A 56,959-nucleotide genomic window follows, 5' to 3' on the forward strand; every position below is an offset into this window, starting at 1 on the left:
GGTGGCGCCCGGCGGCAGGAAGTCGGCCATGTCGGTGAGCCGGACGACGTCGTCACGGTCGACGGCACGGAGCCGGCGGCTGGGGGAGTGGGTGCGGGCGGTGGTGGTGGCCGCAGCGGGGGCCGCCGGTGCCGCGGTGGCGGCGGAGGCGGAGAGAGTACGGGCGTTCGCCATGAGGGTCAGCTCTTTCGCGCGAGGAGTCGTCGAGGGACGTACGTCGTGCGCGCGGGCCGAAGACCGGGGTGAGCGGCTTTAGAGGGCCTGCGCGTTCCTCGCGCGGCAACACACCCGGTCGAAGTCGTGGTGCTGACGGGAAGGCCAGAACGGCTCAAGGTCGCTGCGACCCGATGAGGTGTACTGGAGACCGGCCATGGGCCCATTGAAGCAGAGAATGGGGCGCGGCAGCAGTCTCCTCTCACCCGTCGATACGGACCCTTTGCGTCGCGCTTCTCACACCCGGCCCCCGGACCGCGCCCGCACCCGCCCTGACCTGCCCCGACTCCTCAGCCCACCAGCCGCTTCCGCCAGTCCGGCACCGGCAGTTCGATGGCCTTCGACGGATTGCCGTCCCACTCCGCGGTCAGTCCGGCGTCCCGGAGCGCGGCCGCCACCTCGCCTCCGACCGCGGTGGTGGTCTCCTCGGAGTCGTCGAACCCGCCGTAGTACAGGGCGAGTCCATGGCCCGCCGCCGCGCTCGCGGTGCCCTGGGAGTGGAAGAAGACGAAACCGCGCGCCGACTCGTCCTCCGCCCACACCTCGCCCATCCCGCAGGAACGGCAGCAGGTGAAGTTCTGCCGGGCGGTCAGGCCGGCCGCCCCCAGAACGGCGAACGCCCGCTCCAGCCGGTCGGCGTCGCTCACCCCCGTCCACCGCTCCTGCTCCTCCACCCGCTCCAGCCAGAGCCGCTCGACGACGGCCCGCGCCTGCTCCGGGGTGACGGGCGACACCTTGTCCTCCGTCAGGCAGTCGGCCGCCCACTCGGTCAGCGTCTCCACCGTGCCGAACCCGCCCCGCAGTTCGCCCCGCACGGCCTCCTCCAGGCGTGCCAGGACCTCCGGTTCCGGAGCGGGTACGGGCTCCGCCTCGGGCAGCCCCAGGGACTCCCAGCCGATCCCCGCGTCCCACTCCTCCTCCTGCCGCGCCCAGCCGGCCATGGCCTCGGCGACCCGCTCCGGGGCGGACATCTCGGCCCGGTAGTGGTCGGCGGGGCCGCCCGCGCGGTACTCCAGCTCGTACGGGCCGTCACCCTCCTGCCAGACCTGCACGAACCGTCCGGGCCGGTCCGGCACCCGCTGCACCACCAGGAACCGGTTCTTCGGCCCGCCGATCCCGAGCACCAGGTCCGTCAACTCGTCCGCCGTCGGGCGCGTGTACGTCTGCTGCCCCTCGGTCTTCACCTTGATCTCCAGCATGGGGCCACTCTGGCACGCACCACCGACAGCGCCTCGCCCGCAGGCCGGTAACCTGCCCGCAGAGCGCGCCGACGACGGCCCGCGCGCCGAACGAGGGGTGGGCGACCGGTGATCCGGGACCTGTACAACGTCCGGTGGCAGCCCGCGGAGGGCGCCCCCACCCCCCTGACCGAGGACGAGGAGCGGCGGGCCCGGGCCACCCTCTTCCACGACCTCGGCACCGTGATCGCCGAACGCGGCTGGGTCCGCTTCCCCGCGTACTCGCCGGAGGAACGCCGCCGGCTCGTCGACGTCGCGCACCGGCTCACCGAACACTGGGGACAGCGGGTCCACGTCGTGGCCGAGGACCAGTGCGCGCTCCGGCTCCACCTGGACGGATACGGCACGCTGCCGTCCGTGTGAGGGGCGCCCCGTACTCCCGTACGGACGACGAGAAGGCGCCCGCCGGGATTCCGGTGGGCGCCTTCTCGTCGTACGGGGAGGTGCGGGGGGATCAGCCCTGGTCGGCCTTCTCCAGCGCGGTGCAGCAGGTGTCGACGATCAGCCGCGTGACGACGTAGGGGTCGACGTTGGCGTTCGGGCGACGGTCCTCGATGTAGCCCTTCTGGTCCTGCTCGACCTGCCACGGGATGCGGACCGAGGCGCCGCGGTCGGAGACGCCGTAGCTGTACTCGTTCCACGGGGCGGTCTCGTGCAGACCGGTCAGGCGCTCGTCGATGCCGGCGCCGTAGTTCTTGACGTGGTCGAGCGGCTTCGAGCCCTCGCCCAGCGACTCGCACGCGGTGATGATCGGGTCGTAGCCCTCACGCATCGCCTTGGTGGAGAAGTTGGTGTGCGCACCGGCGCCGTTCCAGTCGCCCTTGACCGGCTTCGGGTCGAGGGTGGCGGAGACGTTGAAGTCCTCGGCGGTGCGGTAGAGCAGCCAGCGGGCGACCCACAGCTGGTCGGAGACCTCCAGCGGGGACAGCGGGCCGACCTGGAACTCCCACTGGCCGGGCATGACCTCGGCGTTGATGCCGGAGATGCCGAGACCGGCCTTGAGGCAGTTGTCGAGGTGCTTCTCGACGATCTCGCGGCCGAAGATCTCGTCGGAGCCGACACCGCAGTAGTAGCCGCCCTGCGCGGCCGGGAAGCCGCCCTCGGGGAAGCCGAGCGGACGGTGGCCCGCGAAGAAGGTGTACTCCTGCTCGATGCCGAAGATCGGCTCCTGCGAGGCGAAGCGCTCGGCCACCGGGCGCAGCGCGGCACGGGTGTTGGACGGGTGCGGCGTCATGTCGATGTTGAAGACCTCGCACAGCACGAGGACGTCGTCACCGCCGCGGATCGGGTCCGGGCAGGTGAAGACCGGCTTCAGCACGCGGTCGGAGGCGTGGCCCTCGGCCTGGTTCGTGCTCGAACCGTCGAAGCCCCAGATGGGCAGCTCCGCGCCGTCGGCCAGGATCCGCGTCTTCGAACGCAGCTTGGCGGTCGGCTCGGTGCCGTCTATCCAGATGTACTCAGCCTTGAACGTCACGGAAGCCATCCTTTGCGGGTGCTGCGAGGTCTATGCGCGCAGCTTGGCAAGACGCGATTTCCCATCCGTTGCCCCAATGTGAACCCCGTGTTACCGACGTTTTCCGTGCGTGAACAGCGTCACAGCCACGGGCCGCCCCGGCCTCCGGCGCCCTTGGCCTTACGGGTACGCGCCGCGACGGCGGCCGCGTGCCCCGCCACTCGTACCCCCGGGCGAGCTCGTCGTATACGGGGCCGCGCTCACGGGCCGCACCCCGGCCGGGCGGCACACTGGTACCCATGACGACTTCCGCGACCCCCCTGCGCATCGGGCTGCTCGGCACCGGACCGTGGGCCCGCAAGACCCACGCCCCCGCCCTCGCGGCCCACCCCGGCGCCGAGCTGAGCGGGGTGTGGGGCCGCCGCCCCGAGGCGGCGACCGCCCTCGCCGGCACCCACGGAGTCCCTGCCTTCAGCGGGGACGACGGCCTCGACGAACTGCTCGCCGTCAGCGACGCCGTCGCCGTGGCGCTGCCACCGGACGTACAGGCCCCGATCGCGGTCCGGGCGGCTGCCGCCGGATGCCACCTCCTGCTCGACAAGCCGGTCGCCACCACCGCGGCTGGCGCCCACGAGGTCGCCGGGGCCGCCGACCGGGCCGGCGTCGCCTCCGTCGTCTTCTGCACCCTGCGCTTCGCCCCCGCGACGGCCGCCTGGATCGCCGAACAGGCAGCGCTGGAAGGGTGGTTCACCGCGAGCGGCCAGTGGCTCGGCGCGCTCTACGCCCCCGGATCCACCAGCGAGTACGCAGCCTCCCCGTGGCGCCGCGACAAGGGCGGCCTCTGGGACGTGGGCCCGCACGTCCTCTCCGTGCTCCTCCCGGTCCTCGGCGACGTCACCGCACTGACCGCCGTCCGGGGCCCGTCCGACACCGCGCACCTGGTGCTCCGCCACACCTCCGGCGCCTCCAGCACCGCCACCCTCGGCCTCGCCGCCCCGGCCGGCGCGGCCGGCACCGGCATCGAACTCCGCGGTGAGCACGGCGTCGCCACCCTGCCCCGCTGGGGCGGCGCCCTGGACGCCTTCGCCGGAGCGGTCGACGCGCTGGCGGAAGCCGTACGCACCGGAGTACCGCACCCCTGCGACGTACGGTTCGGGGCGCGCCTGACCGAGCTGCTCGCGGAAGCGGAAGCGCAGCTGGGCCCGGCGGACCGCCCCTGAAACCCGGCGGACCGCGGGTCCCGGGTTCGGTCGCCGCCGCGCGCCGGGCGGCCGGGGAGGCCGGTGAGCCGCTCGACGCGGAACACCGCCCCGTCGGCCGCCTGACCGACATCGTGATTCCCCTCACGGAACACGTGAACTCGACGGCTGACTACCGGAGTCGGAGTGCGCCGCTCACTCCGTACGCCCCAACGCCTCCCGTACGGCCTCCTCCGAGCGCCCCACCACGGCCGTGCCGTCGTCCGCGGTGATGATCGGCCGCTGGATCAGCGCCGGTTCGGCGGAGAGCGCCCCGATCCAGCGGTCGCGTTCCGCCGCCTCCCGGGGCCAGTCGCCGATCCCCAGCTCCTTCGCCACGGCCTCCCCGGTCCGGGTGATGTCCCACGGCTCCAGCCCGAGCCGGTCCAGCACCGCCCGGATCTCGTCCGGCGTCGGCACGTCCTCCAGATACCTGCGCACGGTGTACGACGCCCCCTCCGCGTCCAGCAGCGAAACGGCGCTCCGGCACTTCGAGCAACGCGGATTGATCCAGATCTCCATGGGGCCGAGGATACGGCGGAAGCGGCCGGGAGGAGGCAGTGAAATCCCCTCTGGCCAGGGGCGATTGTCAGTGCGAGGCGGTAAAATGGAGGTAGTTCGTGAGGGTTCCACCACCGCGCCAGGAGGTTGCCGATGGCCGTTGCCGCAGTCACGACCAAGCCGCTCGACCCGACGCTCCACGACCCGCTCCGACCGATGCTCCCGTTCGCCGCGCCGACGCCCAAGAGGGCGCTGCCGCCGGGCCGCCCCCGGGAGTGGTACATCGCCCACAACCGCCGCCTGAAGGCCATGCGGCTGACGATCGCCCTGCTCGACTCGGGCGTCTACCAGCCCTCCAGCGCCAGCAACCACCGCATCCGCCGCGCCGCCGAGCGCCTCGGCATCCACCCGCCGTCCGACCTCACCTGCCGCATGGTCCGCACCTTGATCCGCTACGGCCGCTGACGGCTCCGTTCCACAGGAGGCCGTGCCCCGCAGCCCCCGCTCTCCGGGGGCGCGGGGCACGGTCGTCCGGCCGCCGGCCGGTTGTCGGCGGTGGCTGACAGACTCCCGGCATGTCACTCGCCACCCTGACCTTCGACAACTGGTGTGCCCTGGACGGGGCCACCGCGCACCACCGTGCCGAGGAGGCCGCCCGCCGGGTGGGCGGCACCCTGGCCGAGTGGGAGAGCGACCCGGCGCGGGGCCGGGTCCCGCACCGCGCCGTGATCGAACGGGGCGGACAGCGGTTCGCCCTGATACCCGGCGGCGAGGTACGCGTCGGATTCGACCTGGCCGCGTGGAGCCCGGGCCCCGAGCAACTCGCCTCCTACCGCGCGGAGTCCGTCGCGGGCGGCTTCGGTTTCGACGCCGACCTCTCCGTCCACCTGGCCCGGTTCCTGACCCCCCGCCGCACGGTCACCCTCCCCACCGTCCTCATGGCGGTGGAGGCCGAGCCGCTGCCCGACGTCCCCGCCGAGGTCCCCGGTCTGCTCGCCACCCGGGGCCTGCGCCCGCCCACCCCCGACGAGTGGGAGCACGCCTGCGGCGCCGGCGCCGAGACCCTGTTCCGCTGGGGCGACACGTATCCCTCCGACTGCTCGCCGTACGGCAGCGGGACCGGCCCGCACCGCCTGCCCAACGCCTTCGGCCTGCACATCGGCTACGACGTGTACGAGGCCGAGGTGACCGCCGACCCCGGCCACGTCCACGGCGGCGACGGCGGCGAGGCCGTCTGCGGCGGCTACGGCACCTTCCTCGGCTGGCTGCCCCTGGCCACCGCCAACCACAACCCGGGGATCGCGGAGTTCCTCCAGACACCCGACGGCGAGGACCTCTACGAGGACTTCTCCGTCCGGCCGGTCATCGAGCTGGGCTGAGGGGCCGCGTCCCTTCCGCGGCCGGGAGGCTGTCGAGGGCGACGCGGGCTCGTCGGCGGCGCACCCGGCCCGGCCTCCGGCCTGACGACGGCACTCCGACGAGACGCCCTACGGCCGTGCCCGCGTGGGCAGGGTGAGGATTTCGGCTCCGTCGTCGGTGATGGCGATGGTGTGCTCGGTGTGCGCGGTCCGGCAGCCCGTCGCGCTGCGCAGCGTCCAGCCGTCGGCGTCGGTGACGAGGGTGGCGGTGTCGGCCATGACCCAGGGCTCCAGGGCGAGAAGCAGTCCGGGGCGCAGCTTGTATCCGCGGCCGGGGCGTCCGGTGTTCGCGACATGCGGGTCCTGGTGCATGGTCGAGCCGATGCCGTGACCTCCGAACTCGGTGTTGACCGGATACCCCGCCTCGGTGAGGACCGTGCCGATGGCGTGGGAGAGGTCGCCGATGCGCGCCCCGGGCCTGGCGGCGGCGATGCCGGCGGCGAGTGCGCGCTCGGTCGTCTCGATCATCAGAGCGCTCTCCGCATGGCCGCCCTTGCCCACCAGGAAGCTGATCGCGGCGTCCGCGGCCACCCCGCCCTTGACCACGGCGAGGTCGAGAGTCAGCAGATCCCCGTCCGCCAGCGTGTAGTTGTACGGGCGCCCGTGGAGCACCGCGTCGTTGACGGCCGTGCAGATGTAGTGTCCGAACGGGCCGCGCCCGAAGGAGGGCGCGTAGTCGACGTAGCAGGACTGCGCTCCCGCCTCGATGATCATTTCCTTGGTCCACTGGTCGATGTCCAGCAGGTTCGTTCCGGCCGCGCTGCGCCGCTTCAGCGTGTGCAGGATGTTTCCGACCAGAGCGCCGGTCTCTCTCGCCCGCTCAAGCCGCGTGTAGTTGAGGATCTCGATCATGGGGGGACCTCTCACGTGCTGCTTCCAATAACTATACCGTTCTAACTTTACCGGTATGAGAATGGGTGCACGCTCAGGGGCCGCTGACCCCGCGGGGCGGAGCACGGACGGCGTCCTGGTGCCCCGCCCCGTCGGACCCGGGGCATTCGCCGGGGACGGTCCGGGACGCGTCAGGGGCCTCCCGGCGGCCGGAACCACGCAAGGCCAGACCGGACGAGGGCCGCCACCCGATGGTGGCGGCCCTCGTCGATCTGGCCTTGCGTCAGTGGATCAGCCGGGCGGCGCGTACGCGGAACTCACGTGCGCGCGGCGGCCCGGCCGCGCCCTTTAGAGGTCGAAGTACAGCTCGAACTCGTGCGGGTGCGGGCGCAGCTGGATCGGGGCGATCTCGTGGGTGCGCTTGTAGTCGATCCACGTCTCGATCAGGTCGGTGGTGAAGACACCGCCGGCCTGGAGGTACTCGTTGTCCTGCTCCAGCGCCTCGAGGACGGCCGGGAGCGAGGTCGGGACCTGCTGGACGTTGGCGTGCTCCTCGGGAGCCAGCTCGTACAGGTCCTTGTCGATCGGCTCGGCCGGCTCGATCTTGTTCTTGACACCGTCGAGGCCGGCCATCAGGAGCGCCGCGAACGCGAGGTACGGGTTCGAGGACGGGTCCGGGGCGCGGAACTCGACGCGCTTGGCCTTCGGGTTCGAGCCGGTGATCGGGATGCGCATCGCGGCGGAGCGGTTGCGCTGCGAGTACACCATGTTGACCGGGGCCTCGAAGCCGGGGACCAGGCGGTGGTACGAGTTCACCGTCGGGTTGGTGAAGGCCAGCAGCGACGGGGCGTGCTTGAGGATGCCGCCGATGTAGTAGCGGGCCATGTCCGACAGGCCCGCGTAACCCTGCTCGTCGTAGAAGAGCGGCGAGCCGCCCTGCCACAGCGACTGGTGCACGTGCATGCCCGAACCGTTGTCGCCGAAGATCGGCTTCGGCATGAAGGTGGCGGTCTTGCCGTTGCGCCAGGCGACGTTCTTCACGATGTACTTGAAGAGCATCAGGTCGTCGGCCGCGGCGAGCAGCGTGTTGAACTTGTAGTTGATCTCGGCCTGGCCGGCGGTGCCGACCTCGTGGTGCTGGCGCTCGACCTGGAGGCCGTTCTTGTCCAGCTCCAGGGAGATCTCGGCACGCAGGTCGGCGAAGTGGTCGACCGGCGGGGTCGGGAAGTAGCCGCCCTTGTAGCGGACCTTGTACCCGCGGTTGTTCTCGACCGCACCGGTGTTCCAGGCGCCGGCCTCGGAGTCGATGTGGTAGAAGCTCTCGTTCGCCGACGTCTGGAAGCGGACGTTGTCGAAGACGTAGAACTCGGCCTCGGGGCCGAAGTAGGCGGTGTCGGCGAAGCCGGTGGAGGCGAGGTACGCCTCGGCCTTCTTGGCCACGTTCCGCGGGTCACGGCTGTACTGCTCGCCGGTGATCGGGTCGTGGATGAAGAAGTTGATGTTGACCGTCTTGTCACGGCGGAAGGGGTCCACCCGGGCGGTCGACAGGTCGGCGCGGAGCGCCATGTCGGACTCGTGGATGGCCTGGAAGCCGCGGATCGACGAACCGTCGAAGGCGAGTTCCTCGGCCGGGTCGAAGCTCGCTGCCGGGATGGTGAAGTGCTGCATCACACCGGGCAGGTCGCAGAAGCGGACGTCGATGAACTTCACGTCGTTGTCCGCGACGTACTTCTGCACTTCGTCGGCGTTCTGGAACATCCAACTCCTCCTACTCCCGGCCCGGAGGGACGGGGTTGTAGCTCGTGTGTGTCGCCAGTGCGGTGGCGCACGTTGAGGGCGACCTTAGGCAGACGGGATTTCCCAAGCATGACCCATTTGTTTCGCCCAAGTTAACCGGGCGCGCGGTGGGGGACACCCCAACGCCTCATCCCGTGCCCCGGGCCGCAGGAAGCAAACCCGCTCGCAGTACCGTGGTCGGGTGGACAACAGGCAAGCAATCGGATCGTGGCTCTCCGGCCCCCAGGCCGCCGCCGAGGACATGGGCGTCGACTTCGGCTACCGGGGCAAGCGCCTCGGCCTGCCCGAGGAGGGCCCGGGGTCGGTGGCCCCGCTCGGCCGCCGCTTCGGAGCGATCTTCATCGACTGGGCGCTGTGCATGGTGATCGCATACGGGCTCATCGCTCGTGGTGACCAACAGGCCGCCGGCAACTGGGCGTTGCTCGTTTTCCTGGTCATGAGCCTCCTGACCGTCGGCACCCTCGGCTTCACTCCCGGCAAGCGTCTGCTGCGCCTGCGGGTCGTCTCCCAGGACGGCGGACGGTTCGGTCTGGTGCGCGTCCTCGTACGGAGCGTGCTGCTGCTCCTGGTGATCCCGGCTCTCATCTGGGACCGCGACGGACGCGGACTGCACGACCGGCTCTCCCGGTCCGTCCAGGTCCGCCTCTGACCCTCCGGGCGGCCCCGGCGGCACCCCGGTGGCGCCGGGGCCCCCGGACCGGTCCCGGCGGCCCCGGAAAAGGGACCCCGGGGCGTTCCGCCATCCGGACAACTGCATCCGTACGGTGACCCGGCCTGTTCACCATGTGGACCCCCGGGGGTGGGCGGAGCCGTGACCGGCCCCGTGGAGCCGGAACGCGCACCGGGACCGCGGCATCCGCACGCGAAGAGGGGCGGCCCCGACCGATCAGGTCGGGGCCGCCCCTCCGGTGTGAGGTGTGACGTCTGGGCGCGGACCGCACGATGCGGTGTGCCGCGCCCGCGCGGCGAGAGAAGTGGAGCCGGTAAAAGTGGAGCGAAGCGTCCCGCGAGGTGCCGGTCAGCGCATCTTTCCGCCGCGCGGCATGCGCATCCCCTTGGGCATGGGCCCCTTCGGGAGCGGCATATTGCTCATCAGGTCCCCCATGGCCCGCAGACGGTCGTTGGCCGCCGTGACCTGCGGTCCGCTGAGGATGCGCGGGAACTTCAGCATCTTGGTGCGCACCTTCTTCAGCGGCACCTGGCCCTCGCCGTCGCCCACGATGATGTCGTGCACGGGGACGTCGACGACGATGCGCGCCATCCGCTTCTTCTCGGCGGCCAGCAGGCTCTTCACCCGGTTGGGGTTGCCCTCGGCCACCAGCACGATGCCGGCCTTGCCGACCGCGCGGTGGACGACGTCCTGGCTGCGGTTCATCGCGACCGCCGGAGTGGTGGTCCAGCCGCGCCCGATCCGGTCCAGCACCGCTGCCGCGGCACCGGGCTGGCCCTCCATCTGACCGAAGGCCGCGGCCTCCGCGCGCCGTCCGAAGACGATCATCATCGCGAGGACGGCCAGTACGAAGCCCAGGATGCCCAGGTAGAGCGGGTGACCGATCGCGAAGCCGATCGCGAGGATCACGCCGAAGACGACGATTCCCAGCCCCGCGAGCACGAGGCCGATCTTCGGGTCCGACCGCCGGGTCATCTTGTAGGTCAGGGCGATCTGCTTGAGCCGCCCCGCGTTCTCGGCGCTGTCCGCGCCTTCAGTGTTTGCCTTCCTCGCCATGTACAGAAGTTTACGTGGCCGAGGAACGGTGCTCCGCAACGGCCTCCAGTACGTGCTGGGCCTCGACCCGGTCCTTGGCGCGTCGGCGGTCCTCCAGGACCGCGGTCCAGGCGTTGCGGCGGGCGGTGCGCTGGCCGCTGCTCAGCAGCAGCGACTCCACGGCGCGGAGAGCGTGGGTGACGGTCGGAAGGGTGTGGGCACGTACCGGCGCGGCCTGCATCGTGTGTTCCCTCTCGGGGCGGTCCGCGCGCGGCGCGGAACGGGGTGCGGGAAACGGGCGCGACAGCGGGTCCGGCCACTGGGGCCCGTGGACCCGGGGTCGCTGGTCTGGAACTGCTCCGGGGCCGGGATCACTGGCTCCGGGACCCGGGGTCACTGCTCTGGGACCAGGGTCACATCCCGGTGTTACCAGGGCATGACCGGTCGGTCAAACACCAATGAAACCTTGATGCGGGCCGTGCGCACGCCGGGGCGGCCCATACGCGTCCCCCACCTGCGGGGAGCGTACGGGCCGCCTCGTGCGGGCGATTACCGCCCGGTAATGCCTTGTGCTCGGATTCACACCGACGCGGTCCGCGCGACCGTTCCGGCGGTGGCCGCGTCGCGGGCCGCCATCGCCTGCTGGAAGAGGCGCCCGGCGCGGTACGAGGAGCGGACCAGCGGCCCCGACATCACGCCGGAGTACCCGATCGCGTCGGCCTCGTCCTTCAGCTCCACGAACTCCTGCGGCTTCACCCAGCGCTCGACGGGGTGGTGCCGGACGGAGGGGCGCAGGTACTGGGTGATCGTGATCAGCTCGCACCCGGCGTCGTGCAGGTCCTGGAGCGCCTCGCTGACCTCCTCGCGGGTCTCGCCCATGCCGAGGATCAGGTTCGACTTGGTCACCAGGCCGGCCTCGCGGGCCCGCGTGATGACCTCGAGCGAACGCTCGTACCGGAAGCCGGGGCGGATGCGCTTGAAGATCCGGGGGACCGTCTCGACGTTGTGCGCCAGCACCTCGGGGCGCGAGGAGAAGACCTCGGCCAGCTGCGCGGGCTCGGCGTTGAAGTCGGGGATCAGCAGCTCGACCTTGGTGCGGCCGGCCTCGCGGACGTCCGTCAGCGCGTGGATCTGGCGGACGGTCTCCGCGTACAGCCACGCGCCGCCGTCCTCCAGGTCGTCGCGGGCGACGCCGGTGATCGTGGCGTAGTTCAGGTCCATCGTGACGACGGACTCGCCGACCCTGCGGGGCTCGTCGCGGTCCAGCGCCTGCGGCTTGCCCGTGTCGATCTGGCAGAAGTCGCAGCGCCGGGTGCACTGGTCACCGCCGATGAGGAAGGTCGCCTCGCGGTCCTCCCAGCATTCGAAGATGTTGGGACAGCCCGCCTCCTGGCAGACCGTGTGCAGCCCCTCGCTCTTGACGAGCTTCTGCAGCTGGTTGTACTCGGGGCCCATCTTCGCCCGGGTTTTGATCCACTCGGGCTTGCGCTCGATGGGGGTCTGGCTGTTCCGGACCTCCAGGCGCAGCATCTTGCGCCCGTCGGGTGCGACAGCGGACACTCCGGCACTCCCCTTTGCTTTCACTGCATTGGATTCTTCGGCGAACACCAGGGTACGCCCGTCATTCGCACGGCCTTACGTCCGGCCAACCTGTGGCCGACGGGGGCTATTCCCCGTACGGCCGAAGCAGGCGGGCGGTGCACGTCCCCGGGGGCCGTACGGCGGCCCCCGGATCGCCGCCGGTCAGGCGGTCGCGGGAGCGGCCGCCACCTCGCGAGGCGCGAGCTCGGCGTTCTCCAGGACGTCGCGCAGGTGCTTCTCGACGACCGGGAGGACCTCCGCGATCGTGAGGTCGCGCCCCAGCTCGTACGCGAGCGAGGTCACGCCCGCGTCGCGGATGCCGCACGGCACGATCCGGTCGAAGGAGGTGTTGTCGGGGTTCACGTTCAGCGCGAAGCCGTGCATCGTGACGCCCTTGGCGACCCGGATGCCGATGGCGGCCAGCTTGCGGTCCTCGCGGCGCTGCCCGGCGTTGGAGGGCGCGTACTCGGGGCCGTTGAGCCGCGGGTCGAACTCCTCGTCGGTCAGCCGCGGGTCGAAGTCGAGCGACAGACCGCCGAGCGAAGGCCGCCGGTCGACCGGATCGCCCAGCACCCAGACCCCGCTGCGCCCCTCGACCCGGCTGGTCGCCACGCCGAACTCGGCGGCGGCGCGGATCAGCGCCTCCTCCAGCCGGCGCACGTGCGCCACGACGTCGACCGGGCGCGGCAGCTTCTGGATCGGGTAGCCGACGAGCTGGCCCGGACCGTGCCAGGTGATCTTGCCGCCGCGGTCCACGTCGATGACCGGGGTGCCGTCCAGGGGCCGCTCGCTGTCGGTGGTGCGCCGCCCCGCCGTGTAGACGGACCGGTGCTCCAGCAGCAGGCAGGTGTCGGGGACGGTCTCCTCGAACCGTGCGGCGTGCAGCTCGCGCTGCTTCTGCCAGGCCTCCGTGTACTCGACGGCCTCCGGGCCGAAACCCAGCCGGACAAATCGCAGCTCGCTCACGGCGATGCCTCCCTACTCGTGGTGACGGGGAGCCCGGAGGGGTGCCTCCCGCCCGTCGTCACCGTGCACGGAGCGCGGTCACCGTGCACACTGATCGCGCCCGAATCACTGTACGACCGTCCGGGACCGGGCCGTCCGGCAGGTCATTTCGTCAGCGTGATCGGTACTCCTCACACGATCGGATGAACGTGGAGCGAACGCCGCCGGGGCCGCTCCGGGGACCGCTAAATTCGCGCCGTTCCCCAAGGGCTGCCACGCCCGGCCCAGGCAAGGCAGGAGACCGCACCGCAGATGTCGGAACGACCCCCGCAGCGCACCCCGCACCCCCCGAACCGCAGACTCGCCGCACTCATCGCGGAGGCCGGCTTCTCCCATGCGGGCCTGGCCCGACGGGTGGACCAGCTGGGGCTGGAGCACGGCCTCGACCTGCGGTACGACAAGACCTCGGTGACCCGCTGGCTGCGCGGCCAGCAGCCGCGCGGAACCACCCCCGCCCTGATCGCCGAGGTCTTCACCCGGCGCCTCGGCCGCAGGCTCACCGCCCAGGACCTCGGCCTGGACGCCTGCGCGCCCGTCTACGCCGGCCTGGAGTTCGCCTCGACCCCGGCCGAGGCCGTCGACATCGTCAGTGGTCTCTGGCGCAAGGACTCGGGCAACCAGGCCGACCTCCGCAAGATCGCCTTCACCCCGGCCGGCCTGGTGGTGCCGAGCAGGGACTGGCTGATCGGCCAGGCCGACGAGTCGGTCTCCCGGGGCGACCACCCGGCTCCGGCCGCAGGCTCCGCCGGGGGCCAGGGCCCGCACGGCGGGGGTGCCCTGCCGGGACGCCCCGGAGCCGCCCCCGCCACCGGCCCGCTCCGGGACGCGCGGGCACACACCCGGGCGGGCACCCTGCCAGGACCGGGCGGCGCCGCGGGCCCCGGACCCGGTACGCCCGGAGCCCAGGGCTCCGGGAACCCCGCCGGGGGCGCCTGGATCGGTGGCCAGCGCCCCGCCCCGGGCCACGCGCATGCCCCCGGCCGCCCTCACGCACCCGGCCCGGACGGGATCACGGGTACGGCCCCCGCCGGAGCCCCCCGCCCCGCGGTGCCCCGCCAGCGGCAGACCGAGCGCGCGTCCGGCCAGCGCGTCGGCGACGGTGACGTGGCGGCCCTGCGCTCGGTCGGCGAACTCTTCCGCTCGCTCGACCACGCCTACGGCGGCGGACACGCCCGCCAGGCCCTGATCCGGTACCTGGAACACGAGACCGAGCCCATGCTCCGGGGCAGCTACACCGAGACGACCGGCCGCCGGCTCTTCGCGGCGGCGGCCGACCTGACCCGGCTGGCCGGCTGGACCTCGTACGACATCGCCGCGCACGGACTGGCCCAGCGGTACTTCGTCCAGGCCCTGCGGCTCGCCCAGGCCGCCGGGGACCGGGCGTACGGCAGCTACGTGCTGATCACGATGAGCCGGCAGGCGGTCTACCTCGGGCACGGCCGCGAGGCCGTCCAGCTCGCCCGGGTCGCCCAGCAGGGGGTGGGCTCCGCCGCACCCCCTGCCGTCCAGGCGCTGCTGCACGCGGTGGAGGCCCGTGGGCACGGCGTGCTCGGGGACGCGCGGGCGTGCGCCGTCTCGCTGGCGCGCGCCGAACGCGCCCTGGAGGCCGCCCGCCCCGGCGACGAGGCGCCGCACTGGGCCCGCAACTTCGACGAGGCCCAGCTCGCCGACGAGTTCGCGCACTGCCACCGGGACCTCCAGCAGTACCGGGCCGCCGCTCTGCACGCGGAGCGCTCGCTCCAGTTGCGCGCCCCCGCGTACGCCCGGAGCAGGCTCTTCTGCCGGGTCGTCCTCGCCTCGGCCCGGCTCGGGCTCGGCGAACTCGACCAGGCGTGCCTGCTGGGCGCCGAGGCGGCCCAGCAGGCACGGGAGATGCGGTCGGTCCGGGCGACGGAGTACGTGCGCGAGTTCGAGCGCAAGCTGGAGCCCTACCGCGACGCGGCGGCCGTGCGCGGGTACCGCGAGCAGATCGCGGCCCTCGGCTGAGGGACGCGACCCGGCCCCAGCCGGACGGGGGAGGTGCTCAGGCGGCCCCCGACAGCGTCGTTCCCGGCTCCGGCAGGAACCCGGAACCCGCCCGGAGATCGGCGAGGATCGCCTCCGCCGCACGCCGCCCCGAGTGCAGGGCGCCCCGCAGGGTGCTGGTGTCCCGGTGGTCGCCGCACACGTACAGCCCGGCGAGCACCCGCACCGGGCGGCTCGGATCGTGCGGCGGGGTCATCACCGGGACCGCCTCGGCGGTGTGGTGGGTGGCCAGCAGCTCCCAGTCGTCCGTGGGCGTCCCGTACAGCGCCGCAAGATGACCGCGCACCGCACGGTCCAGACCGGGCGGCGGGGTGCCGAGCACCGCCGAGGTGATCAGCGCGCGGCCCCGCGGCGCACGGGTGGGATCGATCTCGCTCATCACCGCCGAGTACGCCACCGGACCCGCCCCGCCCGCCTCCAGCACCAGCGAGGCGCCGGTCCGGGGAGCCTCCGGGGCCGTGTGGTGGACCACCGTCACCGGGTGGAATCCGGGCACCCGCAGACCGGGCAGCAGCTCGGCGGCGGCCCCCGCTCCGGTGGCCACCAGCAGCGCACGGCAGCTCAGCTCGCCGTGCTCCTTGGTGCGCACGGACGTGGTGTCGGCGGCCGTCACCTGGACGTTCGTCCGTACGGTGTCCGGCGGCAGCGTGGACGCGAGCAGCTCGGGCAGCGCCGCCGAACCGCCCTCGGGAACCCGGAGCAGGCCGCGCGCCCAGTCGCGCAGGACCAGTTCCGCGATCCGGCTCGACACCCGCAGCTCCGGATCGCTCAGCAGGGCGGCGAGCAGCGGCCGGAGGAAACCGTCGACGGTACGGGACGGCAGCCCGCGCGCCGCGAGGGCCGCCTCCGCCGCCCGGTCGGGCTTGGCCATGATGCGGGCCGTGGAGGTGTTGGCCAGCCGCGCCAGCGACGCCCCGAGCCGGGCGCGGTCGAGGGCCTCGCCGACCGCCCCGCCCCGGCCCGCCGGAGTGGCCCGGTCGCCGCCCACAGGGGCGCTCGAACGGGCGCGCACGGGTCTGAACGCGCCCCTGGTGCTTCGTATGCCACCGGCGCGATAGCGGCGTCCGGCGTTGTGGACCACGACCGCCGGATCGAACGCGCGGAGCACCAGGGGCGCCAGCCCCGGGATGTCCCCGAACTCCTCCGGCACGCTGCCGAGCAGCGGACCGAGACGGTCCAGCCGGAACCCGTCCACCTCGTCCGTGGCCAGTCTGCCGCCGACGCGCGGTGTCGCCTCCAGCACGCTGACGCTCACCCCCGCCCGTACGAGAAGGTGAGCGGCTGACAGGCCGGCTGTACCGGCTCCGATGATGACCACGTCCGCGTGGTGTGCAGGCTTGCGCACATGCCCTCCCCGAGTCGTGCGAGCGGTGGGAGGCTCATGCCCCCGACTGACTCCCGGAATGCCCGAGTTCGCCAAAGAGGCTAGGAGGATGGCCGATACCTGGACAGTGGCCCGCGCGAACACACCGGTGCACGGGGTCGCACGGGCCCTGCGCACGGGATCTGCGCATGTGCCCTGGGCACGGGCCCCGGGTACGGGCTCTGCGCACCGGCCCCGTACGAGGGTCCTCCGGGCGCCGGGAGGCCTCAGCCCAGGGCCGCGCGGATCGCGCTGTCGACGCCGGGGAAGGCGAAGGTGAAGCCCGAGTCCAGCAGCTTGCGCGGGACCACCCGCTGGCTGCCCAGCACGTCCTCGGCGAAGTCGCCCAGCGCGAGGCGGAGCGCCGGGGCGGGGGCCGTGAAGAGGGTGGGCCGGTGCAGCACCCGCCCCATCGCCGCCGTCACCTCCGCGTTGGTGACCGGATCGGGCGCGGTGAGGTTCACCGGCCCGGACAGGGCGTCCGTGGCGAGCAGATGGCGCAGACCGGCGATGTGGTCGTGCAGCGCGATGAAGCTCCAGTACTGGCGGCCGTTGCCGAGCCGCCCGCCCAGCCCGGCCTTGAACAGCGGGAAGAGCCTGCCCCAGGCGCCGCCGCCCGAGGCGACGACCAGCCCCGTGCGCGCGTGCACCGTCCGGATGCCGGCCTCCTCGGCGGGCGCCGTGGCGGCCTCCCACTCCTCGCACACCGAGGGCAGGAACCCCTCGCCGGGCGGGGCGCCCTCGTCGACCACGCGGTCACCGGTGTCGCCGTAGTAGCCGATCGCGGAACCCGAGACCAGAACCTTCGGCGGGGTGTCCAGGGAGGCGAGGGCCTCCGCCACCGCCGCGGTGCCCAGCACCCGGCTGTCCCGGATCTCCTTCTTGTACGCCTCGGTCCACCGGTGGTCGCCGACCCCGGCACCCGCCAGGTGGACCACCGCGTCACAGCCGACCAGCCCGGCCGCGTCGACGTACCCCCGGTGCGGGTCCCACCGGACCTCGTCACCCGCCTCCGCGGGCCGCCGCACCAGGCGGGCGACCTCGTGCCCGTCGGCCCGCAGCGAGCGCACGAGCGCCGCTCCGATGAGTCCGGTCGATCCGGTGACGGCGATACGGGAGCGCTCCATGGGCCCATCCTGCCCCATGGATGCCGCCCGTGGATCATTCCGGACACGGCATGGCACAGTGACGCCCATGTCCGCGCTCCGCCTTCACGCCATACGCCCCGCGCTCCCCTCCGACGAGACCGCGCTCGCCGCGCTCGACCGGGAGACCTGGTCCACCCTGCACGCCGTGCAGCCCCGCCCGCAGCCGCCGTACCCGCCGTTCTTCGACGAGCGCCACTCACCCCGCGACATCCTCGTCGCCGAAACGGTGCCGGAGACCGCCCCGGTGGGCGAACGCGTCGCCCACGGGGCCCTGTACATGGCCGGATACCTCCGCCTGGTCGCGCCCACCCCGCTCGCCTGCCACCAGCACGTCCGGCAGATCCAGGGCCTCGCCGTCGGCGGACGGGCGCGCGGGCTGGGCATCGGGCGGGCACTGCTGCGCGCCGCGTTCACCGAGGCGCGCCGCCAGGGCGCCAACCGGATCACCCTGCGCGTCCTCGGCCACAACACGCCGGCCCGCGCCCTCTACGCCTCCGAGGGGTTCGCCGTGGAGGGCGTGCTGCCGGGCGAGTTCTTCCTGAACGGCGGGTACGTCGACGACGTGCTGATGGGGCGCGCCCTCTGAGGATCGCGGTGACCGGCTACAGGTGACGCGTGAAGCCGCTCAGCCCTCGCCGAACCGCTCCCAGAGCGCCGGCAGCCGCGCCGCCAGCACCTCGTCGTTCTCGAACGAGAACGGCACCCCGGCCGGTTCACGGGCCTGCGGGGGCAGCCCCAGGTCGGGCGAGACGACACCGGTGAGCTGCTCGTACGCCTCGTCGGCCGCGTAGCCCAGTTCCTCGCCGTCCCCGTCGACCTCCTCGTCGAAGTCGTCCAGCAGCTCCGCCAGATCGTCCGGGTCCTGCAGCGCGCCCTCGAACACCTCCCGGCCCTGGCCGATCAGCCAGCACCGGAAGTAGTCGAAGGCGTCGTCGCTCGCGCCGCCGAGCAGCAGGGCGGCGGCGCCCCACAGGTCCCAGCGGTACGCGCGGTGGTAGCGGGCCTCGAAGTGCCGGGCGAAGTCGAGCACGGTCTCGGGGTCCAGCCGCACCAGCCGTTCCACGAGCAGCTCGGCGTGCTCCTCGGGGTCGCCCTCGGCGGCCTCGCGGGTGCTGTCGATGAGCTCCCAGAACTCCGTCTCGTCCATCACGGGTCCAGCATCGGCCGAGGGGGCGGCCCCCGCCACGCGGAGCCGCCGGGCCCCCGCCTACCCGTAGAGGCCGTGCATCCGGCCCGCCGCCTCGCGGAAGCGCGCGCGCAGCGCGGCCGGTGCCAGCACCTCCACCTCGGCGCCCAGCGCCAGCAGCTGCTCGTACGCCACCTCCGGTGACTCCACCGGCAGGGTGACCGTCCACCGCCCCTCCCCGTCCGGCGGTCCGGCGGCGGCCAGCGCCTCCTCGGCGGCGGCCCGGTCGACCAGGTGCGGGAGCCGCCGAGCGCCCGCACCGGAGATCCGTACGGTCACCTCGGTACGGAGCAGGGAGCGGGCGAACCGCGCGGAGCGGGCGGCCCAGAACCCGGCCAGGTCGAAACCGGCGTCCCGCTCGAACCGCCCGCCGTCCGGGTCGACCGAGACGAACCGGTCGACCCGGTACACCCGGAAGCCGGCCCGGGCGGAAGGAGCGTCGGCGGAGTCCGCGACCCGGGCGCAGAGGTACCAGACGCCCGCCTTCAGCACGAGCCCGTACGGCAGGAGGGCCCGGTCCACCTCGGCACCGTCGCGGAGGTAGCGCGCCCGGACCGTCAGGTCGTCGCGGACGGCCTCCGCGACGACGGGCAGCAGTGCGGGCGCGACCGGCTCCTGGAACCAGCCCGGGGCGTCCAGGTGGAAGCGCCGGGCCACGGTGTCCGGGGTGTCCCGCAGCGACGGCGTCAGGGCGGCGGCCACCTTGAGGCGGGCGGCGGACGCGGCGTCCTGGAGCCCCAGGTCGCGCAGGGCGGTGGGCAGCCCGGAGAGGAACAGCGCTTCGGCCTCGCCCCGGGCGAGACCGGTGAGGCGGGTGCGGTAGCCGTCGACGAGGTGGTAGCCGCCGGTACGGCCGCGCTCCGCGTACACCGGGACACCCGCCTCGGAGAGGGCGGCCGCGTCCCGCGCGACGGTCCGCTCCGACACCTCCAGCTCCGCCGCCAGCTCCGCGGCGGTCATCCCGGGACGGGACTGGAGGAGCAGCACCATGGTGATCAGTCGGGCCGCGCGCATAGCTCCATTCTCGTCGATGCGAGAGGGCCGCGGGGCAGACGGAGAACGCCGTGGGTCTCCGGAATTCCGGAGACCCACGGCGTTCAGGGCCGGGTGTCAGGCGTACGGATCAGAGTCCGTAGCGCTCCCGCGCCTCCTTGATCGCGGAAGCCGGGATCTCGCCGCGCTTGGCGAGCTGGGCCAGGGCCGCCACGACGACCGACTGCGCGTCGACACCGAAGTGGCGGCGGGCGGCGTCACGGGTGTCGGAGAGGCCGAAGCCGTCCGTACCGAGCGAGGACCAGTCCTGCTCCACCCACTGGCTGATCTGGTCCGGAACCTGGCGCATCCAGTCGCTGACCGCGAGCACCGGGCCGGGGGCGCCGGCGAGCGCCTGCGTCACGTACGGCACCCGCTCCTCGCCCCGGAGCAGCGCGGCGTCGGCCTCCAGCGCGTCGCGGCGCAGCTCGCCCCACGAGGTGGCGGACCACACGTCGGCGGTGACGCCCCAGTCGGCGGCCAGCAGCTCCTGGGCCTCCAGGGCCCAGTGGATGGCGGTACCGGAGGCCAGCAGCTGCAGGCGCGGCGCGTCGGCCTTGGCCGGCGTGCCCTCCTTGAAGCGGTACAGGCCCTTGACGATGCCCTCCTCGATGCCTTCCGGCATCGCGGGCTGCGGCTTCGGCTCGTTGTAGACCGTCAGGTAGTAGAAGACGTTGGAGTCCTCGCCCTCGACGGGCTCGCCGTACATCCGGCGGAGACCCTCCTTGACGATCACCGCGATCTCGTACGCGAAGGCCGGGTCGTAGTTGAGCGACGCCGGGTTCGTGGCCGCGATCAGGTGCGAGTGGCCGTCCGCGTGCTGGAGGCCCTCACCCGTCAGGGTCGTACGGCCGGCCGTGGCGCCGACGATGAAGCCCTTGCCGAGCTGGTCGGCGAGCTGCCACATCTGGTCGCCGGTCCGCTGCCAGCCGAACATCGAGTAGAAGATGTAGAACGGGATCATCGTCTCGCCGTGCGTCGCGTACGACGTGGACGCGGCGATGAAGTCCGCCATGGAGCCGGCCTCGGTGATCCCCTCGTTGAGGATCTGGCCGTCCTTGGCTTCCTTGTAGTACATCAGCTGGTCGCGGTCGACCGGCTCGTACGTCTGGCCCAGCGGCGAGTAGATGCCGGCCGACGGGAAGAGCGACTCCATACCGAAGGTGCGGGCCTCGTCCGGGACGATCGGAACCCAGCGCTTGCCGGTCTCCTTGTCGCGCATCAGGTCCTTGGCGAGGCGGACGAAGGCCATGGTGGTGGCCATCTCCTGCTTGCCGGAACCCTTCTTCAGCGCGGCGAACGCGCGCTCCTCGGGCTGCGGCAGGGCCGCGGCGTGCACCCGGCGGGCGGGGGCGGGGCCACCGAGGGCCGCGCGGCGCTCCTGGAGGTAGCGGACCTCGGGGGAGTCGGCGCCGGGGTGACCGTAGGGCACCACACCGCTCTCGAATGCGCTGTCCGGGATCGGCAGGCCGAGCAGCTCGCGCATGTCCTTGAACTCGTCCAGGGACAGCTTCTTCATCTGGTGGTTGGCGTTCTTGGACTCGAAGCCCTTGCCGAGCGTGAAGCCCTTCACCGTCTGGGCGAGGATCACGGTCGGGCCGCCCTTGTGCTCCAGGGCCGCCTTGTACGCCGCGTAGACCTTGCGGGCCTCGTGGCCGCCGCGCGAGGTGTAGAAGCACTCGGCGATCTTCGCGTCGGTGAGCAGCTTCGCCAGCTCGGCGAGCGCGGGCTCGGCGCCGAAGAAGTGCTCACGGATGTACGCGACGTCACGGGTGGCGTACGTCTGGAACTGCGCGTCCGGGACCTCGCGGAGGCGGCGGACCAGCGCACCGGTGGTGTCGAGCTGGAACAGCTCGTCCCACGCGTTGCCCCAGAGCGTCTTGACGACGTTCCAGCCGGCCCCGCGGAAGGCGCCTTCCAGCTCCTGGACCACGCGGAAGTTGGCGCGGACCGGGCCGTCGAGGCGCTGCAGGTTGCAGTTGATGACGAAGGTCAGGTTGTCGAGACCCTCACGGGCGGCGAGCGCCAGGGCGGCCGTCGACTCGGGCTCGTCCATCTCGCCGTCGCCCAGGAAGGCCCAGACGTGCGAGTTCGACGTGTCCTTGATGTTGCGGTTGGCCAGGTAGCGGTTGAAGCGCGCCTGGTAGATCGCCGACAGCGGGCCGAGGCCCATCGACACGGTGGGGAACTCCCACAGCCAGGGCAGACGCCGCGGGTGCGGGTAGGACGGCAGGCCGTCGCCGCCCGACTCCTGGCGGAAGTTGTCGAGCTGCTGCTCGCTCAGCCGGCCGTCGAGGAAGGCGCGGGCGTAGATGCCGGGGGAGGCGTGGCCCTGGATGTAGAGCTGGTCACCGGAGCCGTCCCCCTCCTTGCCGCGGAAGAAGTGGTTGAAGCCCGTCTCGTACAGCCAGGCCGCCGAGGCGAACGTGGCGATGTGGCCGCCGACGCCGTACTTCGCCCCGCGGGTCACCATGGCCGCCGCGTTCCAGCGGTTCCACGCGGTGATGCGGGATTCCATCTCCAGGTCGCCGTCGAACTCGGGCTCGGCGGCGGTCGGGATGGAGTTGACGTAGTCGGTCTCCAGCAGCTTGGGCAGCGCGAGACCGGCGCCTTCGGCGTGTTCGAGCGAACGCCTCATCAGGTACGCGGCGCGATGCGGCCCCGCGGCCTTGGTCACGGCGTCCAGAGAGGCCGCCCATTCGGCGGTCTCTTCGGGGTCGCGGTCCGGGAACTGGTCGAGTTCGCTCGGACGCTTTCCTACGGGGTCGGTCATGATCGCCGCCTTCCGGAGTGGGAGGGGGTGGAGAAGTCCCTGGCTGGCAGGACAGGGCGACGGGCCGGTGGGCCCGCCGAGAACTGTAAATCCCTGATCGATGATCGATCAAAGGGTTGAAAGGGAAAACTTCTCGATATGAAGAAAATGGCATGGGGTGCCGCCAAATGGGGCACGGAGTGACGGGATTAATCGGTGCAAAACGGCCACCATTCGCTCGAAAGAGCGACGGCGGTGACAGATGGGAAACGTGACGGCAATGCGGGCGTGAGAAATAACAAGTACGGCTCCGGCCGTAGAGCACCGGGGTGAGCGGTACGGACGACCCCCGCGGCCGTCTCCCGGGCGTGCGGGCAAGGGCCTCGGGCACCCGGGCAAGGGTCCTCGGGCACCCGGGCAAGGCCCCTAGGCGCGCGGTGCGCAGCCCAGCACGTGCGCCTTGACCAGTGAACCGATCTGCGGGTCCTGCCGCAGGAACGCGTCGATGAGCGCCTCGTGCTCCTCCGCGTACGACTTCTGCACCGTGCCCAGCCACCGGATCGACAGGGCCGTGAACACCTCGATGCCCAGCCCCTCCCAGGTGTGCAGCAGTACCGCGTTTCCGGCCGCCCGCACCAGCTCCCGGTGGAAGCCCACCGTGTGGCGCACCTGCGCCTCCCCGTCGGCCGCCCGGTCGGCCTCGTAGAGGGCCGTCACGTGCGGCTGGAGGGCCGAGCAGTCACTGCCGAGGGCGGGGGCCGCCAGCTCCGCCGCGATCTGCTCCAGGCCCGCGCGCACGGGATAGCTCTCCTCCAGGTCGGCGGCGGTGAGGTTGCGGACCCGGACGCCCTTGTTGGGCGCCGACTCGATCAGCCGCAGCGTCTCCAGCTCGCGCAGCGCCTCGCGCACCGGCGTCTGGCTGACCTCCAGCTCGGTGGCGATCCGCCGCTCCACGATCCGCTCGCCCGGCTTCCAGCGCCCGCTGACTATCCCGTCCACGATGTGCTCGCGGATCTGCTCGCGCAGCGAGTGGACGACGGGCGGGGTCATGAGGTGCTCCTTCGGGCGAACCGGTGCCGCGGGGACCGGCCACGGTCGCTGAGGCCCGTGGTGTTGACCGGCAGTGACCGCCGGATACCCCCTAGACAATACGGCGGCGCCCCCGCCCGGGAGGTGGTCCGGACGGGGGCGCCGCTGGTGAGGCTCGTTACAGCGGGGTCGTTCAGAGGCCGAGCTCGACCTCGAACTCGCCGGCCTCCAGGATCGCCTTGACCGAGGTGAGGTAACGGGCGGCGTCCGCGCCGTCCACCAGACGGTGGTCGTAGGAGAGCGACAGGTACGTCATGTCACGGATGCCGATGACGGTGCCCTCGGCGGTCTCGATGACGGCCGGGCGCTTCACCGTGGCACCGATGCCCAGGATGGCGGCCTGGTTCGGGGGCACGATGACGGTGTCGAACAGCGCACCGCGCGAACCGGTGTTGCTGATGGTGAAGGTGGCACCCGACATGTCGTCCGGGGTGAGGCCGCCACCGCGGGCCTTGCCGGCCAGCTCGGCGGTCTTCTTCGAGATGCCGGCGATGTTCAGGTCGCCCGCACCCTTGATGACCGGGGTCATCAGACCCTTCTCGGCGTCCACGGCGATGCCGATGTTCTCCGAGTCGAAGTACGTGATGGTGCCCTCGTCCTCGTTGATCCGGGCGTTGATGACCGGGTGGGCCTTCAGCGCCTGGGCCGCCGCCTTCACGAAGAACGGCATCGGGGACAGCTTGACGCCCTCGCGGGCGGCGAACGCGGCCTTCGCCTGGTTGCGCAGCTTCATCAGCTTGGTGATGTCGACCTCGACGACCGAGGTCAGCTGGGCCTGCGAGTGCAGCGCCTTCATCATGTTCTCGCCGATGACCTTGCGCATGCGGGTCATCTTGACGGTCTGACCGCGCAGCGGCGACGCCTCCAGCTTCGGCGCCTTGGAGGCGGCCGGAGCGGCGGCGGCAGCGGGGGCCGGAGCGGCTGCGGCGGCCTTGGCGGCCTCCGCGGCGGCCACGACGTCCTGCTTGCGGATGCGGCCACCGACGCCGGTGCCCTTCACCGCGCCCAGGTCGACGCCGTTCTCCGAAGCGAGCTTGCGGACCAGCGGCGTGACGTACGCGCCGTCGTCACCGGAGGCCGCGACCGGGGTGACCGGGGCCGGAGCGGCGACCGGAGCCGGGGCGGCGGCCGGAGCCGGAGCCGGGGCGGCGGCCACGGGCGCCGGAGCGGCGGGGGCCGGGGCGGGAGCAGCCGGGGCGGCCGGAGCAGCAGCCGGAGCCGGGGCGGCCGGGGCCGGAGCGACGGGAGCCGGCGCGGGAGCGGCGGCGGCCGGGGCGGCGGCCGGGGCCGGGGCCGGGGCGGCGGCCGGAGCAGCGCCCTTGGCACCGATGACGGCGAGCTTGGCGCCGACCTCGGCGGTCTCGTCCTCACCGACGACGATCTCCAGCAGCACGCCGGAGACCGGGGCCGGGATCTCGGTGTCGACCTTGTCCGTGGAGACCTCGAGCAGGGGCTCGTCCTCCGTGACCTCCTCGCCGACCTCCTTCAGCCAGCGGGTGACGGTGCCCTCGGTGACGCTCTCGCCGAGCGCCGGCAGGGTGACGTCGGTGCCCTCGGCGGAGGACGCGCCGGCGGTGGCCTCGGCGGTCGGGGCCGGGGCGGGGGCCTCGGTCTCGGTCGACGGGGCGGTCGGGGCCTCGGTGGCGGGCGCGGCGGCCTCGGCCGGAGCGGCGGCCTCGGCCGGAGCCGCGGCGGGGGCGCCGGAGCCGTCGTCGATGACGGCCAGCTCGGCGCCGACCTCGACGGTCTCGTCCTCGGCGACCTTGATGGAGGCCAGGACGCCGGAGACGGGGGAGGGGATCTCGGTGTCGACCTTGTCGGTCGAGACCTCGAGCAACGGCTCGTCAGCCTCGACGCGCTCGCCCTCGGCCTTCAGCCAACGGGTGACAGTGCCCTCGGTGACGCTCTCGCCGAGCGCCGGAAGGGTTACGGAAACCGACATGGTTTCGGTTGCTCCTTACGAATTGCGGAAGTGGTCGGTCGTCGCCCGGGACTGGATCAGTCGTGGGAGTGGAGCGGCTTGCCGGCCAGCGCGAGGTGGGCCTCGCCCATGGCCTCGTTCTGGGTCGGGTGGGCGTGGATGAGCTGCGCGACCTCGGCCGGCAGCGCCTCCCAGTTGTAGATCAGCTGAGCTTCGCCGACCTGCTCGCCCATGCGGTCGCCGACCATGTGGACGCCGACCACGGCACCGTCCTTGACCTGGACGAGCTTGATCTCGCCCGCGGTCTTCAGGATCTTGCTCTTGCCGTTGCCCGCCAGGTTGTACTTGAGGGCGACGACCTTGTCCGCGCCGTAGATCTCCTTGGCCTTGGCCTCGGAGATGCCGACGGAGGCGACCTCGGGGTGGCAGTACGTCACCTTGGGCACACCGTCGTAGTCGATCGGGACGACCTTCAGGCCGGCCAGCCGCTCCGCGACGAGGATGCCCTCGGCGAAGCCGACGTGCGCGAGCTGGAGGGTCGGGGCGAGGTCGCCCACGGCCGAGATCGTGGGCACGTTGGTCTGCATGTACTCGTCGACGAGGACGTAGCCGCGGTCCATCGCGACGCCGGCCTCCTCGTAACCGAGACCCTGCGACACCGGGCCGCGGCCGATCGCGACCAGCAGCACCTCGGCCTCGAAGGTCTTGCCGTCGGCGAGGGTCACACGGACGCCGTCCTGCGTGTACTCGGCCTTGTCGAAGAAGGTACCGAGGTTGAACTTGATGCCGCGCTTGCGGAACGCGCGCTCCAGAAGCTTCGAGCTGTTCTCGTCCTCGACCGGGACCAGGTGCTTCAGACCCTCGACGATGGTCACGTCGGTGCCGAAGGACTTCCACGCCGAGGCGAACTCGACGCCGATGACGCCGCCGCCGAGCACGATGGCCGACTTCGGGACACGGTCCAGCTTCAGCGCGTGGTCCGAGGAGATGATCCGGTTGCCGTCGATCTCCAGGCCCGGCAGCGAGCGCGGCACGGAGCCGGTCGCCAGCACGATGTGGCGGCCCTGGATGCGCTCGCCGTTCACGTCCACCGAGGTCGGGGACGACAGGCGGCCCTCACCCTCGACGTAGTGCACCTTGCGCGAGGCGATGAGACCCTGCAGGCCCTTGTACAGGCCGGAGATCACTTCGTCCTTGTACTTGTGGACGGCCTCGATGTCGATGCCCTCGAAGGTGGCCTTGACACCGAACTGCTCGGCCTCGCGCGCCTGGTCGGCGATCTCGCCGGCGTGCAGCAGCGCCTTGGTCGGGATGCAGCCGTTGTGCAGGCAGGTACCGCCGACCTTGCCCTTCTCGATCAGGGCGACGTCCAGGCCCAGCTGCGCTCCGCGCAGGGCCGCGGCGTAACCGCCACTGCCACCGCCGAGGATCACTAGGTCGAAAACGGTGCTGGCGTCGTTCGCCACGTCACGTCCTCCATGCATGTGCGCCGTACGCCGGGCCCCGTGGGGTGTGACCGGCCGGTCGGCTGGTGTTCGGCCGCTTGAGTCGTTCGGCCCTGTGGTGGGGGCCCTGTCCTGCCGAGAACCCATCTTCGCACTTGTTGACCGCAGACGGGACGCGGGGCCCGGTCCGGACCGGGCCCCGCAGGCCCCGCCACGGGTCGCTTCCGCGTAGAAACGTATGGATTCAGCCGAGTTCGTCCAGAGCGAAACCCGCCCTGGCCCCGCCTCTCCCGGTGCGCTGGGTGCACGCAATGCGTACAGCCCCGGACATCCGCCCGGGGCTGTACGACTTTGGTCACAGAGGACCGGCGGTGGTCAGCCCAGGTCGCCGTCGGCGGTGCGCTCCGCGAGACGGATCAGGGTGCGGACCGAGGAGCCGGTGCCGCCCTTGGGGGTGTAGCCGTACGGCGCACCCTCGTGGAAGGCCGGGCCCGCGATGTCCAGGTGCGCCCAGGCGATGCCCTCGCCGACGAACTCCTTGAGGAACAGGCCGGCCACCAGGCCGCCGCCCATCCGCTCGCCCATGTTGGCGATGTCGGCGGTCGGGGAGTCCATGCCCCTGCGCAGGTCGGCGGGGAGCGGCATCGGCCAGGAGGCCTCGCCGACCTCCTCGGCGATCTCGTGGATCGCCGTACGGAAGGCGTCGTCGTTCGCCATGATGCCGAACGTGCGGTTGCCCAGCGCCAGCACCATCGCGCCGGTCAGGGTCGCCACGTCGACGATCGCGTCGGGGGCCTCCTCGGAGGCGCGGGTCAGCGCGTCGGCGAGGACGAGCCGGCCCTCGGCGTCCGTGTTGAGGACCTCGACGGTCTTGCCGCTGTACATGCGCAGCACGTCACCCGGGCGGGTGGCGTTGCCGCCGGGCATGTTCTCCGCGAGCGCCAGCCAGCCGGTGACGTTGACGCGCAGACCGAGACGGGACGCCGCGACGACGGTGGCGAACACGGCGGCGGCGCCGCTCATGTCGCACTTCATCGTCTCGTTGTGGCCCGCCGGCTTGAGCGAGATGCCGCCCGAGTCGTAGGTGATGCCCTTGCCCACCAGGGCCAGGGTCTTCTCCGCCTTCGGGTGCGTGTAGGCGAGCTTCACCAGGCGGGGGCCGTGGACGGCGCCCTGGCCGACGCCGACCAGACCGCCGTAGCCGCCCTTGACCAGGGCCTTCTCGTCGAGCACCTGGACCTTGATGCCGTGCTCCTTGCCGGCGGCGGTGGCCACGGCGGCGAAGGACTCGGGGAAGAGGTCGTTCGGCGGGGTGTTGATCAGGTCGCGGGCCCGGTTGATCTCCTCGGCCACGGCGACGGCGCGCTCGGCGGCGGCCTTGAAGGCCTTGTCGCGGGGCTTGGCGCCGAGCACGGCCACCTCGGCGAGCGCCTGCTTGGGGCCGGCGGCCTTGGCCGACTTGGGGGCGAGCTTGTTCTCGCCGCCCTGGTAGGCGGTGAAGGCGTACGCGCCGAGCAGGGCGCCCTCGGCGACGGCGCCGGCGTCCTCCACGGTCGAGGCCGGCAGGGCGAAGCCGGCCTTCTTCGAGCCGCCCAGGGCGCGGGCGGCGGCACCGGCGGCGCGGCGCAGGATCTCGGAGTCGTAGGCGTCGTCCGAGTCCGGGACGGTGCCCAGGCCGACGGCGATGACGACGGGCGCCTTGAGGCCGCCGGCGGCGGGAACCTTGATGAGTTCGCCCTCGGCACCGGTGGCGCCCAGGGTCTCCAGGACGGCGGCGAGCTTTCCGCCGAAGGCCTTGTCCACGGCCTCGGCGCCCGGTGCGAGCACCGGGCCCTTGGAACCCTTGGCCAGACCGACGACGAGTGCGTCGGCGCGCAGCGTCGCCGCACCTGCGGTGCTGAGAGTGAGAGCAGTCACGGTGGTGAATTCTCGCTTCCGTTGAGTAACTGGATCGATCGAGGGGGTGGGGCCGACCGTGCCCGGCGCATCGTAGATGCGCCCGCTATGCGCAGGGAACGAGCCTACGCGCGCCGTTTTCGCCGTTTCACGGCGGTGTTCACCGTCCGGGAGGGGCCCGGCGGACGTCCGGGCCGGTCCACGCGGTGCGCGGGACGAACCGGGCGGGCGCATAAGGTCGTTGGCGGCGGCGGGTCCTGGGGCGCGCCGGGACGCGCACGGCATGTACGGCATGTGCGGATACGGGAACGGGGTCGGGGAACGGTGTACGGGGTGTACGGGGCGAAGCTGGGCCGACCGGTGGCGGTCGCCCTCCTGATGGTGTCTCCGCTGCTCTCCGGCTGCACCTCGGGAGAACCCCCGCGAGCCCCGGCGGGCCGCCCAGCCGCTGCCGCCTCCACGGATCCGGCGGACCCGGCGGCCGGGCGCTGGCACCCCCGGCCCGGCCTGGACTGGCAGTGGCAGCTCTCCGGGCGGCTCGACCCCACCGTGGACGTCCCGGTGTACGACATCGACGGCTTCGACCACGACGCCGCCGCCGTCGCCGGTCTGCACGACCGGGGCAGCAAGGTCATCTGCTACCTCTCCACCGGCGCCCACGAGGACTTCCGCCCGGACGCCGACGCGTTCCCGGCCGCCCTGCTGGGCAAGGGCAACGGCTGGGACGGCGAGCGCTGGCTCGACATCAGGCGCACCGACCTCCTGGGGCCTCTGATGGAGAACCGGATCGCGATGTGCGCCGAGAAGGGCTTCGACGCCGTGGAGCCGGACAACATGGACGGCTACCGCAACGGCACCGGCTTCCCGCTCACGGCCGCCGACCAGTTGGCGTACAACCGGCTGATCGCCCGCATCGCCCACCGCCACGGCCTGGCGGTCGGCCTCAAGAACGACCTGGACCAGATCCCCGCACTCGAACCGGACTTCGACTTCGCGGTGAACGAGCAGTGCGCCCAGTACGAGGAGTGCGAGGACCTGGTCCCGTTCGTCGAGGCGGACAAGGCCGTCTTCCACGTCGAGTACGAGCTGCCGGCCGCCGCGTTCTGCGCCCGCTCGCGCGAACTCGGGCTCAGCTCGCTGGAGAAGAAGTACGAGCTCGGCGTCTGGCGCAGGAGCTGCGCGACGGACGCGGGGGAGCCCGCGGCGCCCTGATCCGGCCCGTTCGGCCGCCTCGGCCCGTCCGGCCTCCGCGCCTCCCGGGCTTCCCGGGCTTCCCGCGGGCCCGACGGGCCGGGCCTCCCGTCAGCCGAGCACCAGTACCACCAGGGCCGCCGTCGCCGCCGTCTCCTCCACCGCGCCGAACACGTCCCCCGTCACCCCGCCGAACCGCCGCACGCAGTGCCGCAGCAGCACCTCGGACGACCCGAGGGCCAGCAGCGCGGCCAGCGCGTGGTGCACGGTCCCGCCTGCCCCGGACACCACCCCGGCCGCGGCGCAGGCCGCGACCGCCACCACCGTGACCAGGACCGCCCCCGGCCCCGGCACCGTGCCGGCCACCGCCGCGCCCAGCCCCTCCGGGCGGGCCGCCGGCACGCCCCGGCGCGAGGCGAGGGTCAGCGCCAGACGGGCGGCGACGCCGGCCACCACCGCGCCCGCCGCGCCCTGCTCCCAGCCGCGCCCGTACAGCTCGTGACCGGCGGCGACCTGGGCCAGCAGCACGAAGAGCAGGGTGATCACGCCGAACGGCCCGATGTCCGACCGCTTCATGATCCGCAGCGCGTCCTCGGCCGGTTTGCCGCTGCCGAGCCCGTCGGCCGTGTCCGCGAGCCCGTCCAGATGGAGACCCCGGGTGAGTACGGCCGGTACGGCGGCTGAGGCGACGGCGGCGAGCAGCGGACCCGAGCCGGCGAGCAGCGCCAGCGAACCGAGCGCTGCCGCGAGCAGCCCCACCACGAGCCCGGCGAGCGGCGCGCGGAGCATGCCCGCACGGGCGGTGTCACGGTCCCAGCGGGTGACGCGGACGGGGAGCACGGTGAGGGTGCCGAAGGCGAAGCGGAGGCCATGGCTGTTCAGGGAGGTCACCGCGAGCACGGTAGTGCGTGCGCAACGCGTCTCCATCGGACAAGATGTGACGAATCTGCACAAGGGTGGCCGATCGGGAGAGGGTGGCATGGGTCACTGGTGGCACACCAACATCATCGAACCGGGAAAGCTGCCGCTGCTCCTCGCGCTGGCCGCGTTCGTGCTGACCTTCGCCATCACCCGCACCATCACCCGCATGATCCGGGCCGGGAAGGGGCCGTTCCGTAACATCACCCCGGGCGGGGTCCACGTCCACCACGTCGTCCCCGGGGTCGTGCTCTCCGTCCTCGGCGGCTTCGGCGCGGCCGCCAGCGGCCAGCACGGCGTCACCGCGATGGTCTTCGCGGTGATCTTCGGGATCGGAGCGGGCCTGGTGCTGGACGAGTTCGCGCTGATCCTGCACCTGGACGACGTCTACTGGACGGAACAGGGCCGCCAGAGCGTGGAGATGGTCGTGCTGACGACCTCGCTCGTGCTGCTGGCCCTCGCGGGCTTCTCGCCCCTCGGGGTCGACGAGCTGACGGACGAACAGGAGAACGGCCGGCTCGGCCTCGTCCTGACGATGGTCGTCAACTTCCTCTTCGTGCTCATCGCGCTCTTCAAGGGCAAGGCGCGGATGGCGGTCGTCGGTGCCCTCGTCCCCTTCGTGGCACTGATCGGCGCCCTCCGCCTGGCCCGCCCCGCCTCACCGTGGGCCAGGCGGTTCTACGGCCGCCGCCACAAGGCCCGCGCCCGCGCGGTGCTGCGCGCCTACCACCACGACGTGCGCTGGGCCGGGCCCCGCCGCAGGTTCCAGGACCTGATCGGCGGAGCCCCGGACCGGGTACCGCTGCCCGGTCCGAAGCCCTGACCCGGAGCCCTGACCCGGAGCCCTGACCCGTACTCAGACCGCCGGGTCCGCCACAGTGGCGTCCGGCTCGTCGCCCTGTTCGTCGCCCTGTTCGTCGTCCGGCTCCCCGGCGGGCTTCTCCGGCAGCTCGGCGGCGAACGCGGCTGCGGCCCGTACCAGCGGCAGGGCGAGCAGCGCGCCCGTACCCCCGCCGACCGTCACCCCGTGGTCGAGCAGCGGCGTCAGCGCCATCCGGTCCAGCGCCTTCGCCTGCGCCGGCTCACCGCTCGCGTGGCCGGCCAGCCACCAGTCCGGCGCGCGGAACGCGGCCCGCTGCGCCACCAGCGCGCAGGCCGCCGAGACCACGCCGTCCAGGATCACCGGGAGCCGGCGCACCGCGCACTGGAGCAGGAACCCGGTCATCGCCGCGAGGTCCGCGCCGCCCACCGTCGCCAGCAGCTCCAGCTGGTCCCCGAGGACCGGACGGGCCCGGCGCAGCGCGTCACGGATCGCGGCGCACTTGCGCATCCACGCCAGGTCGTCGATTCCCGCGCCGCCGCGCCCGGTCACCACCGAGGCGTCGGTGCCGCACAGCGCGGCGATCAGGGTGGAGGCCGCCGTCGTGCCGCCCACACTGAGGTCGCCCAGCACCACCAGATCCGTACCGGAGTCCGCCTCCTCGTCCGCGATCCGGATGCCCAGCGCCACGGCCTCGGCGGCTTCCTCGGACGTCAGCGCGTTCTCGACGTCGATCCGCCCGGCGCCCCGCCGCACCCGGCTGCGCACGACGGACTCGGGCAGCAGATCCGGGTCGCAGTCCAGGCCGGCGTCGACGATCCGTACCGGCACCGAGAACCGCCGGGCCAGCACCGCCAGCGGGCTCGCCCCGTCCAGGGTGGCGCGGACCAGCTCGTACGCACTCCCCGCGGCGCGGCCGGAGACGCCGAGCTCCGCGACCTTGTGGTCACCGGCGAAGAGCACCACGCGCGGCTGGTCCACCGGCCGGACCGGCACGGTCTGCTGTGCGGCGGACAGCCATTCGCCCAGTTCGTCGAGCCGGCCGAGCGCGCCGGGCGGGACGATCAGCCGCCCCCGGCGGTCCTCGGCATCGCGCCGCACACCGCCGTCGGGGCGCTCGATCAGGTCGGAGAAGTCGTCCAGGTTCACGGAGGTCTGCCTCGCGGGTCGTTGCGTCGGGGGCCGGAGCCCACGGGCGGGCTCCCTGCGGAACAGTATCCGGACAGTATCCGCCGCACCCTTCCCCCGACCGGCCCCGAGGGCACCGGGCCGACGACTCCCGCCCCCGCCTCCACGGCGTGCGTGCTCCGGGCGGGCGGGGGAGCCCGGGGAGAGCCCGCGCAGGAGATTGACGGTGCCTGCCTCTGGCCGCGTGGAGCTACCCGGCGGTATACAAGCTCCGTCGTGTCGTGCGGTGCCGGCTTCGCGAGGCGGCGTCCAGGTCCTACGGGGAGGAACGCACATGGCGGACAACGGAGTTGCGGGTACGGGCAGGGGTGCGGCGGCACGGCGGCGGGCACGGGCGGTGGCGTTGGGGGCCGCCCTCGGGAGCTGCGTGCTGCTGATGGCCTCGGTGACACCGGCCGTCGCGCACGGCAGGGGCTCCGGGCACGGCGGAGGTGCCGGGCACGGTGGCTCCGGGCACGGCGGCGGCAGCGGGCACGGAGGGCGTCCGGCGCACGGCCCGCGTTATGTCGCCCTCGGGGACTCGTACACCTCGGGGCCGGGCATCCCCCCGCAGGCCGACCTCGGCTGCGCCCGCTCGGCCCGCAACTACCCCTCCCTGGTCGCCGAGTGGAAGAAGGCGTCCGCGTTCGAGGACGTGAGCTGCGGCGGTGCGACGACCGAGCAGATGTGGACCGCGCAGGGCGGCAACGCCCCGCAGCTGCGGGCGCTCCGCCGCGACACCGGTCTCGTCACGCTCCAGATAGGCGGCAACGACATCGGGTTCGGGTCCATCATCGCCACGTGTGCCGGTCTGGGCGTCCAGAATCCGGCGGGCGATCCCTGCCGGAGCCACTACACCTCCTCCGGCACCGACCAGCTGACCGAGGCCGTCGCGCGGACCGCCCCGAAGATCGAGCGCGTCCTGCGGGCCGTGCACGCGCGGTCGCCGCACGCGCGCGTACTGGTCGTCGGCTACCCCGACCTGCTGCCCGACGACGGCAGCGGCTGCTTTCCCGCGGTGCCCTTCGGGGCCGGGGACTTCCCCTACCTGCGGGACACCGAGAAGCGGCTCAACGCGATGCTCCGCACGGTGGCGGCCCACAACCGCGCCGAGTACGTCGACACCTACGGGCCCACCGTCGGGCGCGACATGTGCAAGGCCCCCGAGGTCCGCTGGATCGAGCCGCTCGTGCCGGCCTCGCCCGCGGCTCCCGCCCACCCGAACGCCAAGGGCGAGCAGGCCATGGCGACCGCCGTACTGAACCGCCTGAAGTAGGCGGGCACGCGTTCCGGACCGCCCGAGGCAGGCGGGCACGCGTACCGAGCCTCCCGCGCCGCCCGATGCGGGCCGGCGCGGTCCGGGCGCGGATCAGGCGCGGGGCCGGGTGCGCTGTCCGGCGCTCCGGCCCCGTCGGTCACCCCCGCAGCACCACCGGCAGCCCCGCGACGACCAGCAGCACCGTCTCGCACTCCGCCGCGAAGGCCGCGTTCAGCCGCCCCAGCTCGTCCCGGAACCGCCGTCCGGCCGCCGTCGCGGGGACCACGCCGGAACCGACCTCGTTGGTCACCGCCACCACCGTCCGCGAGGTCTCCCGCACGGCGGCGACCAGCTCCGCGACCCGCGCCCGCAGCACCTTCTCGCCGCCGTCCGCCCACCGGCCGTCGTCCCAGGCGTCCACCCGGTCCATCGCGTCGGTCAGCCACAGCGACAGGCAGTCGATCAGCAGCGGCGGCCCGTCCGCCCGCAGCAGCTCCGCCACCTCGCAGGTCTCCTCGGTGCGCCAGGCGGACGGCCGCCGCTCCCGGTGCAGCCCGATGCGCGCGGCCCATTCCGTGTCCCCGTCCCGCCGGCCGCCCGTGGCCACGTACACCACGTCGGGGAAGGTCTCCAGCCGCAGCTCCGCCTCCACCGACTTCCCCGACCGGGCGCCCCCGGTCACCAGGGTGCGCCGGGGCACCTCGGGGAGGGGGCGGTACTCCCCGGTCACCAGCGTGGTCCCGTCGGGCACCGCGCGGGCCCCGGCCGCCGCGAGCCGGCGGTCCAGCTCGGCCCCGGGCGGGGCGTCGTGGTCCAGGTGGACGGCGACGATCTCGGTGAGCGGCCCGACCGCACCCACCGCCCGCAGCCGCGCCACCGCGTCGGGCCGCCCCACCACGTCACCGGCCACCAGGTCGTACGGCTCCGGGAACGGCTCGGTGAGTCCTGCCGGAGCGGCGCCCTGCGGCAGGTAGAGCAGCCGCTCGCCGGTGGGTGCGGTGATCTCGTATCCCGTGCCCGGCGCGTCCATCGGCACGGCCCGCACCCGGTGCCCGCTGATCAGTGTCAGCACCTGTCCGTCCGGCACCCGGCCCGCCCGGGGGAGCCCCGGGGGCAGCTCGACGGCCGGCCCGTTCTGGGGGCGGGTCAGCAGCACCTGGCGCACCCCGCCCAGCGAGTGCCCCGCGCGGGCGGCGGCGAGTGCCGCGCCCGGGGTGAGGTCGAGCAGCACGGCGTCGTCCACGAGGAGAGCCGTCGTGGCCCGCGCGGACGTGCCGCGGGCAGTCGCGCACACGGCGCAGGGGCAGTCGGGCCGGGGCAGCCCGCCGGGGGCTCCGGTGCCGAGGAGAGTCAGTTCCACGCCTTGATCCTGCCGCGTACCCGCCGGGCGTGCGCGCCCGGCCGCCCCGTACCGCCGGCCCCGGACCCGGCCGGACCTTCCCGGGCCCCTGCGGCCGCGCCCGTGGGCCCCGGGCCTTCCGTCCGGATCATGCCGGGCCGATCCGGCCGGAAGGCCCCGTTCCCGGCACCCCTGGCGGCAATCTTCCGGACGATCGCGGCAGGATCGCGGGTCGAGGCCCTAGGCTCGGGGCAGCAACAGGACCCAGGAGGCTGACATGGCGTGGACGTGGCGGTTCGAGAAGTCCGACGGTACGGAGACGGAGCCGGCGCTGCAGCCGGAGGAATTCACGACGCAGGGTGACGCGGAGTCCTGGATCGGCGAGTTCTGGAAGGAACTCCTGGACGGCGGGGCGGACCAGGTGACGCTCTTCGACGACTCCACGAAGATCTACGGCCCGATGAGCCTCCACGCGGAAGCACCGGAGCCCGACCCGGGACCGGCCCCGGAACCCGACGCGGAGCCGGACCCGGAACCCGGTGCCCCCGACGGCACCACCGGCGCTGCCGGCACCGACACCCCCGACGCGGCGGCCGCGTCCGGTCCGGAGGCGGAGACCGTCTGACCGGCCGGCAGCGGGCGGCCCGGAGGATCCCGGACCGCCCGCTCCCGCACCCGCCCGTCCGGCGGGGTCAGATCTCCCCGAGGGTGACCTCGGCCGTCCTCGTGGCACCCCCGCGGGTGTACGTCACCTCGACCCGGTCCCCGGGCTGCTCGGCGGCGAGCGCCTCCGCGAGCGAGGTGATCGTGGTGACCTCGGTGTCGCCGATCCGGGTGATGATGTCGCCGACCCGCATCCCCGCGTCGTACGCGGCCCCGCCCCGGGCCACGCTCACCAGCGCCACACCGGCGGGCTGGTAGGCGTCGTCGACGACCGTGCGGCCGGTGACGTCGAGCGCGGCCCGCCCCGAGTCGGTGACCTTGCCCTTGTCGATGATCTGGTCCGCGATGGTCTTCACCGTCGACACCGGGATCGCGAAACCGATGCCGGGGGCCGCGCTGTTGCCGAGGGCGGGGTCGGTCGCCGCGAGCGTCGGGATGCCGATGACCTCGCTGTTCAGGTTGACCAGCGCGCCCCCGCTGTTGCCCGGGTTGATCGCCGCAGAGGTCTGCACCATGTTGGCGAGGGTCGCCCCCGTGCCGCCGCCGGACCGGGACTCGCTGACCGTCCGGCCGAGCGCCGAGACGATGCCCTGGGTGACGCTGCTGGACAGGCCGAGCGGTGAGCCCATCGCCAGCACGATCTGCCCCACCTCGACCTTCTCCGAATCGCCGAACTTCGCCGCCCGCAGCCCGTCCGGTCTGTCGTCGAGGCGGACGACCGCCAGATCCTGGTCCGGGTAGGACGAGACCAGGGAGGCGTCGAGCACCTTCTCCCCGGTGGCGACGCTGACCTTGAAGGACTTCTCGTCGCCGACGACGTGCGCGTTGGTCACGATGTTGCCGTCGTCGTCGTAGACGATGCCGGAGCCCAGCCCGTCGGCGGTCTGGATCTGGACGACGGAGGGCAGCACGTCGTTGATCACCCGCTGGTAGTCGGACTCCAGCTCCGCCACGGCGCGGGACGCGGAATCCTGCCGGGCCGCCGCGGAGGGCTCGGGGGAGTCCGTACCGGAATCGGAGCAGCCGGTCACCAGGGCGAGGGCGCAGAGACCTGCGGCCAGGGACAGCGGCAGCCGGTGCGCGCGGGTGTGGGAGGGGGATGCGTCCATGTCCGGAGTATCCCGTTCGTCCCTGCCGGGCGGCGGGTGCTGCTGGGCCGAACGGACCGTACGGAGGCCCGGTGCACGCCCGGAGCACCGGGCCGGCCGGACGACCCCCGGTCGCTCCGCGACCAGGGGGAGGACGTCAGCTCCTCAGGTCCGTTCGCCGCGCACGCCGCAGAGGTGGAGCAGCGCGGCGACCCGCCGGTAGGGGTCGGTCCGCCCGGCCCGTTCCTCGGCGGCGAAGATCTGCTCCAGCTCGGCGGGCCCGGGCAGCGGGGTGTCGCCCGGGGTGTTGTCCGTGAAGACGCGCACCCCGTACCAGGCGTGCAACGGCGCCGCGATCCCCGACAGGGTGGCGGTCAGCGCGTCGAGCCGGTCGGCCCGGACCTGGAGGCCGAGCCGGTTGGTGTAGCGGGCGGTGTCGAACGCGGCGTGCGCCGAGCCGAAGTCGCCGGCCGCCGCGGGGCGCATCGCGAGCGCGTCGCCGTTCCGTACGACCAGTGAGAGGAGGCCGCCGGGCGCCAGCACCCGGGCCAGCCCCGCCAGGAGAGCGTCCGGCTCCTCGACGTACATCAGTACGCCGTGGCAGAGCACCATGTCGAAGGTGCCGGGCAGGAAGTGGACACCGGTCTCAGAGCCGTCGCCCTCGATCAGCCGGACGCGCTCGCGGATGCCTTCCGGCTCGTGCTCCAGCGCCTCACGGGCCGACGCCAGCATCTCGGGGTCGGGGTCCAGACCGGTCACCGAGTGACCGGCCCGCGCCAGGCGCAGGGCCTGCGTGCCCTGGCCCAGCCCCACGTCGAGGACGCGCAGGCGCCGCCCCACCGGGAAGCGGGCGGCTATCTGCTCGTCCAGCTGCCGGGCCACGAGCTCCTGGCGGACGATGTTGCGCAGTCCGCCGAGCCCGGCGAGCCACGTCGAGGAGCCTCCGGTGAATCCCGAGGCCCCCGCGGTCAGGGCCGCTCTCCTCGCTTGACCTGCGGCTTCGGCAGCCGCAGCCGGCGCATCTGGAGCGTACGCATCAGGCCGTACGCGACGGCACCGCGCTGCGGGGTGTCCGGGAAGCGGATGCGCAGCTGCTTGCGCAGCCGGAACGCCAGGCCGATCGAGTCCAGCACGATCAGCACGATCACGCCGAGCCAGAGCAGCAGCGAGATGTTCTGGATGTTCCGGATCTGGATCACGCTGAGGACCAGGATGATCACGGCCATCGGCAGGAACCACTCGGCGATGCTGAAGCGGGAGTCCACGAAGTCGCGGGTGAAGCGCCGTACCGGGCCCTTGTCGCGGGCCGGGAGGTAGCGCTCGTCACCGGAGGCGAGGGCCTCGCGCTGCTTGGCCATGTCGACCCGGCGTGCTTCGCGTGAGCGCTTCACCGCCTCCTTGCGGTCGACCGGCGCGGTCGAGGCACGACGCCGCTGCGTCTGTGCCTGGCTGCGCTTCGGCGTGGGGCGACCCTTGGGAGCCTGGGGGTCGCGGGACTGGGTGGAGAGGTCCGCCGTCACCTTGCCGGTGGGGGCCTTCTCTTCTTTGGAACGGCTACGGAACACAAAACCCAAGGGTACGGGGTCCGGTGGGCGGGCAGTCGGACCGGGCGGGAACGATCCGGCAACGGCCCGCGTCCTCAGCGGTGTACCCACCGGGGCGACACCGGGACAACCAGGGCATCCGCCCCGGTCGGCCCGCATCCGTCGCGTACTCCTCGGGCGGGAGCGGCCGCCGGGCGCAGTCGTCCTTGGGGAGGAGCACATCGGGCCCCGAACAGTGCGGTAATGGATGCGGGGCCCGTACTGTGGGTTCTGTCGGAGTGCTGGAGCTCAGTCGTCAAGAAGGGGGCGCGCGAAGCCCATGAGCGGTGTCATGAAGCGGATGGGAATGATCTTCCGCGCGAAGGCGAACAAGGCCCTTGACCGGGCCGAGGACCCGCGCGAGACCCTCGACTACTCGTACCAGAAGCAGCTGGAACTGCTGCAGAAGGTGCGCCGCGGGGTCGCCGACGTGGCGACCTCGCGCAAGCGGCTGGAGCTGCAGCTGAACCAGTTGCAGGGCCAGTCGTCCAAGCTGGAGGACCAGGGCCGCAAGGCCCTCGCGCTCGGCCGGGAGGACCTTGCCCGCGAGGCGCTCTCCCGTCGCGCCGCCCTCCAGCAGCAGGTCACCGACCTGGAGACGCAGCACCAGACGCTGCAGGGCGAGGAGGAGAAGCTCACTCTCGCGGCCCAGCGGCTCCAGGCCAAGGTCGACGCCTTCCGCACCAAGAAGGAGACGATCAAGGCCACCTACACCGCGGCCCAGGCGCAGACCCGCATCGGGGAGGCGTTCTCCGGCATCTCCGAGGAGATGGGCGACGTCGGCCTGGCCATCCAGCGGGCCGAGGACAAGACGCAGCAGCTGCAGGCCCGGGCCGGCGCGATCGACGAGCTGCTGGCCTCCGGCGCCCTGGACGACCCCACCGGCACGGCGAAGGACGACATCGCCGCCGAGCTGGACCGCATCTCCGGTGGTACGGATGTGGAGCTGGAGCTCCAGCGGATGAAGGCCGAACTGGCCGGCGGCACCTCGGCGGGCCAGCAGGCCATCGAGGGCGGCACCGAGGGCACCGCGCCCGGCTCCCAGCAGCAGTCACCGCACCGGTACGACAAGAGCTGAGGACGGTCATGATCGTACGGATCATGGGGGAGGGCCAGGTAGAACTGGCCGACGGCACGCTCGCCGAGCTGAACGCGCTCGACGACGAGTTGCTCGCGGAGATGGAGCGCGGCGACGGACCCGGTTTCCGCACCACGCTGCACGCCCTGCTCGGCCGGGTGCGCGAGCTGGGCTCGCCGCTGCCGGACGATTCCCTGGAGCCGTCCGATCTGATCCTGCCGTCTCCCGAGGCCACTCTCGAAGAGGTCCGCGCGATGCTCCACGACGACGGGCTCATTCCCGGCTGACCGGCCCACCGCACTCCCGCACCGAGCACTCCGCTCCGCTCCACGCCGCCGCCCGCCCGGACCTCCGGGCGGGCGGCGGCGCGTGTCGTTCCTCTTCCGCGTACGGGGCGCGTACGTACGCGCGCGGGGGCGTACCGGAGCGCGAAGCCCGCCGCCCCGGCAACCGCGCTTCCCGCACGCCGTACCGTTGCCCGACGTGACCACCCTCGGAACCGGACTCGCGCGCGCCCGCCGCTGGCTGCGGGACCACCCGCTCGCCTTCGACGCGGCGCTCGCCGTCGCCGTCCTCGGGACCATGCTCGTCGCGTCCTTCGCCGACTCCGGCGGACCCGGCCACCACGGGCCCTCCTTCGGCTCCCGGACCCCCGCCGCGTCCAGCGTCGTCATGATGCTGCTCGGCGCCGCGGCGCTGGTGCTGCGCAGGAGGCGGGCCCTCCAGGTGCTCGGTTTCACCTGCTGCCTCTCGGTCGTCGAGTTCGTCGTGGTGGACCCGCCGGGACCGGTGGTGATGAGCGCGGTCGTGGCCCTCTACACCGTCGCCTCCCGCACGGACCGGCCCACCACCTGGCGGGTCGGGCTGGTCACCAGCGGCGCGCTCGCCGCCACCGCGATGATCTTCGGCGCCGCCCCCTGGTACAGCCAGATCAACCTGGGCGTCGTCGCCTGGACCGGCCTCGCCGGGGCGGCAGGCGACGCCGTACGCAGCCGCCGGGCCTTCATCGACGCGATCCAGGAACGCGCCGAGCGCGCCGAGCGCACCCGGGACGAGGAGGCCCGCCGCCGGGTCGCCGAGGAGCGCCTGCGCATCGCCCGCGACCTGCACGACGTCGTCGCGCACCACATCGCGCTGGTCAACGTCCAGGCCGGGGTCGCCGCCCACGTCATGGACAAGCGCCCCGACCAGGCCAAGGAGGCGCTCGCGCACGTACGGGACGCCAGCCGCTCCGCGCTCAACGAACTGCGCGCCACCGTGGGGCTGCTGCGCCAGTCCGGCGACCCCACCGCACCCACCGAACCCGCGCCCGGCCTCGCCGTCCTCGGCGAACTGGTCGAGACGTTCCGCAACGCCGGACTTCCGGTCGAGGTCGCCTGCCCCGAGCAGGATGCCCAGCTGCCCGCCGCCGTCGACCTCGCCGCCTACCGGGTCGTCCAGGAGGCTCTGACCAATGTCCGCAAGCACGCCGGAGCCGGCACGAAGGCCGAGGTCAGCGTCGTACGGGTCGGGGCCGTGGCCGAGGTGACGGTGCTCGACAACGGGCGCGGCACCCCCGCGGTCCCCGCCCAGGGCGGACTCGGCGGCGGCCACGGCCTCCTCGGCATGCGCGAACGCGTCACCGCGCTCGGCGGCACCCTCACGGCGGGCCCCCGTTACGGCGGCGGGTTCCGGGTGCATGCGATCCTCCCCGTGGACGCCCGCCCGGGCGCTCCGGACCGTACGGGGGGACGCGCGTGAGCGTGATCAGGGTGCTGCTCGCCGACGACCAGGCGCTGCTGCGCAGCGCGTTCCGGGTGCTGGTCGACTCGGAACCCGACATGCGGGTCGTCGGCGAGGCGGCCGACGGCGCCCAGGCGGTGGAACTCGCCCGCGCCACCGTCCCCGACGTCGTCCTGATGGACATCCGGATGCCCGGCACCGACGGCCTCGCCGCGACCCGCCTGATCAGCGCGGACCCGGCGCTGACCGGCGTACGGGTCGTCATGCTCACCACCTTCGAGGTGGACGAGTACGTCGTGCAGTCGCTGCGGGCCGGGGCCTCCGGCTTCCTCGGCAAGGGCGCCGAACCCGAGGAGCTCCTCCAGGCGATACGCGTCGCCGCCGCCGGCGAGGCGCTGCTCTCCCCGGTGGCGACCAAGGGGCTGATCGCCACCTTCCTCGCGCAGGCGGTCACTTCGGACGAACTGCCCGACGCCGCCGCCCACGCCGAGCGGCTGGACGCGCTCACCGTCCGCGAACGCGAGGTGCTCGTCCAGGTCGCCGCCGGGCACTCCAACGACGAGATCGCCGAACGCCTCGCCGTCAGCCCGCTCACCGTCAAGACCCATGTCAACCGGGCCATGGCGAAACTCGGCGCCCGCGACCGTGCCCAACTGGTCGTCATCGCCTACGAGTCGGGACTGGTACGCCCCCGGGGCGCATGACCCCGGCGGCGGGCGGCGCGGGCGCGGGTACCGCCGGGGGTGCGGACCGGGTGGAGACGGCGTACTCCAGCTGCGGTACACGCGGGCCCCAAAAAGCACCCGGGGGGCCGACGTCCGGCCGCGGGCCATCAGGGATCGTATGAGTGGGCCGGGTGTGTCCCCTTCGACTCACGCATCCACCCGCCACCGCGTACGCCACAGAAGAGAGACGTAACCCATGTCCTGGCTGTCAAGGTTCAGCCTCGCGCAACGGGCCCTGATCGGGCTGATCTCCATCGTCGCGCTCGTCTTCGGGGCGATAGCGATCCCCCAGCTCAAGCAGCAGCTGCTGCCGACCATCGAGCTGCCGATGGTGTCGGTCCTGGCGCCCTATCAGGGGGCGTCCCCCGATGTGGTCGAGAAGCAGGTCGTCGAACCGCTCGAGAACGCCATCAAGGCCGTCGACGGCATCGAGGGCGTCACCTCGACCGCCAGCGAGGGCAACGCCGTCGTCATGGCCAGCTTCGACTTCGGGGACGAGGGCACCAAGCAGCTCGTCGCCGACATCCAGCAGGCCGTGAACCGGGCGCGCAACCAGCTCCCCGAGGGCGTCGACCCGCAGGTCATCGCCGGTTCCACCGACGACATCCCGACCGTGGTCCTCGCCGTCACCTCGGACAAGGACCAGCAGGCGCTCGCCGACCAGCTGGACCACACCGTGGTGCCCGCGCTGGAGGACATCGAGGGCGTCGGCCAGGTCGCCGTCAACGGCGTCCAGGACGTGCAGGTCACCGTCGTCCCCGACGACAGGAAGCTCGCGGCGGCGGGCCTCACCCAGTCGTCCCTCTCCCCGGCGCTCCAGGCGGCGGGTGCCACCAGCGCGGCCGGCTCCTTCGCCGAGTCCGGCAAGAGCCGCACCATCCAGGTCGGCGGCGGGTTCACCTCGCTCCAGCAGATCGAGGACGTGCGGATCGTCCCCGGCGCCGAGACCGGCAAGCCCGGCAAGCCGGTCCGCCTCGGTGACGTCGCCACCGTGAAGCAGGAGGAGTCCGCCCCGGTCTCCATCACCCGCACCAACGGCAAGCCCAGCCTCGCCGTGATGGCGACGATGGACCAGGACGGCAGCGCCGTCGCGATCTCCGACGCGGTCGAGAAGATCCTCCCCGACCTGCGCAAGGACCTGGGTTCCGGCGCCGAGCTGACGGTCGTCACCGACCAGGGCCCGGCCGTCTCCAAGGCGATCTCCGGCCTGACCACCGAGGGAGCGCTCGGCCTGGTCTTCGCCGTCGTGGTGATCCTGCTCTTCCTCGCGTCGATCCGCTCGACGCTCGTCACCGCGGTCTCCATCCCGCTCTCCGTGGTGCTCGCGCTGATCGTGCTGTGGACCCGGGACCTCTCGCTCAACATGCTCACCCTCGGGGCGCTGACGATCGCGATCGGCCGCGTCGTCGACGACTCGATCGTCGTGCTGGAGAACATCAAGCGGCACCTCGGCTACGGCGAGGAGCGCCACTCGGCGATCGTCGCCGCGGTGAAGGAGGTGGCCGGAGCGGTCACCGCCTCCACCCTCACCACCGTCGCCGTCTTCCTGCCGATCGGTCTCGTCGGCGGCATGGTCGGCCAGCTCTTCGGCTCGTTCTCGATCACCGTCACGGCGGCCCTGCTGGCCTCCCTGCTGGTCTCGCTGACCGTGGTACCGGTCCTCTCCTTCTGGTTCCTGCGCGCCCCCAAGGGCGCCGTCGAGGACCCGGACGAGGCCCGCCGCAAGGCGGAGGAGAAGGAGGCGGCGAGCCGGCTCCAGCGGTTCTACGTCCCCGTCCTGCGCTTCGCCACCCGCCGCCGTATCACCAGCGTGGTGATCGCGCTGGTGATCCTGCTCGGTACCTTCGGCATGGCCCCCCTGCTGAAGACGAACTTCTTCGACCAGGGCGAGCAGGAAGTCCTCACCGTCACCCAGAAGCTGACCCCGGGGACGAGCCTCGCCGCGGCCGACGAGGCCGCCCGCAAGGTCGAGAAGGTCATCGCCGCCGACAAGGGCGTGAAGGACTACCAGGTCACCGTCGGCTCCTCCGGCTTCATGGCCGCCTTCGGCGGTGGCACGGGCGCCAACCAGGCCTCGTACCAGATCACCCTGAAGGACTCCGGCGAGTACGAGGCGGCCCAGGAGCGGATCGAGGACGGTCTCGCGAAGCTGGACGGCATCGGCCGGACCAGCATCGCGGCGGGCGGCGGCTTCGGCAGCCAGGACCTCAGCGTCGTGGTCAAGGCCGCCGACGCCGACGTGCTCAAGAAGGCGTCCGAGGCGGTGCGCGCCGAGGTCGAGAAGATCGACGGCGTCACCGACGTCCAGAGCGACCTCTCGCAGAGCGTGCCGCGCATCTCGGTCCGCGCCAACGACAAGGCCGCGGCCGCCGGGTACGACCAGACCAAGATCGGTGCGCTCGTCACCGGCGCGGTCGGCGGTACCAACGCGGGCAAGGCCATGCTCGACGACACCGAGCGGAACATCGTCGTGAGGTCCGCGACGCCCGCCACCACCCTGGCCCAGCTCAGGGAGATCCCGGCCGGCAAGGTGCGGCTCGGCCAGATCGCCGACGTCGACCTGGTCCCCGGCCCGGTCTCCATGACCCGCATCGACGGACAGCGCGCCGCCACCATCACCGCCCGGCCCACCGACGAGAACACCGGCGCGGTCAGCACCGAGCTCTCCTCGAAGCTCAAGGCGCTGGACCTCCCGGAGGGCGCCACCGCCACCATCGGCGGCGTCACCTCGGACCAGGACGACGCGTTCAAGAACCTCGCCCTGGCCATGCTGGCGGCCATCGCGATCGTCTTCATGCTGCTGGTCGCGACGTTCCGTTCGCTGATCCAGCCGCTGATCCTGCTGGTCTCCATCCCGTTCGCGGCGACCGGCGCGCTCGGCCTCCTGATCATCACCGGCACCCCGATGGGCGTCCCGGCGATGATCGGCATGCTGATGCTCATCGGCATCGTGGTCACCAACGCGATCGTGCTGATCGACCTGATCAACCAGTACCGGTCCCAGGGCATGGGCGTCGTCGAGGCGGTCGTCGAGGGCGGCCGTCACCGGCTCCGCCCGATCCTGATGACCGCGCTGGCGACGATCTTCGCGCTGCTGCCGATGGCGCTCGGCGTCACCGGCGAAGGCGGGTTCATCTCCCAGCCGCTGGCCGTCGTCGTGATCGGCGGCCTCATCACCTCCACCCTGCTGACGCTCCTGCTGGTGCCGACGCTGTACGCCATGGTGGAGCTGGGCAAGGAGCGCCGGGCCAAGAGGAAGGCGGCCCGTCGCGCGGCGAAGGGCGAGGTCCCCGCGCAGGGCGGATCCGGCTCCGGCCCGGGTACCGACGCGGGTACGGACGGCTCCCGCGAGACGGCCCACTCCGGCGTCTGACGGCGTCCGGCCGGCCACAGTAAGAAGTCCGGCCGGCCACAGTGGAAAAGGGCCCGGCCCCCGCACTCTCCTCACGGGAGTGCGGGGGCCGGGCCCTCTCCGTACGCCGGGCCCTCTCCGTACGCCGGGCCCTCTCCGTACGCGGCGCGTGTGCCCTACGGCAGCGCGAGCATCCGTTCCAGCGCCAGCTTGGCGTACTTCTCGGTCTCCGGGTCGACCTCGATCCGGTTGACCAGCTTGCCCTCGGCCAGCGACTCCAGCGTCCAGACCAGGTGGGGCAGGTCGATCCGGTTCATCGTGGAGCAGAAGCAGACCGTCTTGTCGAGGAAGACGATCTCCTTGTCCTCGGCAGCGAAACGATTCGCCAGACGGCGCACCAGGTTCAGCTCCGTGCCGATGGCCCACTTGGAGCCGGCCGGGGCCGCCTCCAGCGCCTTGATGATGTACTCGGTCGAGCCGACCTGGTCGGCCGCCGCGACGACCTCGTGCTTGCACTCCGGGTGCACCAGGACGTTGACGCCGGGAATGCGCGCGCGGATGTCCTCCACGGACTCCACCGAGAAGCGCCCGTGCACCGAGCAGTGCCCGCGCCACAGGATCATCTTCGCGTCGCGCAGCTGCTGCGCCGTCAGGCCGCCGTTCGGCTTGTGCGGGTTGTAGAGGACGCAGTCCTCCAGCGACATCCCCATGTCCCGGACGGCGGTGTTGCGGCCCAGGTGCTGGTCGGGGAGGAAGAGGACCTTGTCGCCCTGCTCGAAGGCCCACTCCAGCGCCCGCTCGGCGTTGGAGGAGGTACAGATGGTGCCGCCGTGGCGCCCGGTGAACGCCTTGATGTCGGCGGAGGAGTTCATGTACGAGACGGGGACGACCCGGTCGGCCACGCCCGCCTCGGTCAGTACGTCCCAGCACTCGGCGACCTGCTCGGCGGTGGCCATGTCGGCCATCGAGCAGCCCGCCGCCAGGTCGGGCAGCACGACCTTCTGGTCGTCGCCGGTCAGGATGTCCGCCGACTCGGCCATGAAGTGCACACCGCAGAAGACGATGTACTCGGCCTCCGGGCGGGCGGCGGCGTCACGGGCCAGCTTGAAGGAGTCGCCGGTGACGTCCGCGAACTGGATGACCTCGTCGCGCTGGTAGTGGTGGCCGAGGACGAACACCTTGTCGCCGAGCTTCTCCTTGGCGGCGCGGGCGCGCTCGACCAGGTCCGGGTCGGACGGGGAGGGCAGGTCGCCGGGGCACTCCACGCCGCGCTCGCTCCTAGGGTCGGCCTCGCGGCCGAGCAGGAGCAGGGCCAGGGGCGACGGCTGAACATCGAGTTCCACAGGGGGGTGGGCCGTGGTCACGTCACGCACCCTTTCTTGTCATTGATGAGCGCGGCGGAGCCGGTCGGTGAGGCCGAAGGCCAGCGCCGGGAGTCTTTTCGTCTATTTGACGTTATCTATGATAGCCGGATCGCGTCAGTTTGACGACGTCGTTACCGTCGATGTGACGCATACCCTCGCGCGCGCCGTGTGCGAGCATGAAAAAGAACAGACGGACGCGGGCGCGGAATGAATCCGCGCGCGCGACGGTTGCACCGTCGGCAAGCAGTCCGTACAACCCGGGAGAGAAGCAGATGTCCGTATCGGACGAGACCACCACCGTGAGCGACGGCATCCTCCTGTCCGACGCCGCCGCAGCCAAGGTCAAGGGCCTGCTGGACCAGGAGGGCCGTGACGACCTCGCCCTGCGCGTCGCCGTACAGCCCGGCGGCTGCTCCGGCCTGCGTTACCAGCTCTTCTTCGACGAGCGCTCGCTCGACGGCGACGTCGTGAAGGACTTTGACGGAGTCAAGGTCGTCACCGACCGCATGAGCGCCCCGTACCTCGGCGGTGCCTCGATCGACTTCGTTGACACCATCGAGAAGCAGGGCTTCACGATCGACAACCCCAACGCCACCGGCTCCTGCGCCTGCGGCGACTCCTTCAGCTAACCCTCACCGGTTCTCTGAAGGCGCCCGGTCCACGGACCGGCCGCGGAACGAAGACGTACGACGAGGGCGGCCCCGGAAGCGATTCCGGGGCCGCCCTCGTGCGTTGACGGTTCACGCCGCTTCACCCGCGAGGGACCGGCTTGCCCGACGCCGTCTCCAGGACGGTCCGCCCGGCGAGCGGCGCGTCCAGGGTCACCGGGACGGTCACCCTCTCGGCCATGGCCACGCAGGCCGTCCCCGCCTTCGGCCGGGGCTCGGTGATCGTGACCCGGACCTCCGTACGGTCCTCCTCGGCGCTCGCCGTATAGGTGCCGCACACGCCGCCCCAGAACGTCACCTCCAGCGTCCGCCCGTGCTCGGTGTACGAGACCGGCGTCACGCCGTGGGCCGGCCGCGAAGCCGACGGCGCGTCCAGGTAGGCGGGGGCGACGGCGACCTGGGCGACCGTGGAGACCGGACCGCCCGCCTCCGGCCGGACGGTGAAGAGCCAGGAGGGCACGAGGGCCGGCCGCTCGTCCACGAGCTGCGCCGAGAGCCCGAACACCGCCTTCTCCACCGTCATCGCCGTCGGCGGCGCGATGCGACCCGAGGACGGTACGCACTCCGGTCCTGCCGTCTTCGGGCTGCCTTCCCCCTTCTCCACGGGTTCGGCCGTCGCGCAGGCCGGGGAGGCCGTGGACCCCTGCGCGGCGTTCAGCGACGCCAGGGCCGCGGCCGCGTCCACCACCGGGTAGGCGGCATCGCCGTCCCGGGCCGCCGGCACCAGCAGCCGGCCCGAAGCACCGGTCACCGCGGAGTCCGGCCCCACCTGGACATCGGTGGACCAGCCGTGGGTGGGCAGCCCGCCCACCACCGGATCGGCGCGGACCACCCGCTGCTCGCCCAGCGGCCCGCCGTCGCCGAGCGCGGCATCGCCCAGGCCCAGGGCGTCGAGCACCGGCCGGGCAACCTCCCTCGCCGCCTCCGGGCTCACCGGGCTCCGGCCCGAGGTGCCGCCGGCGCACACCGCGCCCGGCGGGCAGGGGGAGAGGACGCCGGTGCCGCGCAGGTACTTCCAGGTACCCGGTGCCTCCTGGGAGACCTCCAGGTACGGCTTCGCTCCGCCCGCGCCCAGGCGCCAGTAGCCGTCCTGTGCCGTCGGGGTGCCCGGGACGCCGAACGCCCGGGCCAGGCGGACCGCCTCGTCGAGGGGCACGGTCGCGGCGGTCCGGCGCACCGGTGCCGTCGCCGGGCCGTGCGGCAGCTCGCCGGTGGCGCGGTAGACCACGCCCGTGGGGGCCGGTTCGCCGGGGGCGACGCCCGGTGCCGACGGGTCATCGGCCGGTCCGGAGATGCCCAGGGGGGCCGGGGACGGGGACGCGGGCGCCGAGGCGGCGGTCTTCTCCGCGCCGCCTCCGCCGTCGTCCGCCGTGGCCGCCCACCAGGCTCCGCCGCCCCCGGCCAGCACCACCGCGGCCGCCACCGCGCCGATCAGGGCCGTGTGCCGTCGGGGAGCGGGCGCTTCGTCGTCGGATCGCTCGATGCTCACCGGAGAGCTCCTTCGCCGTCGCTTCCGGGGGCGGATGCTCCCGCCCCGTCCCCGGATGGGGGACGGAGCTGTGACGGGGCGGAGCGGCGATCGGTTCCCTCCCCGGCGCTCAAGAGCGCCACCGGGAGCGGGAGTTCGACCCCGGGCCCAGCCCACCCGCCAGGATCGGGCGGGCTCGCGGGACCCGGGGGAGGGGCCGTCAGCTCCCGTACTCCTCCGTCGCCTCGATCAGCCGCGCGGAGGCGGGCGGCACCGTGACTCCGTGAATCAGGGACGGCGCGACAGGCGGCGTGGCAGTCTTCGGCGGGACGACCCAGTGCGGTGCCATCCGCACGCAGTCACCCCTCAGATCGGCCAGGCTCGTCTCGGTCTCGGACACAACGCTGTGTGTGGGCATATCCGCACCGTACGCACCTCTGCCCCTGGGTAGAAAGACCTACTATCGGGTAGTTTCAACCCATCGGTGCTTGGTGCGGAAACCGGTAGCGTGAGGTGTCACGCCGTCCCGGAACGCCCACGCGTCCCCCCGCCCCCGCAGGAGCAGCCTCCCGTGCGTATCGCAGTCACCGGCTCCATCGCCACCGACCATCTGATGACCTTCCCCGGCCGGTTCGCCGACCAGCTCGTCGCGGACCAGCTGCACACGGTCTCGCTCTCCTTCCTGGTCGACGCCCTGGACGTGCGCAGGGGCGGGGTCGCCGCCAACATCTGCTTCGGCATGGGGCAGCTCGGCACCTCCCCGGTCCTGGTGGGCGCCGCCGGAGCCGATTTCGACGAGTACCGCGCCTGGCTCGACCGGCACGGCGTGGACACCGGATCGGTCCGCATCTCCGAGGTGCTGCACACCGCGCGCTTCGTCTGCACCACGGACGCCGACCACAACCAGATCGGCTCCTTCTACACGGGTGCCATGAGCGAGGCCCGGCTGATCGAACTGCAGAGCGTCGCCGAGCGCCTCGGCGGCCTCGACCTCGTCTCCATCGGCGCCGACGACCCGGAGGCGATGCTCCGCCACACCGAGGAGTGCCGCAGCCGGGGCATCCCCTTCGCCGCGGACTTCTCCCAGCAGATCGCCCGGATGAACGGCGAAGAGATCCGGATACTGCTGGAGGGCGCCACCTACCTCTTCTCCAACGAGTACGAGAAGGGGCTCATCGAGTCCAAGACCGGCTGGACGGACGAGGAGATCCTGGCCAAGGTCGGCCACCGGATCACCACCCTCGGCGCCCGCGGGGTGCGCATCGAGCGCGTGGGCGAGCCGGTCATCGAGGTCGGCTGCCCCGACGAGGAGAAGAAGGCGGACCCGACCGGCGTCGGCGACGCCTTCCGCGCCGGTTTCCTCTCCGGCCTCGCCTGGGGCGTCGGCCTGGAACGCGCCGCCCAGGTCGGCTGCATGCTCGCCACCCTGGTCATCGAGACGGTCGGCACCCAGGAGTACACCCTGCGACGCTCCCGCTTCATGGACCGCTTCGCCAAGGCGTACGGCCACGAGGCCGCCGACGAGGTCCGCGCACACCTCGCCTGATCCTTCGCGGCGCCTTCCCGTACGGTCCGGCCGACCCCCAGGCCGTACGGGAAGGCCCCCGGGCCGTACGGGAAGGCCCCCGGGCCGTACGGGAAGGCCCCCGCACCGCTCAGCTCAGCCGGCGGACCACGTACGCCGCGCCGCGCTCCGCGGGCCGCTCGCCCACGTACTCCTGCTCCCGCATCTCGCACCAGGCCGGAATGTCCAGCCGGGCCGCCTCGTCGTCGGCGAGCACCGTCACCGTGCCGCCCACCGGGACGTCCCCGATCACCTTGGCGAGCTCGATCACCGGGATCGGGCAGCGCCGGCCCAGCGCGTCCACCACCAGCGACGCGGCCGGCGCGGCGGCACCCCCGACGGCCCCGGCACCCCCGGTGGCCCGGCCGGACACCGGAACCCCGAGGCGCTCCCGCACTCCGGCGACCACCCCGGGCAGCACGTCGAGGAAGCGGTCCACGTCGGATGCTGCGGTGCCCGCCGGCAGCGACACCCGGACGTTCCCCTCCGAGAGCACTCCCATCGCCTTCAGCACATGGCTGGGCGTCAGCGTGCTGCTGGTGCAGGACGAACCGGACGATACGGAGAAACCGGCCCGGTCCAGCTCGTGCAGCAGGGTCTCCCCGTCGACGTAGAGGCAGGAGAAGGTGACGACGTGCGGCAGGCGCCGCTCCGGGTCACCCACCACTTCCACGTCCGGCACCCCGGCCGCCACCCGCGCGCGGACCAGGTCGACCAGGGCCCGCAGTCGCGCCGCCTCCGCGTCCGCCCCGGCGCGCACCGCGCGCAGTGAAGCGGCGGCGGCCACGATCGCCGGCAGGTTCTCGAAGCCGGCCGACCGTCCCGACTCCCGCTCGTCGGCCGGGCCCCGGGGTGCGAACCTGACGCCCTTGCGCACCGCCAGCAGTCCGACGCCCGCCGGGCCGCCCCACTTGTGGGCGCTCGCCGTCAGCACGGACCAGCCGTCCGCGACCGGCCCCCACCCCAGTGACTGCGCCGCGTCCACCAGCAGGGGGACCCCCGCCTCCCGGCAGTGCGCGGCGACGGCGGCCACCGGCTGCTCGGTGCCCACCTCGTGGTTGGCGGACTGGAGGCAGGCAAGCGCGGTGTCCGCACGCAGGGAGGCCCCGAACACCGCGGAATCCACCGCTCCGGTCCGTTCCACCGGCACCTCGGTGAAGGAACCGCCCGCCGCCCCGTGCGAGGCCGCAGCATGGAATACCGACGAGTGTTCGACCGCCGACGCGACCAGATGGCGGCCGACACGCCGACGGCCCGAAAGGGCTCCGGCAATTCCCGCGTGCACCGCCGCCGTCCCCGAAGGGGTGAAGACGAGCTCGTCCGGGCGGCAGCCGACCGCTTCCGCCGCCGCTTCGCGGGCGGCGTCCAGCAGCATCCGGGCCCGCCGTCCCTCCCGGTAGAGCCGGGCGGGATCGGCCCAGCCCTCGTCCAGGGAGGCCATCAGGGCCTGGCGGGCCACGGGATGCAGGGGTGCGGAGGAGGCGGCGTCGAAGTAGGGCACCCGGCCACGCTAGCCCGGGGGCCGGGCGCCCCCGGTCGCGGGCGCCCGCGAACCAGGAGAAGGAACGTCAGATGGCGCCCGGAAGCCGGGATTCCACCCCTTCGGGGTGTCGGACGGCGCGTTGGGCACCCTCCCCGCGCGACCCCAAATAGCGTCCAGTAGGGTTTGGTCCGCATAAACATCCAAACCCCTGCCCGCGACAGGGCGGCGACCGACCAGAGACATACGGGCGCGCCGACCGTAGCGGGCGAGACTCTCGGGAAGGCGCTACGTGAGTCCCAACGGCTCCGACCGCTCGTCGCGGCGCCCGATGCGGCGGAAGCTGCCGCAGGTGCTGACTGCGGGCCTGGTCCTGGCGACGGCCTCCGGTTGTTCGTACAACTGGCAGGATTTCCCTCGCCTTGGTATGCCTACCCCGGTAACGGAAGAGGCCCCTCGGATCCTCTCCCTCTGGCAGGGCTCGTGGGCGGCAGCGCTCGCCACGGGTGTCCTTGTCTGGGGGCTGATCCTCTGGAGTGCCTTCTTCCACCGGCGTAGCCGGACCAAGGTAGAGGTTCCTCCGCAGACCAGGTACAACATGCCCATCGAGGCGCTGTACACAGTGGTCCCCCTGATCATCGTCTCGGTGCTCTTCTACTTCACCGCGCGCGATGAATCGAAGCTCCTCACCCTCTCCACCAAGCCCGTCCACAACATCAACGTGGTCGGCTACCAGTGGAGCTGGGCGTTCAACTACGTCGAGGACGTGGACGGCTCGCCGGCCACCACCAAGACGCCCGAGGAGCTCTCCTCGATCCCCGACCGCTTCATCGCGGACTTCCCGAAGGGCGCCGGCGGCGTCTACGACGCGGGAATCCCGGGCACGCGCAACCCCCAGACCGGCAACCCGGGTCCGACCCTGTGGCTGCCGAAGGGCGAGAAGGTCCGCTTCATCCTCACTTCACGTGACGTCATCCACTCCTTCTGGGTGGTGCCGTTCCTCATGAAGCAGGACGTCATCCCGGGCCACACCAATGCGTTCGAGGTCACTCCGAACAAGGAGGGCACCTTCGTGGGCAAGTGCGCCGAACTCTGCGGCGTCGACCACTCCCGGATGCTCTTCAACGTCAAGGTTGTCTCTCCCGAGCGTTACCAGCAGCACCTCAAGGAGCTGGCGGAGAAGGGGCAGACCGGCTACGTGCCGTCAGGCATCGAGCAGACTGACCCCGCCAGGAATGCGGAGACCAACAAACTGTGAGCATCCTCAACGAACCCCAGGGTGCCGCGGCAGCAGACGACTCGTACGAGGACGAACTGCCGGTACGGCGCAAGCAGCCGGGAAACGTCGTCATCAAGTGGCTGACCACCACTGACCACAAGACGATCGGCACGATGTACCTGGTCACTTCGTTCGCGTTCTTCTGCATCGGTGGCCTGATGGCGCTCTTCATGCGCGCCGAGCTGGCCCGTCCGGGTACGCAGATCATGTCGAACGAGCAGTTCAACCAGGCGTTCACGATGCACGGCACGATCATGCTGCTGATGTTCGCGACGCCGCTGTTCGCCGGATTCGCCAACTGGATCATGCCGCTGCAGATCGGTGCGCCCGACGTGGCGTTCCCGCGGCTGAACATGTTCGCGTACTGGCTGTACCTCTTCGGTTCGCTCATCGCGGTGGGAGGCTTCCTCACCCCGCAGGGCGCCGCCGACTTCGGTTGGTTCGCCTACTCCCCGCTGTCGGACGCCGTCCGCTCGCCGGGTGTCGGTGCCGACATGTGGATCATGGGTCTGGCCTTCTCCGGTTTCGGTACGATCCTCGGCTCGGTCAACTTCATCACCACGATCATCTGCATGCGCGCGCCCGGCATGACGATGTTCCGGATGCCGATCTTCGTGTGGAACGTCCTGCTGACCGGTGTTCTGGTCCTGCTGGCCTTCCCGGTTCTCGCCGCCGCGCTCTTCGCGCTGGAAGCGGACCGAAAATTCGGGGCCCACGTATTCGACGCGGCCAATGGCGGCGCATTGCTCTGGCAACACCTCTTCTGGTTCTTCGGGCACCCAGAGGTGTACATCATCGCGCTACCATTCTTCGGAATCATTTCCGAAGTGATCCCGGTATTCAGCCGCAAGCCGATCTTCGGCTACATCGGCCTGATCGCGGCCACCATCGCCATCGCGGGTCTCTCCGTGACGGTGTGGGCGCACCACATGTACGTGACGGGCGGCGTGCTCCTGCCGTTCTTCTCCTTCATGACGTTCCTCATCGCGGTACCGACCGGTGTGAAGTTCTTCAACTGGATCGGCACGATGTGGAAGGGCTCGTTGTCCTTCGAGACGCCGATGCTCTGGTCGATCGGCTTCCTGATCACCTTCCTCTTCGGTGGTCTGACCGGTGTTCTGCTGGCCTCGCCGCCGCTGGACTTCCACGTCTCGGACTCGTACTTCGTCGTCGCGCACTTCCACTACGTCGTCTTCGGCACCGTGGTGTTCGCGATGTTCGCCGGATTCCACTTCTGGTGGCCGAAGTTCACCGGCAAGATGCTGGACGAGCGGCTCGGCAAGATCACGTTCTGGACCCTGTTCGTGGGCTTCCACGGCACGTTCCTGGTGCAGCACTGGCTCGGTGCCGAGGGCATGCCGCGTCGCTACGCGGACTACCTCGCGGCCGACGGCTTCACCGCGCTGAACACGATCTCGACGATCTCCTCGTTCCTCCTCGGCCTGTCGATCCTGCCGTTCTTCTACAACGTGTGGAAGACCGCCAAGTACGGCAAGAAGATCGAGGTCGACGACCCGTGGGGCTACGGCCGTTCGCTGGAGTGGGCCACCTCGTGCCCGCCCCCGCGCCACAACTTCATCACCCTGCCGCGGATCCGTTCCGAATCCCCGGCGTTCGACCTGCACCACCCGGAGATCGCCGCGCTGGAGCAGCTCGGTCACCACTCCGAGGACAAGGTTCTCGCCGGTGGTAAGGAGGCAGGCAAGTGAAGATCCAGGGCAAGCTGTTCATCTGGCTGAGCGTCTTCATCCTGATCATGGCCATCACGTACGGCGTGTGGTCGAAGGAGCCGGTCGGCACCACCGCCCTCGTCCTGGCCTTCGGGCTGTCCATCATGATCGGCTTCTACCTGGCCTTCACGGCCAACAGGGTCGACCAGATGGCCCAGGACAACAAGGAAGCCGACGTGGCCGACGAGGCCGGCGACGTGGGGTTCTTCTCCCCGCACAGCTGGCAGCCGCTCTCCCTGGCGATCGGCGGCGCGCTGCTCTTCATGAGCATCGCCTTCGGCTGGTGGCTGGCGTACTTCTCGGCCCCGATGCTCCTGATCGGTCTCTTCGGCTGGGTGTTCGAGTACTACCGCGGTGAGAACCGCACCCAGTGACACCCGCCCAGTGACACCCCCCGGGTGACACCGCATTACCAGTAACACCTCGCGAGGGGCCCGAACTGCTCGGCAAGAGCGGTCCGGGCCCCTCGTTTGCAGTCATAGAACGCGCTGGATCGGATGAATCTTCTTAGCGTGGGTCCATGAACGACACGCCGCGCACCCGCTCCGTAGTGAGTTGCTCCCTGCTGGTCGTGACCCTGGTCGCCGGTGCGACCGCCTGTGGAGAGCCCGATGGCCACCCGCTCTCGGCCAAGCCGTTCGATGCGGCCGACCAGGTCTCCTTCAACGGCCATGCCCCGAACGGGAAGGCTGATCCCGACAAGCCCCTGGAAGTCACCGTCAAGGGTGACGAGGGACGCATCACCGATGTGACGGCCGCGGACAGCACCGGCCGCCGTCTGGCCGGCGAACTCGCCGCCGACGGGAAACGCTGGCACTCCACCGCCCCGCTCGCCGCCGGCGCGCGGTACGAGGTGAAGGTCACCACCGAGGACGAGGACGGCGCCCCCGGCCGCCGTACCCTCTCCTTCGAGACCACCTCCCCGAAGAAGCTCCTGAACGTCTCCTTCGGCCCGCAGGCGGGCACGTACGGGGTCGGACAGCCCATTACGGCGGAACTCAGCGCTCCGGTCACCGACAAGGCCGCCAGGGCCGCCGTCGAACGCGCCCTCAAGGTCCGCTCCACCCCCGCCGTCACCGGCTCCTGGTACTGGGTGGACGACAAGATCCTGCACTACCGTCCCCAGGACTACTGGCCCGCCGGCACGGCCGTCGAGGTGAGCAGCAACTTCAAGGGGATCAAGGTGACCAACGCCCTGTACGGGGCCGAGGTCAAGCCGCTGCACCTCAGCATCGGCGACCGGATCGAGGCCATCACCGACGCCTCCGAGCACGAGATGACCGTGCTCCGCAACGGAGAAGTGATCAATACCATTCCGGTCACCACCGGGAAGCCCGGCTTCTCCACCCGCAACGGCGTCAAGGTCGTGCTCGGGAAGGAGGCGTTCGTCCGGATGCGCGGCGAGACCGTCGGCATCGCGGAGGGCTCCTCTGAGTCGTACGACCTGCCGGTCTACTGGGCCACCCGGGTGACATGGAGCGGCGAGTACGTGCACGCCGCGCCGTGGTCCGTCGGGTCCCAGGGCAGCGCCAACGTCAGCCATGGGTGCACCGGGATGAGCACGGAGAACGCCGAATGGTTCTTCGACACCGTGCGCGAGGGCGACGTCGTCAAGGTCGTCGGCAGCGAAGGGGAGACAATGACCCCCTTCGACAACGGGTTCGG

At 72.1% G+C, this 56,959-nt stretch carries 50 protein-coding genes and 1 pseudogene (2 of these 51 only partly in view); 22 read left to right on the forward strand and 29 right to left on the reverse strand.

Annotated elements, in window-relative coordinates:
* Both ACWCSV_RS21525 and ACWCSV_RS21530 read right to left on the reverse strand, forming a co-directional pair.
* A protein-coding gene (locus ACWCSV_RS21525) for a winged helix-turn-helix domain-containing protein (protein ID WP_451144522.1) crosses the window boundary here: on the reverse strand, positions 1 to 174 show its beginning. 486 nt of this gene lie to the left of the window's left edge; the window shows 174 of its 660 coding nt (coding positions 1-174); its start codon is at positions 172 to 174; its stop codon lies beyond the left edge, outside the window.
* 329 nt (positions 175 to 503) lie between these two features.
* The gene (locus ACWCSV_RS21530; RefSeq protein WP_451144524.1) at positions 504 to 1,412 is read right to left on the reverse strand and encodes a DUF6891 domain-containing protein; all 909 of its coding nucleotides are present in this window, start codon (positions 1,410 to 1,412) and stop codon (positions 504 to 506) included.
* 108 nt (positions 1,413 to 1,520) lie between these two features.
* Between ACWCSV_RS21530 and ACWCSV_RS21535 the strand changes: the two genes are divergently transcribed.
* Positions 1,521 to 1,814: a hypothetical protein gene (locus tag ACWCSV_RS21535; RefSeq protein WP_451144526.1), complete on the forward strand. Its 294-nt coding sequence runs from the start codon at positions 1,521 to 1,523 to the stop codon at positions 1,812 to 1,814.
* 91 nt (positions 1,815 to 1,905) lie between these two features.
* Here ACWCSV_RS21535 and glnII read toward each other — a convergent pair whose 3' ends face one another.
* On the reverse strand, positions 1,906 to 2,925 hold the full coding sequence (glnII, locus tag ACWCSV_RS21540) for a glutamine synthetase (RefSeq protein WP_451144528.1): 1,020 nt from the start codon (positions 2,923 to 2,925) through the stop codon (positions 1,906 to 1,908).
* A gap of 278 nt (positions 2,926 to 3,203) precedes the next feature.
* On the opposite strand from glnII, the gene ACWCSV_RS21545 reads away from it, so the two are divergent.
* Positions 3,204 to 4,124: a Gfo/Idh/MocA family protein gene (locus tag ACWCSV_RS21545; RefSeq protein ID WP_451144530.1), complete on the forward strand. Its 921-nt coding sequence runs from the start codon at positions 3,204 to 3,206 to the stop codon at positions 4,122 to 4,124.
* Between the two features lie 174 nt (positions 4,125 to 4,298).
* Here ACWCSV_RS21545 and ACWCSV_RS21550 read toward each other — a convergent pair whose 3' ends face one another.
* The gene (locus ACWCSV_RS21550) at positions 4,299 to 4,664 is read right to left on the reverse strand and encodes an ArsC/Spx/MgsR family protein (RefSeq protein WP_451144532.1); all 366 of its coding nucleotides are present in this window, start codon (positions 4,662 to 4,664) and stop codon (positions 4,299 to 4,301) included.
* A 132-nt stretch (positions 4,665 to 4,796) separates the two neighbouring features.
* Between ACWCSV_RS21550 and ACWCSV_RS21555 the strand changes: the two genes are divergently transcribed.
* Positions 4,797 to 5,108 (forward strand): hypothetical protein, encoded by a 312-nt coding sequence (locus tag ACWCSV_RS21555; RefSeq protein WP_451144534.1) that lies wholly within the window; start codon positions 4,797 to 4,799, stop codon positions 5,106 to 5,108.
* Positions 5,109 to 5,218: 110 nt separating this feature from the next.
* On the forward strand, positions 5,219 to 6,022 hold the full coding sequence (locus tag ACWCSV_RS21560; protein ID WP_451144536.1) for a hypothetical protein: 804 nt from the start codon (positions 5,219 to 5,221) through the stop codon (positions 6,020 to 6,022).
* Positions 6,023 to 6,130: 108 nt separating this feature from the next.
* On the opposite strand, the gene map is transcribed toward ACWCSV_RS21560, so the two are convergent.
* Positions 6,131 to 6,913: a type I methionyl aminopeptidase gene (map, locus tag ACWCSV_RS21565; RefSeq protein WP_451144538.1), complete on the reverse strand. Its 783-nt coding sequence runs from the start codon at positions 6,911 to 6,913 to the stop codon at positions 6,131 to 6,133.
* Positions 6,914 to 7,240: 327 nt separating this feature from the next.
* The gene (gene glnA / locus ACWCSV_RS21570) at positions 7,241 to 8,650 is read right to left on the reverse strand and encodes a type I glutamate--ammonia ligase (RefSeq protein WP_327175345.1); all 1,410 of its coding nucleotides are present in this window, start codon (positions 8,648 to 8,650) and stop codon (positions 7,241 to 7,243) included.
* A 220-nt stretch (positions 8,651 to 8,870) separates the two neighbouring features.
* Between glnA and ACWCSV_RS21575 the strand changes: the two genes are divergently transcribed.
* Positions 8,871 to 9,338: an RDD family protein gene (locus ACWCSV_RS21575; protein WP_451144540.1), complete on the forward strand. Its 468-nt coding sequence runs from the start codon at positions 8,871 to 8,873 to the stop codon at positions 9,336 to 9,338.
* Between the two features lie 369 nt (positions 9,339 to 9,707).
* Here ACWCSV_RS21575 and ACWCSV_RS21580 read toward each other — a convergent pair whose 3' ends face one another.
* From ACWCSV_RS21580 to lipB, 4 genes are all read right to left on the reverse strand, one after another.
* The gene (locus ACWCSV_RS21580; protein WP_451144542.1) at positions 9,708 to 10,415 is read right to left on the reverse strand and encodes a DUF4191 domain-containing protein; all 708 of its coding nucleotides are present in this window, start codon (positions 10,413 to 10,415) and stop codon (positions 9,708 to 9,710) included.
* Between the two features lie 10 nt (positions 10,416 to 10,425).
* On the reverse strand, positions 10,426 to 10,635 hold the full coding sequence (locus ACWCSV_RS21585; protein WP_327175342.1) for an SCO2195 family GlnR-regulated protein: 210 nt from the start codon (positions 10,633 to 10,635) through the stop codon (positions 10,426 to 10,428).
* A 338-nt stretch (positions 10,636 to 10,973) separates the two neighbouring features.
* Positions 10,974 to 11,954: a lipoyl synthase gene (gene lipA, locus ACWCSV_RS21590; protein ID WP_451144544.1), complete on the reverse strand. Its 981-nt coding sequence runs from the start codon at positions 11,952 to 11,954 to the stop codon at positions 10,974 to 10,976.
* 183 nt (positions 11,955 to 12,137) lie between these two features.
* Positions 12,138 to 12,941, reverse strand: coding sequence for a lipoyl(octanoyl) transferase LipB (lipB, locus tag ACWCSV_RS21595; RefSeq protein ID WP_451144546.1), 804 nt, complete (start codon positions 12,939 to 12,941; stop codon positions 12,138 to 12,140).
* Between the two features lie 291 nt (positions 12,942 to 13,232).
* Between lipB and ACWCSV_RS21600 the strand changes: the two genes are divergently transcribed.
* Positions 13,233 to 14,966 carry a regulator gene (locus ACWCSV_RS21600; protein ID WP_451144548.1) on the forward strand — a complete coding sequence of 578 codons (1,734 nt, stop codon included), beginning with the start codon at positions 13,233 to 13,235 and terminating at the stop codon, positions 14,964 to 14,966.
* Positions 14,967 to 15,003: 37 nt separating this feature from the next.
* Here ACWCSV_RS21600 and ACWCSV_RS21605 read toward each other — a convergent pair whose 3' ends face one another.
* Positions 15,004 to 16,350 (reverse strand): NAD(P)/FAD-dependent oxidoreductase, encoded by a 1,347-nt coding sequence (locus tag ACWCSV_RS21605; protein WP_451144550.1) that lies wholly within the window; start codon positions 16,348 to 16,350, stop codon positions 15,004 to 15,006.
* Positions 16,351 to 16,595: 245 nt separating this feature from the next.
* Complete coding sequence (locus ACWCSV_RS21610) at positions 16,596 to 17,495, reverse strand: TIGR01777 family oxidoreductase (RefSeq protein ID WP_451144552.1); 900 nt, start codon at positions 17,493 to 17,495, stop codon at positions 16,596 to 16,598.
* 67 nt (positions 17,496 to 17,562) lie between these two features.
* Between ACWCSV_RS21610 and ACWCSV_RS21615 the strand changes: the two genes are divergently transcribed.
* Positions 17,563 to 18,102, forward strand: a complete 540-nt coding sequence (locus tag ACWCSV_RS21615) for an N-acetyltransferase family protein (protein ID WP_451144554.1) — start codon at positions 17,563 to 17,565, stop codon at positions 18,100 to 18,102.
* A gap of 39 nt (positions 18,103 to 18,141) precedes the next feature.
* On the opposite strand, the gene ACWCSV_RS21620 is transcribed toward ACWCSV_RS21615, so the two are convergent.
* The 7 genes from ACWCSV_RS21620 to ACWCSV_RS21650 all read right to left on the reverse strand — a co-directional run bounded on the left by ACWCSV_RS21620 (position 18,142) and on the right by ACWCSV_RS21650 (position 28,858).
* Positions 18,142 to 18,663 (reverse strand): DUF4240 domain-containing protein, encoded by a 522-nt coding sequence (locus ACWCSV_RS21620; RefSeq protein ID WP_451144619.1) that lies wholly within the window; start codon positions 18,661 to 18,663, stop codon positions 18,142 to 18,144.
* Between the two features lie 60 nt (positions 18,664 to 18,723).
* Positions 18,724 to 19,716 (reverse strand): helix-turn-helix transcriptional regulator, encoded by a 993-nt coding sequence (locus ACWCSV_RS21625; protein WP_451144556.1) that lies wholly within the window; start codon positions 19,714 to 19,716, stop codon positions 18,724 to 18,726.
* Positions 19,717 to 19,825: 109 nt separating this feature from the next.
* The gene (aceE, locus tag ACWCSV_RS21630) at positions 19,826 to 22,507 is read right to left on the reverse strand and encodes a pyruvate dehydrogenase (acetyl-transferring), homodimeric type (protein WP_451144558.1); all 2,682 of its coding nucleotides are present in this window, start codon (positions 22,505 to 22,507) and stop codon (positions 19,826 to 19,828) included.
* Positions 22,508 to 22,912: 405 nt separating this feature from the next.
* On the reverse strand, positions 22,913 to 23,536 hold the full coding sequence (locus tag ACWCSV_RS21635) for a GntR family transcriptional regulator (protein WP_451144560.1): 624 nt from the start codon (positions 23,534 to 23,536) through the stop codon (positions 22,913 to 22,915).
* 172 nt (positions 23,537 to 23,708) lie between these two features.
* The gene (gene sucB / locus ACWCSV_RS21640; protein ID WP_451144562.1) at positions 23,709 to 25,517 is read right to left on the reverse strand and encodes a 2-oxoglutarate dehydrogenase, E2 component, dihydrolipoamide succinyltransferase; all 1,809 of its coding nucleotides are present in this window, start codon (positions 25,515 to 25,517) and stop codon (positions 23,709 to 23,711) included.
* Positions 25,518 to 25,573: 56 nt separating this feature from the next.
* On the reverse strand, positions 25,574 to 26,962 hold the full coding sequence (gene lpdA / locus ACWCSV_RS21645; protein ID WP_450779117.1) for a dihydrolipoyl dehydrogenase: 1,389 nt from the start codon (positions 26,960 to 26,962) through the stop codon (positions 25,574 to 25,576).
* A 354-nt stretch (positions 26,963 to 27,316) separates the two neighbouring features.
* A complete protein-coding gene (locus ACWCSV_RS21650; protein ID WP_451144564.1) occupies positions 27,317 to 28,858 on the reverse strand; it encodes a leucyl aminopeptidase in 1,542 nt (513 codons plus the stop codon).
* Between the two features lie 279 nt (positions 28,859 to 29,137).
* Here ACWCSV_RS21650 and ACWCSV_RS21655 point away from each other — a divergent pair, with 279 nt between their 5' ends.
* Complete coding sequence (locus ACWCSV_RS21655) at positions 29,138 to 30,049, forward strand: endo alpha-1,4 polygalactosaminidase (RefSeq protein ID WP_451144621.1); 912 nt, start codon at positions 29,138 to 29,140, stop codon at positions 30,047 to 30,049.
* A gap of 90 nt (positions 30,050 to 30,139) precedes the next feature.
* Here the strand turns inward: ACWCSV_RS21655 and ACWCSV_RS21660 are convergent, their stop codons facing one another.
* Positions 30,140 to 30,919 (reverse strand): adenosylcobinamide-GDP ribazoletransferase, encoded by a 780-nt coding sequence (locus ACWCSV_RS21660; protein WP_451144566.1) that lies wholly within the window; start codon positions 30,917 to 30,919, stop codon positions 30,140 to 30,142.
* 88 nt (positions 30,920 to 31,007) lie between these two features.
* Between ACWCSV_RS21660 and ACWCSV_RS21665 the strand changes: the two genes are divergently transcribed.
* Positions 31,008 to 31,769, forward strand: a complete 762-nt coding sequence (locus tag ACWCSV_RS21665) for a hypothetical protein (protein WP_451144568.1) — start codon at positions 31,008 to 31,010, stop codon at positions 31,767 to 31,769.
* 33 nt (positions 31,770 to 31,802) lie between these two features.
* On the opposite strand, the gene cobT is transcribed toward ACWCSV_RS21665, so the two are convergent.
* On the reverse strand, positions 31,803 to 32,915 hold the full coding sequence (gene cobT / locus ACWCSV_RS21670) for a nicotinate-nucleotide--dimethylbenzimidazole phosphoribosyltransferase (RefSeq protein ID WP_451144570.1): 1,113 nt from the start codon (positions 32,913 to 32,915) through the stop codon (positions 31,803 to 31,805).
* Between the two features lie 313 nt (positions 32,916 to 33,228).
* Here cobT and ACWCSV_RS21675 point away from each other — a divergent pair, with 313 nt between their 5' ends.
* A complete protein-coding gene (locus ACWCSV_RS21675) occupies positions 33,229 to 34,209 on the forward strand; it encodes an SGNH/GDSL hydrolase family protein (protein ID WP_451144572.1) in 981 nt (326 codons plus the stop codon).
* Positions 34,210 to 34,348: 139 nt separating this feature from the next.
* Here the strand turns inward: ACWCSV_RS21675 and ACWCSV_RS21680 are convergent, their stop codons facing one another.
* Positions 34,349 to 35,551 carry a bifunctional adenosylcobinamide kinase/adenosylcobinamide-phosphate guanylyltransferase gene (locus ACWCSV_RS21680; protein WP_451144574.1) on the reverse strand — a complete coding sequence of 401 codons (1,203 nt, stop codon included), beginning with the start codon at positions 35,549 to 35,551 and terminating at the stop codon, positions 34,349 to 34,351.
* Positions 35,552 to 35,807: 256 nt separating this feature from the next.
* Here ACWCSV_RS21680 and ACWCSV_RS21685 point away from each other — a divergent pair.
* Positions 35,808 to 36,008, forward strand: a pseudogene (locus ACWCSV_RS21685) (hypothetical protein); the annotation flags it as partial.
* Between the two features lie 214 nt (positions 36,009 to 36,222).
* On the opposite strand, the gene ACWCSV_RS21690 reads toward ACWCSV_RS21685, so the two are convergent.
* The 3 genes from ACWCSV_RS21690 to ACWCSV_RS21700 all read right to left on the reverse strand — a co-directional run bounded on the left by ACWCSV_RS21690 (position 36,223) and on the right by ACWCSV_RS21700 (position 38,846).
* A complete protein-coding gene (locus ACWCSV_RS21690; RefSeq protein ID WP_451144576.1) occupies positions 36,223 to 37,302 on the reverse strand; it encodes a S1C family serine protease in 1,080 nt (359 codons plus the stop codon).
* Between the two features lie 144 nt (positions 37,303 to 37,446).
* Entirely contained in the window at positions 37,447 to 38,190 is a 744-nt protein-coding gene (locus tag ACWCSV_RS21695; RefSeq protein ID WP_451144623.1) for a class I SAM-dependent methyltransferase, read from the reverse strand.
* A 59-nt stretch (positions 38,191 to 38,249) separates the two neighbouring features.
* The gene (locus tag ACWCSV_RS21700; protein ID WP_451144578.1) at positions 38,250 to 38,846 is read right to left on the reverse strand and encodes a DUF3043 domain-containing protein; all 597 of its coding nucleotides are present in this window, start codon (positions 38,844 to 38,846) and stop codon (positions 38,250 to 38,252) included.
* Positions 38,847 to 39,156: 310 nt separating this feature from the next.
* On the opposite strand from ACWCSV_RS21700, the gene ACWCSV_RS21705 reads away from it, so the two are divergent.
* The 5 genes from ACWCSV_RS21705 (at position 39,157) to ACWCSV_RS21725 (ending at position 45,762) form a co-directional block, all read left to right on the forward strand.
* On the forward strand, positions 39,157 to 39,942 hold the full coding sequence (locus tag ACWCSV_RS21705) for a PspA/IM30 family protein (RefSeq protein WP_327175322.1): 786 nt from the start codon (positions 39,157 to 39,159) through the stop codon (positions 39,940 to 39,942).
* An 8-nt stretch (positions 39,943 to 39,950) separates the two neighbouring features.
* Positions 39,951 to 40,229, forward strand: a complete 279-nt coding sequence (pspAA, locus tag ACWCSV_RS21710) for a PspA-associated protein PspAA (RefSeq protein ID WP_451144580.1) — start codon at positions 39,951 to 39,953, stop codon at positions 40,227 to 40,229.
* 196 nt (positions 40,230 to 40,425) lie between these two features.
* Entirely contained in the window at positions 40,426 to 41,682 is a 1,257-nt protein-coding gene (locus ACWCSV_RS21715) for a sensor histidine kinase (protein ID WP_451144582.1), read from the forward strand.
* Complete coding sequence (locus ACWCSV_RS21720; RefSeq protein ID WP_451144584.1) at positions 41,679 to 42,368, forward strand: response regulator; 690 nt, start codon at positions 41,679 to 41,681, stop codon at positions 42,366 to 42,368. Before ACWCSV_RS21715 ends, ACWCSV_RS21720 begins: the two co-directional genes overlap by 4 nt.
* A gap of 217 nt (positions 42,369 to 42,585) precedes the next feature.
* Positions 42,586 to 45,762, forward strand: a complete 3,177-nt coding sequence (locus ACWCSV_RS21725) for an efflux RND transporter permease subunit (protein ID WP_451144586.1) — start codon at positions 42,586 to 42,588, stop codon at positions 45,760 to 45,762.
* A gap of 155 nt (positions 45,763 to 45,917) precedes the next feature.
* On the opposite strand, the gene nadA is transcribed toward ACWCSV_RS21725, so the two are convergent.
* Positions 45,918 to 47,114, reverse strand: a complete 1,197-nt coding sequence (nadA, locus tag ACWCSV_RS21730; protein ID WP_451144588.1) for a quinolinate synthase NadA — start codon at positions 47,112 to 47,114, stop codon at positions 45,918 to 45,920.
* Between the two features lie 263 nt (positions 47,115 to 47,377).
* Between nadA and ACWCSV_RS21735 the strand changes: the two genes are divergently transcribed.
* Complete coding sequence (locus tag ACWCSV_RS21735) at positions 47,378 to 47,734, forward strand: HesB/IscA family protein (protein ID WP_266703501.1); 357 nt, start codon at positions 47,378 to 47,380, stop codon at positions 47,732 to 47,734.
* 121 nt (positions 47,735 to 47,855) lie between these two features.
* Here ACWCSV_RS21735 and ACWCSV_RS21740 read toward each other — a convergent pair whose 3' ends face one another.
* Positions 47,856 to 49,262 (reverse strand): hypothetical protein, encoded by a 1,407-nt coding sequence (locus tag ACWCSV_RS21740; RefSeq protein WP_451144590.1) that lies wholly within the window; start codon positions 49,260 to 49,262, stop codon positions 47,856 to 47,858.
* 199 nt (positions 49,263 to 49,461) lie between these two features.
* A complete protein-coding gene (locus ACWCSV_RS21745) occupies positions 49,462 to 49,659 on the reverse strand; it encodes a hypothetical protein (RefSeq protein WP_451144592.1) in 198 nt (65 codons plus the stop codon).
* A 153-nt stretch (positions 49,660 to 49,812) separates the two neighbouring features.
* On the opposite strand from ACWCSV_RS21745, the gene ACWCSV_RS21750 reads away from it, so the two are divergent.
* Entirely contained in the window at positions 49,813 to 50,787 is a 975-nt protein-coding gene (locus tag ACWCSV_RS21750) for a carbohydrate kinase family protein (protein ID WP_451144594.1), read from the forward strand.
* Positions 50,788 to 50,896: 109 nt separating this feature from the next.
* Here ACWCSV_RS21750 and ACWCSV_RS21755 read toward each other — a convergent pair whose 3' ends face one another.
* A complete protein-coding gene (locus ACWCSV_RS21755) occupies positions 50,897 to 52,306 on the reverse strand; it encodes an aminotransferase class V-fold PLP-dependent enzyme (protein WP_451144596.1) in 1,410 nt (469 codons plus the stop codon).
* Between the two features lie 271 nt (positions 52,307 to 52,577).
* On the opposite strand from ACWCSV_RS21755, the gene ctaC reads away from it, so the two are divergent.
* The 4 genes from ctaC to ACWCSV_RS21775 form a co-directional block, all read left to right on the forward strand.
* Positions 52,578 to 53,543, forward strand: a complete 966-nt coding sequence (gene ctaC / locus ACWCSV_RS21760; protein WP_451015665.1) for an aa3-type cytochrome oxidase subunit II — start codon at positions 52,578 to 52,580, stop codon at positions 53,541 to 53,543.
* Positions 53,540 to 55,273 (forward strand): aa3-type cytochrome oxidase subunit I, encoded by a 1,734-nt coding sequence (gene ctaD / locus ACWCSV_RS21765; protein ID WP_451144598.1) that lies wholly within the window; start codon positions 53,540 to 53,542, stop codon positions 55,271 to 55,273. Before ctaC ends, ctaD begins: the two co-directional genes overlap by 4 nt.
* Positions 55,270 to 55,668 (forward strand): cytochrome c oxidase subunit 4, encoded by a 399-nt coding sequence (locus ACWCSV_RS21770; RefSeq protein WP_451144600.1) that lies wholly within the window; start codon positions 55,270 to 55,272, stop codon positions 55,666 to 55,668. The genes ctaD and ACWCSV_RS21770 overlap by 4 nt, the downstream gene beginning before the upstream one ends.
* A 146-nt stretch (positions 55,669 to 55,814) precedes the next feature.
* Positions 55,815 to 56,959, forward strand: partial view of an Ig-like domain-containing protein gene (locus tag ACWCSV_RS21775; protein WP_451144602.1) — the 5' portion only. Its footprint extends 121 nt past the window's final position; the window shows 1,145 of its 1,266 coding nt (coding positions 1-1,145); the start codon lies at positions 55,815 to 55,817; its stop codon lies beyond the right edge, outside the window.

The organism is Streptomyces sp. NPDC001770 (assembly GCF_053596135.1).

Excerpts from the sequence above, each read along its gene's own strand:
- ACWCSV_RS21625 (WP_451144556.1), bottom strand. The coding sequence starts at position 19,716 with ATGCGCGCGGCCCGACTGATCACCATGGTGCTGCTCCTCCAGTCCCGT.
- ACWCSV_RS21745 (WP_451144592.1), bottom strand. The coding sequence starts at position 49,659 with ATGCCCACACACAGCGTTGTGTCCGAGACCGAGACGAGCCTGGCCGAT.
- ACWCSV_RS21675 (WP_451144572.1), top strand. The coding sequence starts at position 33,229 with ATGGCGGACAACGGAGTTGCGGGTACGGGCAGGGGTGCGGCGGCACGG.
- aceE (WP_451144558.1), bottom strand. The coding sequence starts at position 22,507 with ATGACCGACCCCGTAGGAAAGCGTCCGAGCGAACTCGACCAGTTCCCG.
- sucB (WP_451144562.1), bottom strand. The coding sequence starts at position 25,517 with ATGTCGGTTTCCGTAACCCTTCCGGCGCTCGGCGAGAGCGTCACCGAG.
- map (WP_451144538.1), bottom strand. The coding sequence starts at position 6,913 with ATGATCGAGATCCTCAACTACACGCGGCTTGAGCGGGCGAGAGAGACC.
- ACWCSV_RS21665 (WP_451144568.1), top strand. The coding sequence starts at position 31,008 with ATGGGTCACTGGTGGCACACCAACATCATCGAACCGGGAAAGCTGCCG.
- ACWCSV_RS21620 (WP_451144619.1), bottom strand. The coding sequence starts at position 18,663 with ATGGACGAGACGGAGTTCTGGGAGCTCATCGACAGCACCCGCGAGGCC.
- ACWCSV_RS21690 (WP_451144576.1), bottom strand. The coding sequence starts at position 37,302 with ATGGACGCATCCCCCTCCCACACCCGCGCGCACCGGCTGCCGCTGTCC.
- ACWCSV_RS21725 (WP_451144586.1), top strand. The coding sequence starts at position 42,586 with ATGTCCTGGCTGTCAAGGTTCAGCCTCGCGCAACGGGCCCTGATCGGG.
- ACWCSV_RS21615 (WP_451144554.1), top strand. The coding sequence starts at position 17,563 with ATGTCCGCGCTCCGCCTTCACGCCATACGCCCCGCGCTCCCCTCCGAC.
- ACWCSV_RS21545 (WP_451144530.1), top strand. The coding sequence starts at position 3,204 with ATGACGACTTCCGCGACCCCCCTGCGCATCGGGCTGCTCGGCACCGGA.
- ACWCSV_RS21555 (WP_451144534.1), top strand. The coding sequence starts at position 4,797 with ATGGCCGTTGCCGCAGTCACGACCAAGCCGCTCGACCCGACGCTCCAC.
- ACWCSV_RS21560 (WP_451144536.1), top strand. The coding sequence starts at position 5,219 with ATGTCACTCGCCACCCTGACCTTCGACAACTGGTGTGCCCTGGACGGG.
- ACWCSV_RS21635 (WP_451144560.1), bottom strand. The coding sequence starts at position 23,536 with ATGACCCCGCCCGTCGTCCACTCGCTGCGCGAGCAGATCCGCGAGCAC.
- ACWCSV_RS21550 (WP_451144532.1), bottom strand. The coding sequence starts at position 4,664 with ATGGAGATCTGGATCAATCCGCGTTGCTCGAAGTGCCGGAGCGCCGTT.
- ACWCSV_RS21610 (WP_451144552.1), bottom strand. The coding sequence starts at position 17,495 with ATGGAGCGCTCCCGTATCGCCGTCACCGGATCGACCGGACTCATCGGA.
- ACWCSV_RS21585 (WP_327175342.1), bottom strand. The coding sequence starts at position 10,635 with ATGCAGGCCGCGCCGGTACGTGCCCACACCCTTCCGACCGTCACCCAC.
- ACWCSV_RS21735 (WP_266703501.1), top strand. The coding sequence starts at position 47,378 with ATGTCCGTATCGGACGAGACCACCACCGTGAGCGACGGCATCCTCCTG.
- ACWCSV_RS21530 (WP_451144524.1), bottom strand. The coding sequence starts at position 1,412 with ATGCTGGAGATCAAGGTGAAGACCGAGGGGCAGCAGACGTACACGCGC.
- pspAA (WP_451144580.1), top strand. The coding sequence starts at position 39,951 with ATGATCGTACGGATCATGGGGGAGGGCCAGGTAGAACTGGCCGACGGC.
- ACWCSV_RS21705 (WP_327175322.1), top strand. The coding sequence starts at position 39,157 with ATGAAGCGGATGGGAATGATCTTCCGCGCGAAGGCGAACAAGGCCCTT.
- ACWCSV_RS21580 (WP_451144542.1), bottom strand. The coding sequence starts at position 10,415 with ATGGCGAGGAAGGCAAACACTGAAGGCGCGGACAGCGCCGAGAACGCG.
- ACWCSV_RS21600 (WP_451144548.1), top strand. The coding sequence starts at position 13,233 with ATGTCGGAACGACCCCCGCAGCGCACCCCGCACCCCCCGAACCGCAGA.
- glnA (WP_327175345.1), bottom strand. The coding sequence starts at position 8,650 with ATGTTCCAGAACGCCGACGAAGTGCAGAAGTACGTCGCGGACAACGAC.